This window comes from Streptomyces noursei (assembly GCF_016917755.1).
GTDB classification, from domain to species: Bacteria; Actinomycetota; Actinomycetes; order Streptomycetales; family Streptomycetaceae; genus Streptomyces; species Streptomyces yunnanensis.
Genome location: NZ_CP070326.1, coordinates 9,022,459 through 9,079,772, shown reverse-complemented (window position 1 = coordinate 9,079,772; position 57,314 = coordinate 9,022,459). Strand labels below are relative to the sequence as shown.

Below are 57,314 nucleotides of genomic sequence, written 5' to 3'. Positions count from 1 at the left end.
GGGACTCCTGGTCGTAGAGGAACCACTCGTCCGCGCGGAAGGGACGGTGGAACCACATCGCGTGATCGAGGGAGGCCATGTCGAAGCCACGGGGGCCCCACAGGGGCTCGATCGGGATGCGGACCGCGTCCAGCAGCGTCATATCGCTGGCGTAGGTCAGCGCGCAGGTGTGCACCAGCGGGTCGTCGCCCAGCGGGCCGACGGCACGCATCCAGACGGCGCTGCGCGGTTCCGCGCCCTCGATCTCGTCCGGCGTCCAGCGCAGCCGGTCGACATAGCGGATGTCGAACGGCTGGCGGCGGGCCATCCGCTCCAGCGCCTCGGGCAGACCGCCCAGGTGCGTGCGGACCTCTTCCGCGACGTTCGGCAGTTCTTCCGGGTCGGGTACGGCCCGGCGCATCGGCAGTTGGTGTTCGAAGCCGGGTTCCGGCTTGTGGAAGGAGGCGGTCAGATTGAAGATCGTGCGTCCCTGCTGGACGGCGACGACCCGACGGGTGGTGAAGGACCGCCCGTCACGGACCCGCTCGACCTGGTACACGATCGGCACCCCCGGCCGGCCCGGCCGGAGGAAGTACGCGTGCAGCGAGTGGACCGGGCGGTCCCCTTCCGTGGTCCGCCCGGCGGCCACCAGCGCCTGGCCGGCGACCTGCCCGCCGAAGACCCGCTGGAGGCTCTCCTGCGGGCTGCGGCCACGGAAGATGTTCACCTCGATCTGCTCCAGGTCCAGCAGATCGACCAGCTTCTCGGCCGGATTCGTCATGACCGGTGGCCCTCCGTCATCTCCTTCGGCGGCCTCGGTCGAAGCCGTCGGCTCACAACTGCCCCACGTCAGTGACCCGGACCACCGCGCGTCCCTCCTCGTCGGAGGCGGCCAGGTCCACCTCGGCCGAGACACCCCAGTCGTGATCGCCGTTCGGGTCGGCGAAAGTCTGCCGCACCTTCCACAGCCCGTGCGCGGTGTCCTCGTCGATCCGCAGGAGTTTCGGGCCGCGAGCGTCCGGCCCGGTGCCCAGTTCGTCGTACTCGTCCCAGTAGGCGTCCATCGCCTCGCCCCAGGCGTCGGCGTCCCAGCCGGACTCGGCGTCCATCTCGCCGAGCTCCTCGACCTTGTCCAGCGCCGCCAGCTCCACCCGCCGGAACATCGCGTTGCGGACCAGCACGCGGAACGCCCGCGCGTTGGCGGTGACCGGCCGGACCTGATCCGCCCGCTCGGCCGCCTGCTCCGCCGTCTCCTCCTCCGGGTTGGCCAGCTGCTCCCACTCGTCCAGCAGGCTGGAGTCGACCTGCCGGACCATCTCGCCCAGCCAGGCGACGATGTCCTGGAAGTCCTCCGACTTCAGGTCGTCCGGCACGGTGTGGTCCAGCGCCTTGTACGCGCTGGCCAGGTAGCGCAGCACGATGCCCTCGGTGCGCGCCAGCTCGTAGAAGGAGGTGAACTCCGTGAAGGTCATGGCGCGTTCGTACATGTCGCGGATGACCGACTTCGGCGACAGCGGGTGGTCGCCGACCCAGGGGTGGCTCTTGCGGTAGAGGCCGTAGGCGTGCGACAGCAGCTCGTCCAGCGGCTTGGGGTACTCGACGTCCATGAGGCGCTCCATGCGGTCCTCGTACTCGACGCCGTCGGCCTTCATCTGCGCGACCGCCTCGCCCCGCGCCTTGTTCTGCTGGGCGGCCAGGATCTGCCGGGGGTCGTCCAGCGTCGACTCCACCACCGAGACCATGTCCAGCGCGTACGACGGCGACTCGGGGTCGAGCAGGTCGAAGGCCGCCAGCGCGAACGTCGACAGCGGCTGGTTGAGCGCGAAGTCCTGCTGGAGGTCCACGGTGAGGCGGACGATCCGGCCCTCCGCGTCCGGCTCCGGGAGCCGCTCGACGATCCCGCCGTCCACGAGGGAGCGGTAGATCGCGATCGCACGGCGGATGTGCCGCAGCTGGTTCCGGCGCGGCTCGTGGTTGTCCTCCAGCAGCCGTCGCATCGCCTCGAAGGCGTTGCCCGGCCGGGCGATCACCGACAGCAGCATCGCGTGCGTCACCCGGAAACGCGAGGTCAGCGGCTCGGGGTCGGAGCCGATGAGCTTCTCGAAGGTGTTCTGACCCCAGTTGACGAAGCCCTCCGGCGCCTTCTTGCGGACCACCTTGCGGCGCTTCTTCGGATCGTCGCCCGCCTTCGCCAGCGCCTTCTCGTTCTCCACGACGTGTTCCGGGGCCTGCGCGACCACGAAGCCGGCGGTGTCGAAGCCGGCCCGGCCGGCGCGGCCCGCGATCTGGTGGAACTCCCGCGCCCGCAGCGTCCGCACCCGCGTCCCGTCGTACTTCGTCAGCGCGGTGAACAGCACCGTACGGATGGGGACGTTGACGCCCACGCCGAGCGTGTCGGTGCCGCAGATCACCTTCAGCAGACCCGCCTGCGCCAGCTTCTCCACGAGCCGCCGGTACTTCGGCAGCATGCCCGCGTGGTGCACGCCGATGCCGTGCCGGACGTACCGCGAGAGGTTCCGCCCGAACTTGGTGGTGAAGCGGAAGTTCCCGATCAGCTTGGCGATCTCGTCCTTCTCGGCCCGGGTGCACATGTTGATGCTCATCAGCGCCTGCGCCCGCTCCACGGCGGCGGCCTGCGTGAAGTGCACGATGTAGACGGGCGACTGGCGGGTCTCCAGCAGCTCGGTCAGCGTCTCCGTCAGCGCCGTGCTGCGGTACTCGTACGACAGCGGCACGGGCCGGGTCGCGGAGCGGACCACCGCCGTCGACCGGCCGGTGCGCCGGGTCAGGTCCTCCTCGAAGCGCGACATGTCGCCGAGCGTCGCCGACATCAGGACGAACTGTGCCTGCGGCAGCTCCAGCAGAGGGATCTGCCAGGCCCAGCCCCGGTCCGGCTCGGCGTAGAAGTGGAACTCGTCCATCACGACCTGGCCGATGTCGGCGTACTTGCCGTCACGCAGCGCGATCGAGGCGAGCACCTCGGCGGTGCAGCAGATCACCGGGGCGTCGGAGTTGACCGACGCGTCGCCGGTGAGCATCCCGACGTTCTCGGTGCCGAACAGCTTGCACAGGTCGAAGAACTTCTCCGAGACCAGCGCCTTGATGGGCGCGGTGTAGAAGGTGACCTGGTCGTTGGCGAGCGCGGTGAAGTGCGCGCCGGCCGCCACCAGGCTCTTCCCGGAGCCGGTGGGGGTGGACAGGACGACGTTCGCCCCCGAGACCACTTCGATCAGCGCCTCCTCCTGGGCAGGGTAGAGCGAGATGCCCTGCTGTTCGGCCCAGCCCGAAAAGGCTTCGAAGAGGGCGTCGGGGTCGGCGGTGTTCGGGAGATGATCGATGAGGGTCACGCCCCCCATACTGCCTGCCTTCGGCCCGGATCCGGGAACCGGTGCTCCGGATGGAGATCAACTGGAGGCCGACGGAGGCCGGGGAGGGCGGCTCCGCGCCGCCGTCGGCCGGGGTACGCACACCCCGCGCACGGCCGGGTGCGGATCGTGTTCGCCCCGTCGCCCACCCGTGTTCCGGCCCGCCACCCACTCCCCGACCGGAGATCATCTGACGCTACGCTGTGTCGCCGACCAGGCGTCAGAAGCGCAGAACAAGGGGTGGGGAACGACCATGATGGGACCGGCGCACTCGCTGTCCGGAGCCGCGGCCTGGCTGGGGGTGGGGGCGGCAGCCTACGGCGCGGGATATCCGATGCCCTGGCCGGTGCTGGTCAGCGGCACACTGATCTGCGCCGGGGCGGCACTGGCGCCGGACCTCGACCACAAGGCCGCGACGATCTCGCGCGCCTTCGGGCCGCTGTCGCGCTGGCTGTGCGACGTGGTCGACACCCTCTCGCACGCCGCCTACAAGGCGACCAAGATGCGCGGCGACTCACACCGCTCGGGCGGCCACCGGACGCTGACCCACACCTGGCTGTGGGCGGTGCTGATCGGCGCCGGCATGTCGCTGCTCGCCATGGAGGGCGGGCGCTGGGCGGTGCTCGGCATCCTCTTCGTCCACATGGTGCTGGCCATCGAGGGGCTGCTGTGGCGGGCGGCGCGGGTCTCCAGCGATGTGCTGGTGTGGCTGCTCGGCGCCGCGGCGGCGTGGATCCTGGCCCAGGAGATGGACCTGCCGGGCAACGGCGCGAGTTGGCTGTTCACCGAGCCGGGGCAGGAGTACCTCTGGCTCGGCCTGCCGATCATGCTGGGCGCGCTGGTGCACGACATCGGCGACGCGCTGACCGTCTCGGGCTGCCCGATCCTGTGGCCCATCCCGATAGGCCGCAAGCGCTGGTACCCGCTGGGCACGCCCAAGCCGATGCGCTTCCGGGCCGGCAGCAAGGTGGAGCTGAAGGTGCTGATGCCGGCGTTCATGCTGCTGGGCGGCCTCGGCGCGCTGGGGGCACTGGGCTACATCTGACCCGTGCGACCCGTGCGACCCGTGCGGGCCTGCGGCCTCGCCCGGCTCGTCCGGTCCCGTTCCCCGGTGGCGCCCCACGGATCCGTGGGGCGCCACCGGGCGTCCGCGGCTCAGCCGTGCCAGGACCGCCACAGCGCCGCGTAGGCGCCGTCGGCCGCGACCAGCTCCCGGTGGCTGCCCAGTTCGCTGATCCGGCCGTCCTCGACGACCGCGATGACATCGGCGTCGTGGGCGGTGTGCAGCCGATGGGCGATGGCCACGACCGTGCGCCCGTCCAGGACCTTGCCCAGCGACCGCTCCAGATGACGGGCGGCGCGCGGGTCCAGGAGCGACGTCGCCTCGTCGAGCACCAAGGTGTGCGGGTCGGCCAGCACCAGGCGGGCCAGCGCGACCTGCTGGGCCCGGGCGGGTGTCAGGGCCGTGCCGCCGGAGCCGACCTCGGTGTCCAGACCGCCGGGCAGGGCGCGGGCCCAGGCGTCCGCGTCCACCGCACCCAGGGCCGCCCAGAGTTCGGCGTCGGCCGCGTCCGTGCGGGCCAGCAGCAGGTTGTCGCGCAGCGTTCCGACGAAGACGTGGTGCTCCTGATTGACCAGGGCGACGTGCTCCCGCACGCGTTCGGCGGGCATCGCGGAGAGCTCGGCGCCGCCCAACGACACCGAGCCGGCCCGCGGCCCGTAGATGCCGGCCAGCAGTCGGCCCAGCGTGGACTTCCCGGCGCCGGACGGGCCGACCAGCGCGACCCGGCTGCCCGGGCGCACGCTCAGCGAGACCTGGCGCAGCACGTCGACGCCGGCGCGGTAGCCGAAGCTGACGTCCTCGGCGCGCATCTCCCGGCCGCCGGGGACCACCGAGGCGTCGGCGGCCTCCGGCTCGATCTCGCGGACGCCGACGAGCCGGGCGATCGACACCTGGGCCACCTGGAGCTCGTCGTACCAGCGCAGGATCAGGTTGACCGGTTCGGCGAGCATCTGCGCCAGCAGCGCGCCGGTGGTCAGCTGCCCCGGGGTGAGCCAGCCGTGCAGCACGAACACCCCGCCGAGCACCACGACCGCGCCGAGGATCACCACATGGGTGACGTTGATGACCGGGAAGAGGACCGAGCGGAGGGAGAGGGTGTAGCGCTCCCACTGGGTCCAGGCGCGGATCCGGTGCTCCGACAGCGCGATCCGGCGGGTGTTCAAGCGGTGCGCCTCGATGGTGCGGCCGGCGTCCACGGACTCGGTGAGGACGGCGGAGACCGCGGCGTAGCCGGCGGCCTCGGAGCGGTAGGCGGCGGGCGCGCGCTTGAAGTACCAGCGGCAGCCGACGATCAGCACCGGCAGCGCGATAAGCACGGACAGCGCGAGCGGCGGTGCGGTGACGGTGAGCCCGCCGAGCAGCAGACCGGCCCAGACGACACCGATGGACAGCTGCGGTACGGCCTCCCGCATCGCCTCGGCGAGCCGGTCGATGTCGGTGGTGATCCGGGACAGCAGGTCGCCGGTGCCGGCCCGCTCCAGGACGCCCGGCGGCAGGGCGACCGACCGGACGAGGAAGTCCTCGCGCAGGTCCGCCAGGACCCGTTCGCCGAGCATGGCCCCGCGCAGCCGCACCATGCGGACGAACGCCGTCTGGACGACCAGGGCGAGCGCGAACAGGCCGATGGTGCGGCCGAGTTGGATCTGTCCGCCGCGGCCCGCGGACAGGTCCTCGACCAGGCCGCCGAGGAGATAGGGCCCGGCCATCGAGGCGATGACCGCGACGGCGTTGACGGTGACCAGGACGGTGAAGTCCCGGCGGTGGCGGCGGATCAGCTCGGCCACATAGGCGCGCACCGTCGCCGGCGAGCCGACCGGCAGGGTGTCGACGGTCGTGGGCGTGTTGGGATCGTGCTCCGGCGGGGCCAGGCCGATCATGCGGTCTCCTCGATGACGGTGCGGTCGGTGGTGTGCGGCGTCGCGGGGGCGGGGTCCGGTTCGCGGGTGACGACGGCGCGGTACTCCGCGTGGGTGTGCAGCAGTTCGCGGTGCGGTGCCTCGCCGGCGACCTTGCCCTGCTGGAGGAAGACGACGTGGTCGGCGCGGTCCAGGAGGAGCGGGCTGGAGGTGAGGAGCACGGTCGTGCGGCCCGCCCGGATCTCCCGCAGTCCGTCGGCGACCCGGGCCTCGGTGTGCGCGTCGACGGCGCTGGTCGGTTCGTCCAGCACCAGCACCTCGGGGTCGGCGACCAGCGACCTGGCCAGGGCCAGCCGCTGGCGCTGGCCGCCGGAGAGCGACCTGCCGCGTTCGGTGATGTGGGTGTGCATCGGGTCGCCGGAGTCGTCGGCGGACGCCTGGGCCAACGCGGCCAGCACATCGCCGCATTGGGCCGCGTCGAGCGCCGCCTCGTTGGTGACCCGGCCGGACGCCGGGACGTCGAGGAGCTCCCCGAGCGTCCCGGAGAGCAGTACGGGGTCCTTGTCCTGGACCAGGACGGCGGTCCGGGCGGTGCCGCGGGGGACGTCGTCCAGCGGGGTGCCGCCGAGGACGACGGAGAGCGGACGGGGCGACTCCGCCTCGCCGGCGTCCGGGCCGGTGGCCGCCGGGGCCGGGTCCTGGTGCGGGGGATGGCCGCCGAGGCGTTCGGCGAGCCGGCCCGCGGCGTCCGGGTCGCCGCACACCACGGCGGTCAGCCGGCCGGCCCGCGCGGTCAGCCCGCTGACCGGGTCGTGGAGGTCGCCGGACGGCGGTTCCGGGTCGGTCAACCGCCCGCCCGCCGGCCGGCTCAGTGCCAGGACGCGTGCCGTGCGCTCCGCCGCCGGCCGGGAGAAGGACCAGGACATCGTCATCTCCTCGAAGTGGCGCAGCGGGTAGAGCAGGAAGGAGACCGCGCCGTAGATGGTGACGAGTTCGCCGACCGTGATCCGGCCGTCGAGCGCGAGGCCGACGCCGTGCCAGACGACGGCGATCAGCAGCAGGCCGGGCAGGGCGACCTGCACGGCCGAGATCAGCGACCACATGCGGGCGCTGCGGACGGCGGCCCGACGGACCTCCTGGGAGGCGCTGCGGTAGCGGCCGAGGAAGAGTTCCTCACCGCCGATCCCGCGCAGGACCCGGAGCCCGGCGACGGTGTCGGAGGCGAGTTCGGTGGCCCGCCCGGCCTTCTCGCGCTGGGCGTCGGCCCGGCGGGTGGCCGGCGGCAGCAGCGGCAGGACGGCCAGCGCCAGCAGGGGTGTGCCGAGGGCCACCACGAGGCCGAGCTGCGGCTGGTAGACCACGAGCGCGAGGCAGACGCCGACCGAGGCCACCAGGGCCGCGCCGAAGCGGGACAGCGTCTCGACGAACCATCCGATGTGCTCCAGGTCGCCGGTGCTGACCGCGACGATCTCGCCGGCCGCCACCCGGCGGGTCATCGCCCCGCCGAGTTCGGAGGTCTTGCGGGCGAGCAGCTGCTGCATCCGGGCCACCGTGACGATCCAGTTGGTCACGGCCGCGCGGTGCAGCATGATGTCGCCGACCGCGACCAGCCCGCCGAGCACCGCCAGCAGACCGCCCGCCAGCACCAGCCGGGCGCCGTGGCCGTCCACCGCGGCCTGCACGGCGAGGCCCACCGGCAGCGGGAACGACGCCATCGCGGCCATGTGCACCAGCCCCCAGAAGAGGGCCTTGGTCTGCCCGCCGAGCTGTTTCCGGCACAGCCACACGAGGAATCTGCTGCCCGTACGGACGTCGGGGACGCCGGGGTCGGGGTGGGGAAGATCGCGAATGCGCATGATGTCCAAGGAGTTGTCGCGGCGAGTGGGGGTGGGCCGAGCGCGCCCGGCGGGCCGGCAGCGGCGGTGGTGGTCGTCGGGGGAGTGGTGACACGCGGTCCGGGCAGGCCGGCGCGGCCCTCGCGCCTTGGTGACAGGCCCCGGCGCGAGCGGGGGCACAGGGAAGGTTCGCGTGCCGGGCGGCCCGGTTTCAAACCGTTTTTCCACCGAAAGCCGGTAAAGCCGACGGTTCTTCCGGGCCGTGGACGCCGGCGGACCCGCAGCCGACGGCGGGCTCGCGGACACGGCGGCCGGCGGGCGAAGGATCGTCGGGGTGCGGTGGGAGCATGGGCGTCATGCGGACAGCGGGCGGTGTGGTGCGGATGGCGGCGGTGGCCGCGGCGACGGCGTTCCTCGTGGCGGGCTGCGGAGCCGGTGGCGAGGGCGGCCGGGACGGCAAGGGCGGCAGGGGGGCCGAGGGGGACGGCGTCGGGGCGCGGCCGCATCCCGGAGGGTCGGCCGGCGGCGGGCCGGACCCCGCGCACCCCGCGGGCGTCCCCGGCGTCGGCGCGGCGCTGCGGGCGCGGATCCCGGCCGCCACCCGCCAGGTCGTCGCGGTCTACGGCGCGGGCCCGAACTCCCCTGACGCGACGGTGGTGCTGTACGAGAAGGACGCCAACGAATGGAAGCGCAAGGGGAGTTGGCCGGCGCACAACGGGCGGCGCGGTTGGACGCCGGACCATCACGAGGACGACCAGCGCAGCCCGGTCGGGGTCTTCTCGCTGACCGACGCCGGTGGCGTGCTCCCCGATCCGGGGACCCGGCTGCCCTACACGCACGCGGCGGCATTCACCCCGCCAGCGTACTGGTCGAAGAACACCCGTCACGATTTCGACTACGTGGTGGCGATCAACTACAACCGGGTCGTCGGGGCGTCCCCGCTGGATCCCACGCGCCCCCAGGGGCAGTCCAAGGGCGGCGGGGTCTGGCTCCATCTGGACCACGGGAGCGGGACCTCGGCCTGCGTGAGTGTGGCGAAGTCCGCGATGGCGGCGCTGCTGCGGGCGCTCGATCCGGCGCGGCACCCGGTCGTGGTGATGGGGGACAGGGCCCACCTGTCCGGCTGAGTCCGCCGCTCCCGCCATGGGGGCGGAAGCCCGGACGCGCCGCTCCTTGGATCAAGCTCCAAGATTTCACGGGAAGTTCCCCGCGCTCTTTCGGGAGAAACGACAACCGGCCATAGTGGCGGACCGCGGAAATATGTTTCCGCATTTCAAAATCCGTCCATGGAGGAGTGCCCGTGCCGCACGCCACCGGAAGCATCGCCCGCCGTGCCGGGCGGTTGTTGCGCACCAGCCTGTTCACCCAGGTGCTGCTCGCCCTGCTGCTCGGTGTCCTGGTCGGACGCCTCTGGCCGCAGGCGGGCTCCTCGCTCCAGCCGCTCGGGGACGGCTTCGTCCGCCTCATCAAGGCGGTCATCTCCCCGCTCGTCTTCTGCGTCGTCGTCGCCGGCATCACCAAGGCGGGTGACCTCAAGTCCTTCGGGCGGATCGGGGTCAAGGCCCTGATCTGGTTCGAGGCGGCGACCAGCATCGCCCTGGTCGTGGGCCTGTTGGCGGCCAACGTCTTCAGCCCCGGCGCCGGGATGCACGTCGATCCGGCCTCCCTCGACAAGGGTGCGGTGGACGCCAGGACCGGTGGCGGAAAACTGCCCTCCGCGAGCCAGTTCGTCCTGGAGGCGCTGCCGGACAGCGCGGTCGGTGCGTTCGCCGAGAACTCGCTGCTCCAAGTCCTGGTACTGGCGTGCCTGGTGGGGGCGGCGCTGCTGCACCTCGGGCAGCGGCGCGTGCCCCAGTTGCTGCCGCTCATCGAGCAGACCCAGGACGTGGTCTTCACCATCGTCGGCTACATCATGAGGCTCGCCCCGCTCGCGGTCTTCGGAGCCACCGCCCACCTCGTCGGCCAGTACGGGCTGGGTGCGATGTCGACGTACGGCAAGCTGATCGCGGTCTGCTACGGCGTCGCGCTGGTCTTCCTCGTCCTGCTGGGGCTCGCCCTCAAGGCCGTCACCGGGCTCAGCCTGTGGAAGTTCGTCCGCTACACCCGCGAGGAACTGCTGCTGGCGCTGGGTACCGGCTCCAGCGAGACCGTGATGCCGCGGATGATGCAGAAGCTGCGGGCCGCCGGCTGCCGGGACGACGCGGTCGGCCTGGTGCTGCCCACCGGGTACTCCTTCAACCTCGACGGCGCCTCCATCTACCTCTCCGTCGGAACGCTCTTCATCGCCCAGGCCATCGGCGTCCACCTCTCGCTCGGCCAGCAGATCACCGTCGTCCTGGTGCTGATGCTGACCAGCAAGGGCATGGCGGGTGTGCCCGGTTCGGCGTTCCTGGCGCTGTCCGCGACCGCCACCGCGCTGGGCGTCATCCCGGCCGCCGCGGTCGCCCTGCTGCTCGGCGTCGACCGGATCATGGACTCCATGCGGGTGGCGACCAACCTGCTCGGCAACTGCGTCGCGGTCTTCGCGGTGTCCCGCTGGGAGGGGGCGCTGGACCGGGTGACGGCCAAGCAGGTCCTGGCCGGCGCGGCCCCGGCCGGCAAGGCGCCGCAGCCGGCCCCCGCCCCGGCCGGCCAGGAGGAGCCGGACGACGCCACCGTCGCCCCCGGAGAGAAGTGACGGCCGGAGGGCGGCAGTCGGAGGGCAGTGAGCGCGGCGTGTGGTGACGCCCGGGACCCGGTGGCGGACGGCCTGCCACCGGGCCCCGGACGTCTACCGGAGGTCAGGAGGGGCGCGGGAGCCCCGCGCGCCCGGTCACTCGGCGGGCTTCTGGGAGTCCATCCCCGGCCGCGCCTTCCGCCACAGCCCCCGGGTGAAGTCCGGGATCTCCTGCGGGGCGCCCTGCGCCTTGATCGAGCGGTCGCTCAGCGCCACCGGCGCGGACCAGGTCGCCGCGTCATAGACGTCGAAGTCCGGTACCAGGCCGAGACGCAGGCACTGGGTCAGCCGGAGGACCAGCATGTAGTCCATCCCGCCGTGGCCGCCGGGCGGGTTGGCGTGCTCCTTCCACAGCCAGTGGTCCCACTCCGCGTACCGGCCGAAGTCGCCCCACTCGTCGTTGTTCTGGTCGGGCTCCAGGTAGATCCGCTCGGGGTAGTCCTCGAAGAGGCCCTTCGTGCCGCCGAGGCTGTTGATCCGGCTGTAGGGGTGCGGGGTGGAGACGTCGTGCTCCAGCCGGATCACCCGGCCCTTGGCGGTCTGCACCAGGCTGATCGTCCGGTCGCTCTCGATGTAGGACTCCTTCCAGCTGGGGTCGCCGGGCGGCATGTGCTCCTTGCGATACGCGGCCAGGCCCCGCGCCTGCGAGCCGAAGCTGGCGATCCGCACCGCACGGTCGCCACGGTTGACGTCCATGTAGTTGGCGACCGGCCCGAAGCCGTGGTTGGGGTAGAGGTCGCCGCGCATCCGGGTGTGCCACAGCCGGCGCCAGGGCCCCTCGTAGTACGTCGGATCGAACATCAGACCCCGCAGGTCATGGATGTACGCCCCGGCGCCGTGCAGCAGTTCGCCGAAGAGGCCGGCGTGCGCCATCCGCAGCACCCGCATCTCGTTCCTGCCGTAACAGCAGTTCTCCAGTTGGAGGCAGTGTCTGCGGGTGCGCTCGGAGAGGTCCACCAGTTCCCACAGCTGGTCCAGGCGCAGCGCCAGCGGGCATTCGGTGCCGACGTGCTTGCCGTTGAGCAGGGCGGTCCTCGCCATCTCGAAGTGCAGGTCCCAGGGCGTCGCCGCGTAGACGAAGTCGATGTCGGTGCGCCGGCAGAGGTTTTCGAAGTCGTGCTGGCCGTTGGTGTAGACGGCGGGCGCGGGCTGCCCGGCCTTGGTGACCTTCGCCGCGGCCTTGGCGACCTTGTCCTTCACCGGGTCGCAGAGCGCCACGACCCGGACGTCCGGCATCGCCAGGAACAGGTCGATCATGCTGCCGCCCCGGTTGCCGAGGCCGATGATGCCGATGCGGACCGTGCTGCGCGGTTCGAACGGCACCCCGATCATGGTTCTGCCCTGGGGCCTGGGGGGCGCGGCGGCGGCCTCGGCCGAGCCGGCCGCGCCGGGTGCGGCCGCGGCCGCCGGCCCGCTGCCCAGCCCGGCGAACCCCAGTCCGGCGCCCGCCGCGCCGGCGGTCCACAGGACCGAACGGCGGCTGGGTCCGGCCTCGTTGGGCTCCTGGTTCTGCGGTTGTGCCTCGTGCATCGGTCCTCCAAAGGAGCGGATCGTACGCGGGACAGTCGTGAACCTCGGTGAGGACCCTGTCGGTTGGGTGGCCTGGGGCACAAGAGGGCCCATTGGACTCTTGGTACGCGTACGTGGACTCTTCGTGCCCGTCCGCGGAGGCCGCGCGGCGGTGCCCCGTCCGCTTCCTTCAGTGCCTTTCGCAAGAGCCTGAAAAGCCTTGCCGAATGTCTTGACGTGTCCACGCGCGAAAAGGCAGGCTCCGAAGCGGAATCCCCCCATGGCGGCCTGGCGCGTGGCTGCTCTCGTGGGCGCGGTCCCCGTGCCCCATGACGAAGGAGCCTTCACCATGCAGCGACGCAGGAGGCGCAACCGCGCCGTGCCGAAGGAGCCGCGCGGCGGGCACCGCTCCCGGACGCTGGGCAGAACGTTGACCGGCGCACTGGCCGCGGCGGGCCTGGCCGCCCTCGCCCCCTGGCCCTCGCAGGCCACCCCACCCGGCGACCGGACCGTCACCGCCACCCTCTTCGAGTGGAAGTACGCCGACGTCGCCCGGGCCTGCACCGACCAACTCGGCCCGGCCGGCTACGGCTACGTCGAGGTCTCGCCCGCCTCCGAGCACATCCAGGGCGACCAGTGGTGGACCTCGTACCAGCCGGTCAGCTACAAGATCGCCGGCCGGCTGGGCGACCGCGCCGCGTTCGCCTCGATGGTCGGCACCTGTCACGCCGCCGGCGTCAAGGTCATCGCCGACGCGGTCATCAACCACATGGCGGCCGGATCCGGCACCGGCACCGGCGGAACCCAGTACACCAAGTACAACTACCCCGGCTCCTACCAGGACTGGGACTTCCACGGCTGCCGCCGGAACATCTCCGACTACACCAACCGCGACGACGTCCAGAACTGCGAACTGGTCGGCCTCGCGGACCTCGACACCGGCAGCGACTACGTCCGCACCACCCTCGCCAAGTACCTCGACGACCTGCGGTCACTGGGCGTGGACGGCTTCCGGATCGATGCCGCCAAGCACATCGCCGCCGCCGACCTCGCCGCCATCAAGGGCAAGATGAAGGACCCGGGGTACTGGGTGCAGGAGGTCGTCTACGGCGCCGGCGAGGCCGTCCAGCCCGACGAGTACACCGGCACCGGCGACGTCGACGAGTTCCGCTACGGCACCCACCTCAAGAGCGCCTTCCAGAGCGGCAACCTCGCCCAGCTGAAGTCCGTCGCCGACGGCAAGCTCGGCAGCGACCGGGCCCGTACGTTCGTCGACAACTGGGACACCGAGCGCAACGGTTCGACCCTGACGTACAAGGACGGCGCCGCGTACACCCTCGCCAACGTCTTCATGCTCGCCTCGCCGTACGGCTCGCCGAACGTCTACTCCGGCTACCAGTGGTCCGACAAGGACGCCGGCCCGCCCGCCTCCGGAAGCTCCGGCTGGACCGACGAGCACGCCAAACGGGAGATCACCGGCATGGTGGGCTTCCGCAACGCGGTGGGCTCGGCGGGGCTGACCAACTGGTGGGACAACGGGGGCAACGCGATCGCCTTCGGGCGGGGCTCGGCGGGGTTCGTCGCCCTCAACGCCGGGGACGGGGCGGTGAACCGGACGTTCGCGACGTCGTTGCCGGCCGGGACGTACTGCGATGTGGTCGCGGCGGACCCGTCGGCGTGCGACGGGCACACGGTGACCGTGGGCGGCGACGGGCAGGCGCAGCTCACCGTGCCCGCGCACGGCGCCGTGGCCCTGCGCCTGGCCCGCTGACGCCCGCGCGTCCTCACCCGCCGGCCGGGTCGGAGGTGCCCGGTCGTGTGGCCCACTCCAGGGCGAGGAGGGCCGAGCGGTACCCCCGGCCGTCTGTGGCGTGGTCCATGCCGATCTCGCACATGCGGTTGGCCGAGAGGTGCGCGTCGAAGTGGCGGGCGGTGACCTCGGCCGCCTCCTTCGCCGTGGCGGACTCGGTCAACTCCCGGTGCAGCAGGCCGCGATCGCCGGCGAAGGCGCAGCAGCCCGCGTCGTCGGGGACCACCACCTCGCGGGCGCACGCCTCGGCGACCCGCCGCAACTCCCCCTCGTCGCCCAGGTGCTGCATGGCGCAGGTGGGGTGGAGGACGGCGGAGCCGAGGGTGCGGTGGACCGCCAGGTCGGGGAGGAGGTCCGCGGCCCAGACGACCGAGTCCACGACGGTCAGTTCGGCGTGCAGCGAGCGGTTGAACGGGGTGAGGTGCGGCTCGACCTCGTGGGCCAGGCCCAGGGCGCAGGAGGACGCGTCCACCAGCAGCGGCAGCTGTCCGCCGGCCGTCCAGCCCCAGGCCGCCTCGACGACGCGGTTGGCCATCAGGCGGTTGCCCCGCTCGTAGCCCTTGGAGTGCCAGATGGTGGCGCAGCAGGTGCCGGTGACGTCCGGCGGGATCCACACCGGGCGGCCGGCCCGCCGGGCGAGCGCCACCACCGCCTCGGGGAGGGACGGCCCGCGGTGGTCGGCGGGTCCGCCGAAGATCCGGTTGACGCAGGCCGGGTAGTACACCGCGGTCGCGTCGGTCCGGCGCGTCCGGGGCAGCCGGCGGGCCGCGGCGCCGGGGAGCCGCGGCAGCCACTCCGGCACCAGGTCGGGGCGGACGGCCCTGCGGGCCGCGCCGGTCACCGTCGTCAGCCACCGGTCGTCCAGCCGCCCGGCGGCGGCCACCGCCAGCCGGGCGGCCCGCTCGACCGCCGCGAAGTGCCGGGCGGTCCGCTCGGCGATCCACTCCTCGCGCGGGGAGTGCCGCCGGTGCCGGAAGTCCCTCATCAGCGCGCCGGTGTCGATGCCGACCGGGCAGGCCAGCTTGCAGGTGGAGTCGCCGGCGCAGGTGTCCACCGCGTCGTAGCCGTAGGCGTCCAGCAGTGCGTCGCTGACCGCGGAGCGGGGCGGTTGGCGGTGCATCTCGCGGCGCAGCACGATCCGCTGGCGGGGGGTGGTGGTCAGGTCCTCGCTGGGGCAGGTCGGTTCGCAGAAGCCGCACTCGATGCACGGGTCGGCGACCGCCTCGACCCGGGGGATCGTCTTCAGCCCGCGCAGATGCGCCCGCGGGTCGCGGTCGAGGAGGATCCGCGGGGCGAGGATGCCCCCGGGGTCCACCGTCTCCTTGATCCGCCACATCAACTCCGTGGCCCGCGGCCCCCATTCCAGCTCCAGGAACGGCGCGATGTTCCGGCCGGTGGCGTGCTCGGCCTTGAGCGAGCCGTCGAACCGCGCGACGGTCAGCCGGCAGAAGTCGTCCATGAAGGCGGCGTAGCGGGCCACGTCGTCGGGGTCGGCGGCGTCGAAGGCGAGCAGGAAGTGCAGGTTGCCGTGGGCGGCGTGGCCGGCGACCGCGGCGTCGAAGCCGTGCCGGTCCTGGAGTTCCAGCAGCGCCGTGCAGGCGTCGGCGAGCCGGACCGGCGGGACCGCGAAGTCCTCGGTGATCAGGGTCGTACCGGACGGGCGGGAGCCGCCGACCGCGGTGACGAACGCCTTGCGGGCCTTCCAGTAGCCGCCGATCACGGCCGCGTCCCGGGTGAAGGCGTTGGCGACCGACGGCACCGGGGCGACCAGCTCCAGCCCGTCCAGCGCCCGCGCCGCCGCCTCCTCGTACGCCCGCTGCGCCGCCTCGTCCGGCGCCCGGAACTCCACCAGCAGCGCGGCGGTCTCCTTGGGCAGCTCCGCCCAGTCGGCGGGCACCCCGGACACCCGCACCGACGCGCGCAGGGTGTTGCCGTCCATCAGCTCCACGGCCCGGGCGCCCGCCTCGGTGAAGCGCGGGACGGCGGCGGCCGCGGCGGCGAGGGAGGGGAAGAAGAGCAGCGCGCTGGAGGTGTGCCGGTCCAGCGGCAGGGTCGTGAAGACCGTCTCGGCGATGAAGCCGAGGGTCCCCTCGGAGCCGACCAGCAGCCCGCGCAGGATGTCCACCGGCGTCCGCCCGTCGAGGAAGGCGTCCAGGCGGTAGCCGTTGGTGTTCTTGATCGTGTACTTGGCGCGGATCCGGGCGACCAGCTCCGGGTCCGCCTCGATCTCCGCCTTGAGGGCCAGCAGTTCGGTGCAGAGCACCGGTTCGGCACGCGCCAACCGGGCGTCGGCGTCCGGGCGCGCGGTGTCGACGACGGTGCCGGACGGCAGCACGAAGGTCAGCGAGTCCAGCGTCCGGTAGGAGTTGCGGGTGGTGCCGGCGGTCATCCCGGAGGCGTTGTTGGCGACCACCCCGCCCACGGTGCAGGCGATGGCGCTGGCCGGGTCGGGGCCCAGCAGCCGGCCGTACCGGGCGAGCGTGACGTTGGCCCGCAGGACGGTGGTGCCGGGCCGGATCCGGGCCCGGGCGCCGTCGTCCAGCACCTCGATCCCGGCCCAGTGGCGGCGCACGTCGACGAGGATGTCCTCGCCCTGCGCCTGGCCGTTGAGGGACGTCCCGGCGGCCCGGAAGACCACATGGCGGCCGTGGGCGCGGGCATAGGCGAACACCGCGGCGATGTCCTCGGTGGTCTCGGCGACCACCACGACCTGCGGGAGGAAGCGGTACGGGCTGGCGTCGGAGGCGTAGCGCACCAGGTCGGAGACCGTGTGCCGCACCTTGTCCGGGCCGAGCAGCGCGATCAGGTCGCCGCGCAGCGGCTCGGGGGTGCCGGCCGCCAGCCGCTCGGGCACCCGGTCCGGTGCGGGCCGGGTGGTGCGGGGCCGCAGGGCCTCGGGTGTGGGCTCCAGCAGGGGCACGGTCACCTCCGGTTGACTGCGCGTCAGGTGGCGCGGCAGGCCAGTGCGTCAGGTCAGTGCGGTTCACCCGGTCCGTCGACGAGGGTGGCGAGCAGACCGCCGAGCACCTCGCGCTGTTCGACGGTCAGCGGAGCCAGGATCTCCTCCGCGGCGGCCCGGCGCGCGCCGCGCAACGCCCGGAGCGCGGACCGGCCGGTGTCGGTCAGCTCGATCCGCACCACCCGGCGGTTGGTCGGATCGGGCACCCGGCGCACCGTGCCGTTCGCCTCCAGCGCGTCCACCAGCGTCGTCACCGCCCGGGGGACCACCTCCAGCCGCTCGGCCAGGTCGGCCATCCGGGGCGGGGTGTCGCGGCAGTGGCCGACGATCCGCAGCACGCGGGACTGCGCGGGGGTGAAGGGGACGTCCAGGTGGGCCATGTGTCGCTTCTGGGCGCGCTGCATCCGGCGGGTCAGCCGCACCAGCTGCTCGGCCACGTTGGCCTCGTTGACGCTGATCGACGGCTCGGGGGAGGGCATGGCCCCAGGATACAGGACAAGATTCATTGTGAGTATAGGTAACAATGAGCTAGGCTCGGCAAAGTTTCCTCCTCCCGCCCTCCTGGTTCCCGCCCCCTGCGTTCCCGCCCTCCCGCTCTCGTGAGGAGCCCATGCGTCCCGAAGAGCCGAACTGGACCCCGCCCCCCAAGGACCCGGACGCCCCGGTCCAGCTGCGGCGGATCCTCGCGCTGTTCCGCCCCTACCGCGGCCGGCTGACCCTGGTCGGCCTGCTCGTCGCCGCCTCCTCCCTGGTCTCGGTGGCCTCCCCGTTCCTCCTTCGCGAGATCCTCGACGTCGCCATACCCGGCCGGCGCACCGGCCTGCTGACCCTGCTCGCCCTCGGCATGATCGCCACCGCGGTCACCACCAGCGTCTTCGGCGTCCTGCAGACCCTGATCTCCACCACCGTCGGCCAGCGCGTCATGCACGACCTGCGCACCGCCGTCTACGCCAAGCTCCAGCGGATGCCGCTGGCCTTCTTCACCCGGACCCGCACCGGCGAGGTCCAGTCCCGGATCGCCAACGACATCGGCGGGATGCAGGCCACCGTCACCTCCACCGCGACGTCCCTGGTCTCCAACCTGACCTCGGTCACCGCCACCGTCGTCGCCATGATCGCCCTCGACTGGCGGCTGACCGTCGTCTCGCTGCTGCTGCTCCCGCTCTTCGTCTGGATCAGCCGCCGGGTCGGCAACGAACGCAAGAAGATCACCGCCAAGCGGCAGAAGCAGATGGCGACCATGTCCGCGATGGTCACCGAGTCCCTCTCGGTCAGCGGCGTGCTGCTCGGCCGCACCATGGGCCGCGCCGACTCGCTCACCAAGAGCTTCGCCGGCGAGTCCGAGCGCCTGGTCGATCTGGAGGTGCGCGCCAACATGGCCGGCCGCTGGCGGATGGCCACCATCGGCATCGTCATGGCCGCCATGCCCGCGCTCATCTACTGGGCGGCCGGCCTGGTCCTGCAGCTCGGCGGCCCGGTCTTCTCCCTCGGCACCCTGGTCGCCTTCGTCACCCTCCAGCAGAGCCTGTTGCGCCCCACCGTCTCCCTGCTGGCCACCGGCGTCCAGATGCAGACCTCGCTCGCGCTCTTCCAGCGCATCTTCGAGTACCTCGACCTGCCGGTCGCCATCGCCGAGCCCGCCGAACCCGTGCACCTCCCCGCCCCGCGCGGCGAGATCCGCTTCGCGAACGTCTCCTTCGGCTACGACCCGGACGCCGCCCCCACCCTCGACGGCATCGACCTGACCGTCCCGGCCGGCAGCAGCCTCGCCGTCGTCGGCCCGACCGGCAGCGGCAAGACCACCCTGAGCTACCTCGTCCCGCGCCTGTACGACGTCACCGACGGCCGGGTCACCCTCGACGGCACCGACGTCCGCGACCTCGGCTTCGACACCCTCGCCCGCGCGGTCGGCGTGGTCTCCCAGGAGACCTACCTCTTCCACGCCTCGGTCGCCGAGAACCTCCGCTTCGCCAAGCCCGACGCCACCGACGAGGAGATCGAGCGCGCCGCCCGGACCGCCCAGATCCACGACCACATCGCGGCCCTCCCCGACGGCTACGACACCGTCGTCGGCGAGCGCGGCTACCGCTTCTCCGGCGGCGAGAAGCAGCGCCTGGCCATCGCGCGGACCATCCTGCGCGACCCGCCGGTGCTCGTCCTCGACGAGGCCACCAGCGCCCTGGACACCCGCACCGAACACGCCGTCCAACGGGCCGTCGACGCGCTGTCCGCGGGCCGCACCACCCTCACCATCGCGCACCGCCTCTCCACGGTCCGGGACGCCGACCAGATCGTCGTCCTGGACGGCGGCCGGATCGCCGAACGCGGCACCCACGACGAACTGCTGGCCGCCGACGGCCGCTACGCCGCCCTGGTCCGCCGCGACACCGACCGGGAGACCGCGGACGACGACGCGGCCGACCCCGCGGACGACGGCCGCGCCCCCGGGATCCTGGTGTGACCGCCCCCGGGGCGTCCCGCGGCGCGGCCGGGGCGACCCGGGGGAGCGACGGCGGGGAGCCGGACGGTGGTCAGAGCGCGGCCGGATCGAGCGCCCGCGCCATCACCCGGTACCCCTCGTCGCTCGGGTGCTTGAAGTCCCCGCAGTCGTAGGCGGGCAGCAGCGCGTCCGGGTCGGCCGGATCCGCCATCACCGCCGCGAAGTCGACCACCGCGTCGAACGCGCCGCCCGTCCGGATCCACTCGTTGACCGCCCGACGCTTCGCCTCCGCGGCCGGGGTGTGGTACTCCGACCCCTTGAACGGCAGGATCGTCGCCCCGATGACCCGCACCGCCGCCGCATGCGCCCGCTCGATCAACTCCCGGTAGCCCGCGATGAGTTGCTCCGGAGCGTTGTCCGGGGCGGGCTTGTACGTCGGCAGGTCGACCTCGCTGAACCCGATGTCGTTCAGGCCGACCAGCACGACCACCGAGCGCACGCCCGGCTGCGCCAGCGCATCGCGATCGAACCTTGCCCCGGCCCGCTCGCCGAACCACTCCGAGTCGTTCAGCAGCAGATTGCCGCCGATACCCAGGTTGAGGACCCGCAGCGGACGGCCCTCGGCGGCCAGCCGCTCGGCCAGCGCGTCCGAGTAGCGCCGGTCGGCGTCGACGGTCGACCCGAAGCCGTCGGTGATCGAGTCACCGAACAGCACCACGGTGTCCCGCCGCACCGGACCTCCGTCCGCCAGCTCCACCGCGGCCAGGTAGTACCACGACACCGTGGTCTCCCCGAAGACCGCCGGATCCACCTCGCCCAACTGGGCGCCCGCGGCCCGGTACGCGGTGGCCCACGCCTGTGCGTGGAACGTCGCCGGCCCGCTCGGCCCGGCGAAGTACAGCGACACGGTGAGCGATTCCAGCGCCGCCACGGTCACCTCCGCCGGGTCGCTGTAGACCTCCGTGCCGGCCGGGATCCGCACCGACTCCGACCCGCCGAACGTCAGCCGCCGGACCGAACCGGCCGCCACCGCCGCGCCGTCGCCGGACCGGGCGATGCTCGCGCCGGACACCTCCAGCGGCGCGGTGCCGTACCGGTTGGAGAGCTTGATCCGGGCCCGGGTCCCCGCGCCGGTGACCCGCACGGTCTGCCGCAGGGTCTGGTCCGTGAAGCCCTCCTCGGCCCAGTTCTTGTGGAACCCCACGCTGGGCCGCTGCACCGCGGTGGCCCAACCGGCCTGCCAGATAGGGGAGTTGTCGTTGTTGCTCATGGTTGCCGTCTGCCTCTCGGTCCTCTGCTCGATCGCGACGACCAGGAGTCTTCCGCCCGGCGCGCGGGGCACCCAGACACCTGTCGGTGGTACGCATCGGGTGCGTACCACCGACAGGGTCACCCTCCGCGCGGCCCGGCGGTGCGGCAGCGCCCCGGCGGCCGGCCCCGGCTCACCCCTCGCCGTCCGCCGCCATCAGCACCACCTCCAGCGTCCGCGGGCCGTGCACCCCCTCTACCCGGTCGAGCTCGATGTCGCTGGTGGCCGACGGCCCGGAGATCCACGTCAACGGGCGCTCCGGGGCCAGCCGCGGCAGCGCCTCGGGGACCGACCCGACGACCTGATCCGGGACCCGCACCACACAGATGTGGTGGTCCGGGACGAGGGTGATCCGGCGCCGCCCCTGATCCGGGCCGGCGTCCAGCACCAGCGTGCCGGTCTCCGCGACGGCCAGCGCGCACCCCGTCAGCACGCTGTCCACCGCGGCCAGGTCCCGCGCGGTGTCCGTGGCCCGGTCCGGGCGCGCGGCGACCTCCGCCGCGGACAGCCACCGCGGGTCCAGCCCGGCCGGCACCACCACGGTCCGCGCCCCGCGCGCCGCCAGCAGCCGGGCGATCAGCGCCGGCAGCCCGGCGGGCGCGCAGCGGTGCACCACGGCCCGGTAGTCCGCGAGGTTCTCCGCCAGCAGCTCCACGGTCTCCTCGACCGTCCGGGAGCCGTGCACCCGGCGGTAGTCCCGGGGGACCGGCGGATCGTGCGGCCCCTCGCCGCGCGGCACGTCGGCCAACGCCCGGCGCACCCGCGCCAACACCACGTCCCTGCCGCTCACTTGACGCCTCCCCTCTCGCTGCCCCCGGCATCGCCCCGGGTGCGCCGCCACCAGTCGCGGAACGACTCGGCCGGCACCGTCGGCAGCGCGCGGGTGTCGGACCAGGCGCGGCCCGGACCCGGCAGCCGCCGTGGATGCAGCCGCCGGGTCCGGGCGGCCAGCCGCATCCCGCCGCGCAGCACGCCCGGATGGTCGAACGCCCAGGCCGCGGCGCGCATCGCGGCCCGCTCCGCGGCATGCCCCTTGGCCGGTTTGAGGACGACCCGGGCCCCGCGCCGCGTCACCGGGCCGCCCTCGACCACCCGTTCCCGCAGATGCACCAGCACCTCCGGGATGTCGATCGCCACCGGGCACACCTCGTAGCACGCACCGCACAGCGACGACGCGTACGGCAACGACTCCTCCAACGGGCCGGCCATGCCGCGCAGTTGCGGGGTGAGGATGGCGCCGATGGGGCCGGGGTAGGGCGATCCGTAGGCGTGCCCGCCGGCCCGCTCGTAGACGGGGCAGACGTTCAGACACGCCGAGCAGCGGATGCAGCGCAGCGCCTGCCGGCCCACCGCGTCGGCCAGGGTGTCGGTCCGCCCGTTGTCGAGCAGCACGAGATGGAAGGCACGCGGCCCGTCGCCGTCCGTGGTCCCGGTCCAGGTGGTGGTGTACGGGTTCATCCGCTCGGCGGTGGACGAGCGGGGCAGCAACTGCAGGAAGACCTCCAGGTCCTGCCAGGTCGGCACGGTCTTCTCGATGCCGACGACGGAGATCAGGGTCTCCGGCAGGGTCAGGCACATCCGGCCGTTGCCCTCGGACTCCACGACGACCAGGGTGCCGGTCTCGGCGACCATGAAGTTGGCGCCGGAGATCCCCACCTTGGCGGTGAGGAACTTCTCCCGCAGGTGCAGCCGGGCGGCCTCCGCCAGTTCGGTGGGGGAGTCGGAGAGCCCCTCCGGCGCGGGACGCCCCCACTTGCCCATCTCCCGACGGAAGATGTCGCGGATCTCGCCGCGGTTGCGGTGGATCGCCGGCACCAGGATGTGCGACGGGAGGTCGTCGCCGAGCTGCACGATCAGCTCCGCCAGGTCCGTCTCGTACGCCCGGATGCCCGCCTCGGCCAGCGCCTCGTTGAGGCCGATCTCCTGTGTGGCCATCGACTTGACCTTGACGACCTCGCGTTCGCCGGTCTCCCGGACCAGCCGGGTGACGATCCGGTTGGCCTCGTCGGCGTCCGCCGCCCAGTGCACATGGCCGCCCGCGGCGGCCACCGACTCCTCCAACTGCTCCAGATAGTGGTCGAGATGACGCAGCGTCCGGTCCTTCACCGCGGCGCCGGCGGCCCGCAGCTGCGCCCAGTCGTCCAGCTCGGCCACCGCCCGGGCCCGCTTGTCGCGGATGGTGTGGGTGGCATGGGCGAGGTTGGCCCGCAGCCGGGGGTCGCGGGTGGAGACGGCCGCGGCCCGGGGGAACGCCGGCATCCCGAGGAAGCTGCGGCTCATCGCGCGCCCCCTTCCGCCCCGGCGGCCCGGCCGGCCGCGCCGCCCGCCGCGGTGTCCGCCTCCGTGCTGGCCAGGATCTCCGCGAGGTGCACCGGCCGGACCGGCGACCCCTGCCGGGCGAGCATGCCCCCGATGTGCAGCAGACAGGAGTTGTCCACCGTGCAGACCGCCTCCGCGCCGGTCCCGGTCACCGCCCGGACCTTGTCGGCGCCCATCGCGGTCGACACCGCCGGATTCTTCACCGCGAACGTCCCGCCGAACCCGCAGCACTCCTCGGCGCCCGGCAACTCCTTCAGCGTCAACCCCCGCACCTGCTCCAGCAGTCGCCGCGGCCGGTCCCCGAGCCCCAGCACCCGCAGCCCGTGGCAGGTGGGGTGGTAGGTGATGGTGTGCGGGTAGTACGCGCCGACGTCGGTCACCTTCAACACGTCCACCAGGAACTCCGTCAGCTCGTACGTCTTGGGCACGGCCCGCGCCGCGGCCTCGGTCAGCTCCCGGCCGCGCCCCTCCGCGGCGGCCCTGGCCGCGATCCGCGGGTAGTTGTCCCGCACCATCGCCGCACAGGAGCCGGACGGGGTCACCACGTAGTCGTAGTCCTTGAACGCCCGGTCGAAGCGGCGCACCAGCGGCTCGGTGGCGTGCCGGTAGCCGGTGTTGAACTGCGGTTGGCCGCAGCAGCTCTGCTCGGCCGGGAAGTCGACGTCGACGCCCAGCCGCTCCAACAGGGTCACCACCGCCCGCCCGGTCCGTGGCTGGAGCGTGTCGTTGATGCAGGTGACGAACAGTGCTACCCGCACGGTGCCTCCTCCTCGCGCTCGCCTCCCGGTGGTCCGCCGGCCGGGGCGGCGGACCACCGGACATCGCCCGGACGTTGCCGCAACATTGCCACCGCCTTTCCGCGGTCTTGCGACTGCGGCCCGACCGCCTATTTCCCCTGGCGGCGACCCGCCTCACCGGTACATGATCACCTGTCGGGTCATCCTGCCCCAGCGGCAGGCCGAGGAGAAGGACCGGGAGCGGAGGACCATGTCGAGCGCACAGCCCATAGTCGAGGACCGGGCACCCGGCGGCGACCGTCCGCCGTCGCGGCTGCGGCAACTGGCCGCCGCCTCCATCGGCAACGCCGTCGAGTGGTACGACTGGTACGCCTACTCCTTCCTGGCCGTCTACTTCGCCGACCAGATCTTCCCCAAGGGCGCCGGCAACTCCCTGGTGCCGCTGCTCTCCACCTTCGCGGTGTTCGCGGTCGGCTTCTTCATGCGACCGATCGGCGGGCTGCTGATGGGCGCGGTCGCCGACCGTCGCGGCAGGCGCGCCGCGCTGACCCTGACCATCCTCCTGATGGGCGGCGGCAGCCTGCTGGTCGCGCTCACGCCCACCTACGCGGCCACCGGCGTCCTCGCCCCGATCGTGCTGGTCGTCGCCCGGCTGGTGCAGGGCCTGTCGGTGGGCGGCGAGTTCGCGGCGTCCACCACGTTCCTGGTGGAGTCCGCCGGGCCGGGCCGGCGCGGCCTGTTCGCCAGCTTCCAGTACGTCTCCACCACCGCCGGCCAGTTGCTCGCCGCCGGCACCGGGGCGCTGCTCGCCGGGCTGCTCACCGAGGACCAGATGGGCCGGTGGGGCTGGCGGATCGCGTTCCTCCTCGGCGCCCTGCTGAGTCTGCTCGGGCTGTGGGTCCGGCGCGGCGCCCGGGAGACCCTGACCCAGGACCCCGACGCCGCGGGAGCCGGTACCGCGCAATCGGCCGGCCGTCCCGGCCTCTTCGAGGGCCTGCGCCGCTACCCCCGCCAGTCGCTCCTGATCTGCGGCATCACCGCCGGCGGCACCATCGCGTACTACACCTGGACCACCTACCTCCCCACCTACGCGCAGGTCAACGCCGGCTTCGACAAGGGCGACGCGCTCACCGTCGGCACCCTGTCGCTGGCCTTCTTCGCGTTGCTCCAGCCGCTCGGCGGTCTGCTCTCGGACCGCATCGGCCGCAAGCCGATGCTGCTCGTCTTCGCGCTGGGCTTCGCCGTGTCGGCGGTGCCGCTGCTCCACCTGGTCACCGACGCGTTCGTCTCCCTGCTGCTGGTGCAGTGCGCCGGCATGGTGCTGCTCACCGGCTACACCTCGATCGCCGCCGCGGTGAACGCCGAGCTCTTCCCGGCCCGGGTACGCGCCGCCGGCATCGGCTTCCCGTACTCCTTGACCGTCGCGCTCTTCGGCGGCACCGCCCCGTACGTCGGCACGTGGTTCAAGCAGGCCGGCCACCCGGACCTCTTCCCCTGGTACGTCGCGGTGATCTGCCTGGTGTCCTTCTTCGTCTATCTGGCGCTGCCGGAGACCGCGCACCGACCGCTGGACGAGTAGCCGGCCGCCGGCCAAGGACCCGGCCCACCACGGCAGTTGACCCGCCGGCACACGGAAGGCGCCGCTCCCCTCCCGGGACGAGGGGGAGCGGCGCCTGTCTGTTGGGAAGCGTGTTGTCTGACAAGGGAGCGTGAGGGCGCGGCCTCCATGGCCGCGGCTCTCGGGGTGGCGAGTCAGGGGTGGACGGTCACCGGCGCCTCGGCGGTGGGAAACTGGCCGTGCGCGCCTGCCCGGGGCGCGGCGCGGGCGGTCGGACCACGGACGCGGGGAGGCGCAGATGGTTGGCAGACAACGGGAGCGGGGGAACGGTGCGGGCCGGCCCCAGCGGCGGCCGGTCGTCGCGCTGTACGAGCGGATGGTCGAGGCCATTCGCGCCGGCACCTATCCGCCGGGCGCGACCCTGCCCACCGAGCCCCGGCTCGCCGCCGAACTGGGCGTGAGCCGTCCGGCGCTGCGCGAGGCGCTGATCCTGCTCCAGGAGGACGGTGTGATCACCGTGCGGCGCGGGGTGGGCCGCACGGTCAGCCACCATCTGCCGCCGCGCGGCTTCGAGTTCCTCAAGCCGGTGGAGTCGCTGCTCGGGGCGGGCCGGCAGGTCGTGACCGTGCCGTTGGCCCGCACCCGCGAGGAGCCCACCGACTTCTCCACCCAGCACCTGGTCCTGCCGGCCCACGGCGAGGTGCGCTTCTGGGAGAGCGTGATCGAGGTCGGCGGACTCCCGGCCTGCCTGACCCAGGAGTGGGCCTCGGACGAGACGTTGGCTGAGCTGCTGCCGGACGCCGTCGCGGCGTTCGAGGGGCCCGGCGGCGGGGCGTCGTCGATGCTCGGCCTGCTGCTGGACGCCGGGCGCGGGCTGCCGCTGACCGGCAGCAGCACCATCGTGGCCACCACCCTCGGCCGGCAGCGCGGCGCGCAGCTGGGCCGCCCCGCCGACACCCCCGGTGTGCTGGTCACCCAGGTCGTACGGCTGGAGCGCACGCCGCTGCTGGCGGCCAAGCACATGCTGCCGCCGGGCGCCCCCGCGCTCCCGGTGTGGCAGGCGCGCTGACCGGCCCGGATGCCGCCGGGCCCGACCGCCCGCCGGGACCCGGTCGCCCGGTGGCGGCGGGACGTGTCATACTCCCGCCCCATGACCTTGTCTGACAAGCTTCCGCCGCAGTCCGCCCACGCCCTCGACCGGGAGCGCATCCGCCGCGCCCCCAAGGTGCTCCTCCACGACCACCTCGACGGCGGTCTGCGTCCGGAGACGATCATCGAGCTGGCCGCGGCCATCGGGTACCGGAACCTGCCCACCACTGACCCCGCCGCACTGGCCGTGTGGTTCCGCGACGCCGCAGACTCCGGCTCCCTGGAGCGCTACCTGGAGACCTTCGCGCACACCTGCGCCGTGATGCAGACCCGCGCGGCGCTGTCCCGGATCGCCGCCGAGTGCGCCGAGGACCTGGCCGCCGATGGCGTGGTCTACGCCGAGGTCCGCTACGCCCCCGAGCAGCACCTGGCCGGCGGCCTCACCCTCGACGAGGTCGTCGACGCGGTCAACGAGGGCTTCCGGGACGGCGAGCGCCGCGCCGCCGCGGCCGGTCACCGGATCCGCATCGGCACGCTGCTGTGCGCCATGCGGCACGCCGATCGCTCCCCGGAGATCGCCCGGCTCGCCGTCGCCCACCGCGACCGCGGTGTGGTCGGCTTCGACATCGCCGGCGGCGAGATCGGCAACCCGGCCAGCCGGCACGCCGAAGCCTTCGACTACCTGCGCGCCGAGGGCGCCCGGGTCACCATCCACGCCGGCGAGGCGGTCGGCATGGACTCCATCCACGAGGCGGTGCTGCGCTGCGGCGCCCACCGCATCGGCCACGGCGTCCGCCTCACCGACGACATCACGATCGGCGCGGACGGCCAGGTCACCCTCGGCCGGCTCGCCTCCTACGTCCGCGACATGCGGATCGCCCTGGAGGTCTGCCCGACCTCCAACCTTCAGACCGGCGCCGCCGCCAGCTACCCCGAGCACCCCATCGACCTGCTCCGCCGGCTCGGCTTCCGGGTCTGCCTCAACACCGACAACCGACTGGTCAGCGGCACCACCATGACGCAGGAGTTCCAGCACCTGCGGGACACCTTCGGCTACGGCACCGCCGAACTGGAGGAGTTCACGGTCAACGCCGCCAAGGCCGCCTTCCTGCCCTTCGACGAGCGGACCGCCCTGATCAACGAGGTGATCCGGCCCGGCTACGCCCGGCTGCGGGCCCGGGAACTCAGCCGCGTCCCGGTGGACGGGACGGCCGCCGCCCCGGCCGCGTAACCGGGCGCCCGCCCCACGAGGTCGTCGGCCGGGCGGGGACCGGGTACGGCCGCGCCCCGGATCCCGGCCCCGGGCCGGCGCGGTCCGTCCGGCGCCGGCGGGCCGTCCGCCGTCCCGGCCAGCAGCCGCCGGATCTCGTGGACCGCGGACCGGCCCGCCCGATTGGCGCCGATGGTGCTGGCGGACGGCCCGTAGCCGACGAGGTGCACCCGGGGGTCGCGCACCGCCCGGGTCCCGGCCATCCGGATGCCGCCGCCCGCCTCGCGCAGCCGCAGCGGCGCGAGATGGTCGATGGCGGCCCGGAAGCCGGTCGCGTACAGCAGCACATCGGCCTCGACGGTCCGCCCGTCGTCCCAGGCCACCCCGTTCGGGGTCACCCGGGCGAAGAGCGGAAGCCGGTCCAGGACGCCGCTCTCCCGGGCCCGCCGGACCGCCTCGGTCATCGGCAGCCCGGTCACGCTCACCACGCTGCGCGGCGGCAGCCCCTGCCGGACCCGTTCCGCCACCAGCGCGACCGCGGCCCGCCCCTCGTCCGCGCCGAACGGCCCGGCGCGGAACACCGGCGGCCGGCGGGTCACCCAGGTCGTCGCCGCGGCCACCGGCGCGATCTCGATCAGCTGCTGGACGGCCGAGGTGCCGCCCCCGACGACCACCACCCGGGCGCCGCGGAACTCCTCGGGGCCGCGGTACTGCGCACTGTGCAGCTGCCGCCCGCGGAAGCCCTCCTGGCCCGGGAACCGGGGCCAGAACGGCCGGTCCCACGTCCCGGTCGCGTTGATCACCGCCCGCGCCGCGTACCGCCCCTGCGAGGTCTCCACCAGCAGTCGGCCGTCGTCGGCGTCCCGCACCGCGGTGACGCTCACCGGCCGGTGCACCCGCAGCCCGAACCGCTGCTCGTAGGCCGCGAAGTACCCGCCGATCACCTCGGCCGACGGCCGCGCCGGATCGGCGTCGGTCAGCGCCATGCCGGGCAGTGCGTGCATCCCGTGCACCTTGTCGTAGGTCAGGGTGGGCCAGCGGAACTGCCAGGCGCCGCCGGGGTGCGGGGAGTGGTCGAGGATGACGAAGTCCGCGTCCGGCCGGTAGCCGGTGCGCCCCAGATGGAAGGCGGCGGCCAGGCCCGCCTGCCCGGCACCGATCACCACGACCTCGACCTCACGCACCCCGGTGTAGTTCATGTTTCTACTAACTCGCGGTGGGGCCGGGATCTTCCCGCCCAGCCCCACCGCGCGTGCCGCGTCCGGCTCAGCGCCCGCCGGCCACCAGCAGCGGTGCGCCACCCGGAGCCGAGGCCGGCCGCCCGTTCGCCGCCGGGACGCCGGCCAGCGGCGACGGGCCGGCGGGCAGCAGCCCCCGCGCGGCGAGCTCCGGCCGAACCCCCTCGCCGAACCAGTACGCCTCCTCCAGGTGCGGATACCCCGACAGCACGAAGTGCTCGATGCCCAGCGCGTGGTACTCCTCGATCCGGTCGGCCACCTCGGCATGGCTGCCGACCAGCGCGGTGCCCGCGCCGCCGCGCACCAGACCGACCCCCGCCCACAGGTTGGGCGAGATCTCCAACGCGTCGCGCGAACCGCCGTGCAGCGCCAACATCCGCTGCTGGCCCACCGACTCGCTCCTGCCCAGGGCCTGCTGGGCGGCGGCCACGGTGTCCGGGTCGAGGTCGTCCAGCAGCCGGTTCGCGGTCGCCCACGCCTCCTTCGAGGAGTCCCGCGAGAGGGTGTGCAGCCGGATCCCGAACCGCACCGTCCGCCCCTCCCGCTCCGCCAGCCCCCGGATCCAGTCGATCTTCTGCCGCACCTGCTCCGGCGGCTCGCCCCAGGTCAGATAGACATCGACGTTCCGTGCCGCCACCGGGCCGGCCGCCGCCGAGGACCCACCGAAGAAGATCTCCGGCAGCGGATCCGGCGGAAGCGCGGTCAGTCCGCCCTCGACCTGGTAGTGCTCCCCCTGGAAGTCGAACGGCCGGCCGCCCCACACCCCCCGCACGATCCGCAGGAACTCGTCGGTGCGCGCATACCGCTGATCATGGTCCAGATGGTCGCCGAACCGCTTCTGCTCGGTCGAGTCCCCGCCCGTCACCACGTTCAGCAGCAGCCGCCCCCGCGAGACCCGCTGGAAGGTGGCCGCCATCTGCGCGGCCAGCACCGGCGAGATCACCCCCGGCCGGAACGCCACCAGGAACTTCAGCCGCTCGGTGACCTGCGTCAGCGCCATCGTCGTCAGCCAGGCGTCCTCGCACCACGTACCGGTCGGGGTGAGCACCGCCTCGAACCCCAACTGCTCGGCGGCTCCTGCGATCTGCGTCAGATACCCGACGTCCGGTGCGCGCACCCCGCTCACCGGGGTGATCCGGTCCCGCCGGATGCCCCCGTCGGTGTAGGCGTGCCGGTCCACGAGGGTCCGACCGTCACCGCCGGTCGGCAGGAACCAATGCAGATGTACGGACATGTCACTGGGCCTTTCCGTAGGTACGCGGCGCCGTGCCCGAAGGCGGCAGACCGCCGTTGAAGCGGGGATCGACCAACTCCCCGAAGTCGAAGGACCGCGGGATCAGCTTCAGCGCGGCGAAGGCGTCCACGATGCGCTGCTCGGAGCCGATGGCGGCCCGGTCCACGGCGACCGGCACCGCCGTCCCCCGGGTGCGCCGGACCGCGTCCCGCGCCACCCCCTCCGGCAGCCCGGTCGCCTTCGCCCAGGTCTTCGCCCAGGCCGCCGGATGCCGGAACACCCAGTCCTGGGCCCGCCGCAGCCGCGCCGTGTAGTCCTCCAGCGCCGCCGACTTCGCCCCGTCGTCCAGCGCGGAGGGCGCGGCGACCTGGAAACTCAGCCCGTTCACCAGTCCCTGACCCGTCGTCAGGATCCGGGCGCCGGCCTGGTCGAGCGCCTGCGAGGTGTACGGGTCCCACACCGCCCAGGCATCGACCTTCCCGCGGGTGAACGCGGCCAGTGCGTCCGCCGGCTGGAGGTAGTTGAGCGTGACGTCCTTCGGCGACAGCCCCGCGGCCTGCAAGGACGCGATCAGCTGGTAGTGCGCCGAACTGCCCTGCGCCACCGCGATCGACTTGCCCTTGAGCTCCGCAGGGGACCTGAGCGGCGAGTCCTTCTTCACCAGGATCGCCTCACCGTCCGACCGGCTGTGGGACCCCGCGATTACCTTGATCTTCGAGCGCGCGGCGCCCGCGAACACCGGCGGGGTGTTGCCGACCGCCCCGACGTCCACCGCCCCGGCGTTGACCGCCTCCAGCAGCGGCGGCCCCGAGGTGAACGTCGACCACTTGATCGTGTACGGCAGGTGGTCCAGCTCGCCGGCCGCCCGCAGCATCGCCTCCGAACCCCCTTTCTGGTCCCCGACGTTCAGCGTCGGCGACCCCTTGCCGTCGGTGCGCCCGCCGAGCCCGCCCCCGGTCCCGTCCGCCCGCGAGGCACCGCCGCAGGACGCCAGCACCAGGACGAGGGGCAGCGCGGCCAGGGCGAGGGACGGCCGGCGGCGGCCCGCCGCCCGGCCGGTGATCGATGCACGTCTCATAAGGGGTCCGTCACTTCCGTTCTGCCGTTCCCCACCGGGAGGGGGCGGCACTGGTCGGGATGGTGGCGCCGGTCGGGATGTGGAGCTGGCCGGGACGGCGCCGGGACCGGGTGGCACGTCAGGCGTCAGCTGCCGGCCGCCGGACGTCATCTGTCGGCACCCCGTCCGTCGGGTGTCCGCCGCACGCCCGCGCCGCCGTCCACGTCGCCGTCCACGTGGCTGTCCGCGCCGCCGTCCGCTTCGGCCACGCCCAGGCGGCCGAGCAGTTGGGCCCGCAGCGCCGTCCATCGCGGGTCCCCGACGTCCCGCGGCCGGGGCAGCTCCACCGCCGTCTCGTGCGCGATCCGGCCGTCCGCCATCACCAACACGCGATCGGCCAGCAGCAGCGCCTCCTCGACGTCATGGGTGACCAGCAGCACCGCGCACCCCCGCTCCCGCCACACCTCGGCCACCAGCCGCTGCGCGGTGATCCGGGTCAGCGCGTCCAGCGCGCCGAACGGCTCGTCGAGCAGCAGCAGATCCGGATCGCGCACCAGCGCCCGCGCCAGCGACGCCCGCTGCGCCTCGCCCCCGGAGAGCGTCTTGGGCCAGGCATCCGCCCGGTGATCGAGCCCGACCTCCGTCAACGCCCGCTCCGCCACGACCCGTTCGGGGCGCCCCGGCAGTCCCAACACGACATTCCGCCACACCCGTTTCCACGGCATCAGCCGTGGTGCCTGGAACGCCACCGCCCTGCGCCGCGGCACCAGCACCTCGCCCTCGATCTCCCGATCGAGCCCCGACAGCACCCTCAGCAACGTCGACTTCCCGCACCCGCTGCGCCCGAGCAGCGCCACGAACTCGCCCGCCCGGATGTCGAGTCGGACCCCGTCGAGGACCCGTCGCCGGTCGAATTCCCGCACCAGCCCGTCGACCCGCACCGCGACCCCGCCGCCCTCCTGCGCGTCCGCCGCCCCGGCGGCCGTAGCCGCCGCGACCGGCTCCGACGGCCGAGACGACTCGGGCGGCCGGGTCGAGGTGCCGGGGGTCACTGCCCTGTGAACGTCGGTCGCCACTGCAACAACAGCCTTTCGAGGGTACGGACGAGGAAATCGGCGAGGAGCCCGAGCATCGCGTAGACCACCAGACACACCACGATCACGTCGGTGCGGAAGAACTCCCGGGCCTGGTTCATCAGGAAGCCCAGCCCGTCGTCGGCATTGACCTGCTCCCCGAAGACCAGCGCCAGCCAGGCCGTCGCCAGCGCGTACCGCAGCCCCGTCATGGCGCCGGGCAGCGCCCCGGGCAGCACCACGTGCCGGATCAGCCCCCACCGGCCCAGCCCGAGCGACGTCCCGGCCTCCACCAACTGCGCGTCCACGCCCCGGATCCCGGCGTACACGTTGAGATACAGATGGAACGCCACCCCGACCGCGATCAGCGCGATCTTCGGCGCCTCGCCGATCCCCAACCAGATGATGAAGAGCGGGATGACCCCCACCCAGGGAATCGACCGCAACATCTGCACGGTCGCGTCGACCAGGTCCTCACCCAGCCGCGAGAGCCCCGACACCAGCGCCAGCGCGATCCCGACGGCCGCGCCCGACACCAACCCCACCGCGACCCGCTGCAGCGACACCCCCATCGCGGACGGCAGCGTCCCGTCCGCGACCAGGCCGCCGGCCGTACGGGCGATGTCCACCGGAGACGCCAGCAGGTCCGCCGGCAACACCCCGCCGCCGCTCAACACCTGCCACACCACGACCAGTCCGACCGGCCCCACGGCCCGCCGCACCCACCGCGGCACCGTCCACCGCCGTCCCGACACCGGCACCACCCGGGACAGCGCGACGGCCCCGCCCGGCCCCACCGGCACCCCGGCCGGAACCCGCCCGGCCGCGGCAGCCTGCTCACCGCTCATCAACAACCCCAGACACAGAAGAACCCGAACGCACACACCGCACCAGGTCGCGCCGCGGCACACCACGGTCAGCGCCGCGGCACCGCGCGCCGCACCACGACCGGCACCGAGACGCCCGGCCCACACGGCAGAAAACCCAGCAGATTCAGCGAGCAGATCCGCGGATCACGAACGGAAAGAACGTCAACAACCGCGGCCGCGGCGACAACACGCGGCGGAGGCCACCCGCAGCAGGTCGATGTGACCGCGCGTGGTGAGCAGGGCTGACGTAGACATGCCGACGAACGTAGCGCCGCCCCCAGGACCGGTCAAACCCCCGTCTCGTCCCCCGGACCTTTGTTGCCGCAACATTGACCGACCATTGCGCCCACCCCCTCACCCCCTCCCCACGCGTATCCCGGTCCCCTCCGCCTCCTCCACCTCCTCCTTCACCTCCTTCACCTCCCTCACCTTCTTCGCCTTCTTTGTCTTCTTTGAGAACATCACCGCATGGCTGCAACCTTCACGACACGAGAGATTGACGTACGCACCGGGTCCACGGAGACGGTCCACGACCTGACCCACGAGTGCGTCGACTTCCTACGGGACACGGCACAGGGCCGCGACGGACTGCTGAACGTCTTCACGCCGCACGCCACGACGGGCGTCGCGCTCCTGGAGACCGGCGCCGGCAGCGACGACGATCTGCTCGCCGCCCTCCATGACCTCCTACCCGCCGACGACCGCTGGCGCCACCGCCACGGCACCCCCGGCCACGGCCGCGACCACGTCCTCCCCGCCCTCGTCCCCCCACACGCCACCCTCCCGGTCCTCGCCGGCGAACTCGCCCTCGGCACCTGGCAGTCGGTGTGCCTGGTCGACACCAACATCGACAACCCACACCGCCGGGTGCGGCTGAGCTTCCTCGGCTGAGGGTTGTTCCGTAACCGTTGGTCGTGGGCGAGACGGTCTTGGTTTGTCCGGTGTGGCCGGGCGCAGCCTGTCCCTGGTCTGCTTGTGGTCTGGAGCGGAGCGCTCAAGTAGGGCAGGTGACTGGCGGTTTGGGAATATTGCACATGCGGTGCGCTTCCGGCTGCCGCGTGTGCTGGTCACATTGCTTCCGAGAGACCTACGGCCTGCTGAGTTTCACCGTGTCCCCTGATGCGTCGCCCGCGAGAACGTCGATTCGGACGCCGTTGGCCGGGTCCGTGAAGTGTTGGCCGGGCGTGTACGCGGCCAGGTCGAGGGTGGTGCAGCCGGCTCGCGGCTTCGCGGACGGGTGGCCGTTCATGACCTGGACCGGACCCTCGCCGGTCCGGGTCGCGGAGTCGACCTTGTAGATGAGGACGCCGCGCGAGCACGCGTCCGCGTCGTGGCCCTGGGCCCTGCGGGACTCCGCGACGTACGCCGTCGTCGCACCGGTGCGCAGTACGGCGATCTTGGTGCCGTCGCGTCGTTCCACCGGGGTCAGGCGCACGGTGCGTCGGCCGGGTGCGGCCAGACAGGCAACCTGGGCGTCACGGGTCCAGCCGAGCTTCCAGGAGTGCCAGCCCAGGTACTGCGGTGCGGGCCCGGCGATGTTGCCCATGACGTCCCAGCCGCCGACGTACTGGTGGGTGGTGCCGGTGAAGGAGTACAGGTCGGGCAGGCCGAAGGTGTGGCCGGTCTCGTGGTCGGCGACCTTGGGGCCCCAGTGCCACATGTCCTGGCCGAAGGTCACGGCCCACTTGATGCGGGTGCCGTCGGCGGTCACCCCGGGCGTGGTGGGGTCGTAGAGGTAGGTCGGGGAGAAGGAGATCGCGGAGGCCGCCTTGGTGGGGACGACGTAGACCATGTCGTAGCGGGAGAAGTCCGCGTACGGGTCGGCGGCGGTGATCGCGTCGCGTACGTACTTCTCGTGGGCCTCGAAGGTGAGGCCGCGCCGGAATCCGTACGAGTCCGAAGTCGCCGGCATGCGGACCCAGCGGTGCAGTGCGGTGAGGGCCAGGCGCGTGCGCCCGTAGCTGGCGGTACGCATCCAGCCGGCGGCGGGGGCGAGTTGAGCCGCGTACTGCCGTGTGGAGTCGGTGGCCTTGGCGTCGGGGAAGTCCACGAACAGCGTCAGGACGCGCCTGGTTCCGGTGGCGCGCTGGAACCGGGCGTGGTCCGTGTCGTGACCTTCGTCGGTCCATCCGGTCCTGCCGGGCAGTGCGCAGTCGGTGGCGGGGGACGAAGGACGTCGGGTCGGCGGTGGCGTGGCTCCGTTCGCCGATGTGGGGGTGGCCAGGCAGGACGTGAGGGCGAGAGTCGCGGTGACGGCGCGCAGTCGTGTGGAGAGGAGGGACATGGCACTCCTGTCGTGGGAGGGAGGAGGGAGGGGGGAGTGCGGGACGGGAGGACTACGCGCGTCCGGCGGCCAGGTCCATCAGGCGGGCGAGGACACGGCCGTTGGAGGTGGTGACGCCGTCGTGCTCCCATTCGTTGGTGACCCAGGCGCGGGTGGCGCCGACGTCATGTGCCGTGCGCAGCGAGAGCCCCGCGTCGACGTACATGTCGTCGTGGTAGACGACCGCGGCCAGGGGGACCTGGTTGACGGCGAGGCGTTGGGGGTCGTAGAGCGGGGGCCAGTCGGTGCGCTGCGCGAGGAGCTCCGCGGCGTCCGCGAAGGGGCGCAGGCCCTTGATCTCACGGAACATCCAGGGATAGATCATTTCTCCGGTGAGGAGGAGGGGGTCGGCGTCCTCGGCGAACTCGGGGAAGTCGGTCAGTGACCGGGCGGCGGCCCAGGCGGTCGGGCCGGCTCCCTGCCCGTACAGCGTCTCCTGCATGACGGCATACAGCGGGTTGTCGGTGAAGCCGGTCAGGGACTCGACCTGGTGGAGGAAAGTGTCGGTCAACTCGCCGTCCGGGGCCAGGGATTCGTCGAGCAGCCAGTGGAGGCGTTCGAAGCCGTCGCCCATCCCGAGGACGAGGCCGAGGGTGCGGAGTCGGCGGGTGGTGAGGCGGTCGCCGCCGGGCAGCCGGATGTCCTCGGACGTGAGAAGGTCGGCGATCCTGCGGAGGCCGGCGGCGTCGTCAGGGTAGCGGACGTAGAAGTCCATGACCCGGTCCCGTACGCGGGGGTAGGTGCGGTGGTAGACGTCGTCCGCGGTCGCGGTGAGTCCGGGCAGGCCGCCGGTGACGTAGCAGGACCGCAGGCCGTGGGGGGCCTGGGAGAGGTAGGTGAGGGTGAGGAAGCCGCCGTAGCTCTGGCCGAGCGTCTCCCAGGGCTCGTCGCCGCACAGTTGTCCGCGGATCAGCTCCGCGTCGGCCACGATCGCGTCGGCGCGGAAGTGGGCGAGGTGGGCGGCCAGTTGGGACGGAGAGGCGAACCGGGAGGCCGTTTTGGCCGTGACCGCAGTGGAGCGGCCGGTACCGCGCTGGTCGAGGAGGAGCACCCGGTGGGTCTTGAGCGCCTGGGGCAGCCATCCCGGCGATCCCGCCGAAGGGCGGGGTGCCTTGCCGCCGGGGCCGCCCTGCAAGTAGAGGAGCCAGGGCAGTCGGTCCTTGGCGCGGGCCGGGTCGACGACCTCACGTGCGAACACCTGGAGGGTCGGGCCGTCCGGAAGCGAGTGGTCCAGCGGGACGGTGAAGAGGTGATCGGTGGTGGCGTAAGCGGGGTTCATGGTGCCCTTTCACAGTGCGGCACGACGAGGGAGGGGCCGGGGGACGGAGGCATCGTGAGGTGTGACATTGCATCGTTGGGCACAGGTCAGCATCCCTCAGCCGGCTGCTTCCGGGGAGCCCCTTGTCCGGGCATAGCGCGGCGTTATGGAGGGCCCTTCGCCGCCTCAGTGGCTCATCGCCTCAGGAGGAACGCGTCCCGGAGCGCTGGGTCGCCCCCGGGGTTTCAGCCGGGGAGGAGCTGCCGCCGCCGGCCCACAGGGAGCGGACGTGGCCCAGGTGCCTGGCCATGCACCGCTCGGCCTTCTTCGCGTCGCCCGCGAGCATCAGGTCGAGGAGCTCCAGGTGTTCCTCGGCCGAGGGGATCAGTTCACCGCGCTCGTCGAGGGCGGTGAGGCCGTACAGGCGGGAGCGCTTGCGCAGGTCGCCGACGGTCTCGACGAGACGGTCGTTGCCGGAGAGCGCGAGGAGCGAGAGGTGGAACTGCCGGTCTGCCTCCAGATAGCCGATGAGGTCGTGATCGCGGGCGGCCCGCACGATCTCTTCGGCCACCGGGCGCAGTGCCTCCAGCTCCTCGCGGGCGGCAGTGCGGGCGACCTGGCCGACCGTGGGGATCTCGATGAGCGCGCGGATCTCGGTGTACTGGTCGAGGTCGCGCTCGTTGACCTCGGTGACCCTGAAGCCCCTGTTGCGGACGGGCTCGACCAGGCCCTCGCGGGCCAGGTCGAGCATCGCCTCGCGCACGGGGGTGGCGGAGATCCCGAAGTCCTCGGCGAGCGCCGGCGCCGAGTACACCGCGCCCGGCCGCAGTTCACCGGAGATCAGGGCGGCCCGCAGGGCGTTGCTCACCTGGTCGCGCAGCCGCTCCCGGCCGACGTTGAGGTCGCGGTGCTTCAGGTGCCCCATGGCGCTCGTGGTCCCTTCGGTCTGGTGTGGACCACCGTACAATGTCACGTTGCCTTCGACGGTGACAGGGTGTAGGTCCGGGTGGAGGTGTAGAACTCCAGCGCCGCCCGCCCTTGTTCACGCGGCCCGTGGCTCGATGCCTTGGTGCCGCCGAACGGCAGGTGGAAGTCGACGCCGGTGGACGGTGCGTTGATCCGGATCATTCCGGTGTCGAGCCGGTCGAGGCCGCACAGCGCCGCGTCCAGATCGGCGGTGTGGACCGACGTGACCAGGCCGTACGGCACGGAGTTGGTGAGGTGTACGGCGTGGGCGAGGTCGCCGGCGGGCAGCAGGACGGCGAGCGGACCGAAGATCTCCTCGCGCAGCAGGCGGTGCCCCGGGGGTACCTTTTCCACCAGGGTCGGGGCCGCGTACCAGCCGGACCCGTCGGGCACCGTCCCGCCCACCACCGGGCTCAGGCCACGCCGGGCGTCCCCGACCTGGTCGCGGGCGGCCTCGCTGATGAGCGGCCCGCTCACGGTCGCCGCGTCGGCCGGATCGCCGACGGGCACGGCTCGCAGCGCCGCCGCGAGCGCCTCGCGCAGGGGGGCGAGGGCCGCACCGACCGCGATGACGCGGCTGGTGGCGGTGCACTTCTGGCCCGCGTACCCGGCGATGGCGGCGGCGAGATGGGCCGCGGCCTGTTCGATGTCGGCGTCGGGGAGGACGATCGCCGCGTTGAGGCCGCCCATCTCGGCCTGGACCGGGACACCCCGTTCCGTGGCGGCGCGGGCGACGTCCCGGCCCACGGCGGTCGAGCCGGTGAAGGAGACGGCATCGGCAGTGGAGACGAGCGCCCGGCCTTCGGTGGCTCCGCCGGGCAGGAGGGTGAACACCTCGTCGGGCAGGGCCTGTTGAATGATCTCGGCCAGACGCTGTGCACAGGCGGTGGCCTCGGGCGCGGGCTTGAGGACGACCGCGTTGCCGGCTGCGAGCGCCGGGGCGGCCTTCCAACTGGGAATGGCGAGCGGGAAGTTCCAGGGCGTGATCAGTGCGGCCACGCCGTGCGGGCGGCGGCGGGTGAGAAGCAGGCCGGGGCCCGCTGCGGTCTCGTGGACGGCGCCGACGGGTTCGTACGGGGCCTGCGCGTAGTAGCGCCAGATCGCGGCCGTGCGGGCGACTTCGGCCCGGGCCTCGGCGAGCGGTTTGCCCACCTCGCGGACGGCGAGTGCGGTCAGCTCGGCCGCGGCGGTGTCGATGGCCGCGGCGACCGCGCCGAGCGCGGCCGAGCGGGCGGCCGCCCCGCCGAGCAGCCAGTCGGGCTGGGCCGCACGGGCCCGCCCCACGGCGTCGGCCGCCCCCAAGGCGCCGGGCGCCGGGATCTGGAGCAGGACGTCGGAGGGGTCGGCAGGATTGTGCGAGGTGATGAGGGAGGCGGCGTCGGTCACAGCAGGAAACCTCCGGGGAAGGGGTCGTCCGGGTCGAGGAAGTACTGAGCGGTGCCGGTGATCCAGGCGCGTCCGGTGACGGTCGGTACGACGGCGGGCAGTGCGCCGACCGTGGTTTCCTCGATCAGACGGCCGGTGAAGCGGGTGCCGATGAAGGATTCGTTGACGAAGTCGCGGTCCAGGGGGAGTTGGCCGCGGGCGTGCAGCTGGGCCATCCGGGCCGAGGTGCCCGTTCCGCACGGGGAGCGGTCGAACCAGCCGGGGTGGATGGCCATGGCGTGCCGCGAGTGGTGGGCGTCGGAGCCGGGAGCGGCGAGGTAGACGTGCTTGACTCCGGCGATCTCCGGCCGCTCGGGGTGCACGGGCCGCTCCGGCGAGGCGTTGACGGCGTCCATGAGGGCGAGGCCGGCGGCCAGCAGGTCGTCCTTGCGGGCGCGGTCGAACGGCAGCCCCAGCGCGTCGAGTTCGACGAAGGCGTAGAAGTTCCCGCCGAACGCGAGGTCGTAGGTGACCGTGCCGCGGCCGGGGACCTCGACCGTGCGGTCCAGGGCGACGCAGAAGGCGGGGACGTTGGTGAGCGTGACGGAGGTGGCGGCGCCGTCCGTCACCCGTACGTCGACGCTCACCAGTCCCGCCGGGGTGTCGAGCCGGACGGTGGTGACCGGTTCGGTCACCGGCACCATGCCCGTCTCGACCAGGACGGTGGCGACCCCGATCGTGCCGTGTCCGCACATCGGCAGGAGTCCGGAGACCTCGATGTAGAGGACCCCGTAGTCGGCGTCGGGGCGGGTGGGCGGCTGGAGGATGGCGCCGCTCATGGCGGCGTGACCGCGTGGTTCGTACATCAGGAGCGTCCGGAGGTGGTCCATGTGCTCGATGAAGTACGTCCGCCGCTCGGCCATGGTGGTGCCGGGGATGACACCGACGCCACCGGTGATCACGCGGGTGGGCATGCCCTCGGTGTGGGAATCGACGGCGTGGAAGACATGGCGGGTGCGCACGGGCTTCCTTTCGGTGGGCGGGGTGCTCTGGTCGTCGATGAGTGGGTGACGTGGTCAGCGGTGGCCGTCGGCGACGGCCTTCCGGGTGGCGGCCCGCACCGCCGCCTCGGTCTGCCCGGTGAGCGGCGCACGCGGCGGGCGGGTGGGTCCGCCGCGCCGCCCGACGATGTCCATGGACAGCTTGATGGACTGCACGAACTCGGTCTTGGAGTCCCAGCGCAGCAACGGGTGCAGGGACTTGTAGAGCGGGCGGGCCGTGGCCAGGTCGCCTGCGACGGCGGCGTGGTACAGCGTGGCGCAACTGGCGGGGAAGGCGTTGGGGTATCCGGCGATCCATCCGACGGCGCCGGCGAGGGCGAGTTCGAGCAGTACGTCGTCGGCGCCGATCAGCAGATCGAGCTCCGGGGCGAGTTCGGCGATCTCGTAGGCCCTGCGGACGTCGCCGGTGAACTCCTTCACGGCGATGATGCTGCCGTCCTGGTGCAGGTGGGCCAGTGTGCCGGGGGCGAGGTCGACCTTGGTGTCGATGGGGTTGTTGTAGGCGACGATCGGCACCCCGGCGCGGGCGACCTCGGCGTAGTGGGCGCGCACGCCCGGCTCGCCGGCCCGGTAGGCGTTCGGGGGCAGCAGCAGCACCGAGCCGCAGCCCTCTTCGGCTGCCTGCTCCGCCCAGCGCCGGGCTTCGCCGCTGCCGTAGGCGGAGACGCCGGGCATGACCCTCGCCCCGTCGCCCGCTGCCTCGACGGCGGTACGGACGACGCGGGCTCGTTCCTCGTCGGTGAGGGTCTGGTACTCGCCGAGCGAGCCGTTGGGCACGACTCCGTCGCAGCCGTTGTCGATCAGCCAGCGCACGTGCTCGGCGTAGGCGTCGTGGTCGACGGAGAGGTCGTCCCGCAAGGGAAGGGCGGTGGCGACCATGATTCCGCGCCACGGACGGTCGGTGTTCCAGGTGGTGGAGACGGTCATGGCGACACATCACCTCTCTATGAAATGTGACATTTTACTTGGCTGTGGTGTGTGGGTGCCTCGGGAAAGGCTTGGCCCGGGGTCAGCCGTCGCCGGGGGAGGCGTCGGGCCCCGATGCGGTCGTGGTGCGGCCCCCGGGTTCGTCGGCAGGGCCCCCTGGTTCGGTGGCGAGCGGTGCGGCGGGGCCATCGAGCGCGGCGAGCGCCGAGAGCGGGACGGGAGTGGCGAACGGGCGGCGTTCGGCGGGAGGTTCGGCGGTGTGGCCACGGGTCGCGAGGCAGGCCACCGCCGAACCGCACATCCGGCCCTGGCACCATCCCATACCGGCTCGGGTGAGCAGCTTGACGCTGCGTGCGTCCCGCGCCCCGAGGTCCTCGATCGCCTCCCGGATCCGCCCGGCGGTGACCTCCTCGCAGCGGCACACGTCGGTGTCGTCGGTGAGCCAGCGCGGCCACCCGCGGCCAGGTGCGTGGACGGCGGCCATCGCGTCGGCGAACGCGCGCATCCGGTCCCGGCGGCGCCTGAGCTCCCGGACCCGACCGCCATGGGCGGGACGTCCGAGGACGCGTGCGGCTACCGTCACCGCCGCCAGTTCCCCTTCCAGCCGGGCCAGTTGGGCCCCGCCCACCCCTCCGGTCTCACCCGCCGCCCACAGGCCGCGCACCGAAGTCTCCTGGAGGCCGTCCAGGGCCAGGGCCCGGGTGCCGTCGGACAGCGGGCGGGTGGCGCAGCCGAGCGCCGTGGCCAGCTCGATCTGGGGGACGAGGCCATGTCCGACGGCCAGCGCGTCGCAGGCGATCCGGCGCCCCGTCCCCCGTACGGGGCGCCAGTCGCGATCGAGACGCGTGACGGTGACGGCCTCCACCCGATCCGTGCCGTGCACCTCGGTGACCGCGCTGCGCACCCGCACCCGCACCCGGTGCCGCAGCAGTGCCGCGCCGTGGATCAGCGCCTCGGCGGCCTTGTGCGGGTTGGTGGCCAGCGCCCGGGGATACCGGGCGTAGCGCAGATAGCCGGACGCCTCGACGACGGCCGGCACTCTCGCGCCGGCGGCGGCCAGCGAGGAGGCCACCGCGAGCAGCAGTGGGCCGCTGCCCGCCACGACGACGTGCCGCCCTGGCAGCACCAGGCCCGACTTGAGCATGGCCTGGGCTCCGCCGGCCCCCACGACACCGGGCAACATCCAACCGGGGAAGGGGAGTTGCCGTTCGTAGGCGCCGGTCGCCAGCAGTACCGCACGGGCCCGTACGCGCACGGGGCGCTCACCGCTGCCGTCGGCGCCGGTGACGGCGTGTACCGCCCACAGCCCGTCACCGGCCCCACCACCCACACCCTCCTCGTCGCCTTTCGTCACGCTCCACACGTGATGGCCGGGAAGGTGCCGGACGTCGCTTCGGGCCAGCCGTCGGCGCAGGTCGGTGTAGGCGGACCAGTCGTGGTGCAGGGCCTCGGGCCGGACGGCTCCAAGGGTGGGAGCCGGGGCGCGGTAGAACTGTCCGCCCGTCTGCGCGGAGGTGTCCAACAGGGCTACGGACAGCCCGAGTTCACTGCCTGCGACCGCTCCGGCGAGACCGGCGGAGCCGGCACCGATCACCGCGAGGTCGTACGGTTCAGACGCCGAGAGCGGCACGGCCGTGTCCTTCCTGAGTGGTGATGGCGTCCCCCGGCCGGGCCGGAACCAGGCAGGCCCGCCGGTTGGGCTCTCCGTTGATGGTGGCGAGGCAGTCGTAGCACTGGCCGATGCCGCAGAACGCGCCCCGCGGGCGTCCGCCGACTCGTGTGGTGCGCCAGGCCAGGATCCCGGCTCCCCACAGTGCGGCGGCGACGGACTGGCCGGGCAGGGCGGTGACGGGGCGTCCGTCGAAGGTGATCCGGAAGGGCGGACCGGGCTGAGCGCCGACCAGTTCGGCAGGGGTACGGGCCACGGCTCCTCCTCTCATGACTGTGGGACAGGCGGTCTTCAGGCGGCTGGAGAGAAGCGCTCCGGCCTGAAGGGGGCGATGTCGAGTGGCGGTTCGCCACCGGTCAGCGACCGGGCGATGGCCAGTCCGGTGGCGGGGGCCAGCCCGATCCCCGCGCCCTCGTGGCCGCAGGCGTGCAGCAGGCCGGGGACGCGCGGATCGGGGCCGATGGCGGGCAGGTGGTCCGGCAGGTACGGACGGAAGCCGATGTACGTGCGCATCGCCCGGATCCCGGCCAGGACCGGGAACAGGGCGGTGGCCTGGGCCGCCAGGCGTCGCAGTGCCTCGGGCGAGAGCGTGCGGTCGTAGCCGACCCGTTCCCGGCTGGCGCCGATCAGGACCGGCCCCGCCGGGGTGCCCTCCACCACCGCCGAGGTCTGCAGCGCCGCGGAGCCACTGGCCACGTCGGCGACGTAGTCGGCCGCGTACACCTTGCGGCGCACGACGCGTGGTAGCGGCTCGGTGACCAGGACGAAGCCCCGGCGGGGCCGGACGGGAAGCGCGACGTGCGCCAGGCGGGCGATCTCTCCGCCCCAGGTCCCGGCGGCGTTCACCACGTACGGGGCGTGGAGTTCCCCGACCGCCGTCCGCACTCCCCGGATCTCGCCGCTCGCCCCGGTGAGCAGGCCCGTGACCTCCTCGCCCAGGCGCAGCCGGACCCGGTCGCCACCCGCGCGCAGCAGATGTGCGGCGGCGAGCGCCGGCATGACCTGCGCGTCCTGGGGGTAGTGGAAGCCACCCGCCAGTCCGGCGGCGAGATGGGGTTCCAGCTCTCGCAGGCGGTCGGCCGGGACTTCCTGGGCCGTGACACCCGCCCGGCGCTGCCCGGACGCGAAGTCGCGCAGCGCGGCCATCCCTGCCTCGTCGGAAGCGACGACCAGTCCGCCTTTGGGTTCGTACTCGATGTCCGGCGGGAGTTCTTCGGACAGCTTCCGCCACAGCTCGGCGGATACCTTGGACAGTTCGAGTTCGGGGCCCGGCTCCTTGTCGGACACCAGGAGGTTGCCCTCGCCGGCCCCCGTCGTACCGCCCGCCACGGAGCCACGGTCCAGTACGGCGACGCGGAGGCCGGACCGGGCGGCGTAGTAGGCGCAGGCCGCACCGACCACGCCCGCCCCGACGACGATGACGTCTGCGGAGTTCCTTGTCAGCACGTCAGTAATATTTCACATTGCACTTCCCGGTGCCAAGGGTCCGCGGTCAATTGCCCCCGAACGGCGGCGAGTTCGCGCTCCGTCGGGTTGGCGGGTCGTGGCGCGCCATGCGGATGCCGGACGGCGGGCTGGTCCTGGCGGCTCTGCGGTCGCCCGCGGCGGCAGCCCCTCGGGCATGTCCGGGCCGAAGAAGTCGCCGACACCTTGTCAGTGCAATTTCACATTACTATGTTACCGGTCACACTCCAGCCAGCTCTGGCTGTCCGATCGCTTCCGGAGTGACCACCCATGAACAAGCGCACTTCCACCGCCCTGTCCACCGCACTGACGGCGACCCTCCTCCTCGCCGCGACCGGCTGCTCCGGCGGACGGCAGGCGGCTGACGCCCACGGAAAAGACCTCGCAACGGCCAACAACGGCCGGGTAGTCGGCGGGACACCGCAGAAGGGCGGGACCCTCACCATCCTGTCCGACCAGGACTTCACCCACCTCGACCCGGCCCGCAACTGGGTGGTCAGTGGGATGGATTTCGGGACCAGGCTGCTCTACCGCACCCTGGTGTCGTACCAGGCGGCCCCCGGAGCCGCCGGCGGTGAGCTGGTCCCCGACCTCGCGACCGACCTCGGCACGCCCTCAGAAGGTGCCAGGACGTGGACCTTCCACCTCAAAGCCGGGGTCAGGTACGAGGACGGGACGCCGGTCACCGCCCAGGACATCAAGTACAACGTGGAGCGGTCCTTCTCCCCGGACCTGCCCGGCGGCGCCGACTACGCGGCCCGTTATCTCAAGGACGCCGAGGGGTATCAGGGCCCGGCCGACGGCAAGCACCTGGACTCCATCAGGACGCCGGACGACAGGACCATCGTCTTCGAACTGCGCAGGCCCTTCGCCGAGTTCCCCAACGCGACGGTGATGCCCACTTTCGCCCCGGTGCCGAAGGCAAAGGACACCGGGCCCCAGTACGACAACCGGCCGTTCTCCTCGGGCCCGTACAAGATCGAGACGTACCAGCGCAACAAGAAGCTGGTCCTGGTCCGCAACCCCCACTGGGACCCCAGGACGGACGCGATACGCAAGGCGTACCCGGACAAGCTGGTCATGGTCATGGGGCTCAGAGCCAACCAGATCGACGACCGGATGGTCGCCAGCCAGGGCGCGGACGCCTCCACCGTGCCGTGGTTCGCGCTCCGACCGGAGAGCGCGGGCAAGGTCCTGCCCAGAGCCGATGTGCGCAAGCGGCTGCTGGCCGAGTCGATGAACTGCACCGACATGGTGCAGATGCACACCGGGCGGGCCCCTTTCAACGAGGTGAAGGTCCGTCAGGCCGTGCAGTACGCCCTCGACAAGGAGGCCGTGGTCACCGCCTCCGGCGGTCCCGCATTCAACGACGCGTCCACCGCGTACATGCCCGCCGCGCTCTTCGGCGGCAAACAGCCCGACATCCTGAGGATCCCCACCACCGGGGACGCGGACAAGGCCAGGCAGTTGCTGAAAGAGGCCGGCAAGCCGAACGGTTTCACCACCACGATGACGGTCTCCAACGGTGACAAGGGGCGGGCCGAGGCGATCCAACAGGCGCTCGCCAAGGCCGGCATCAAGGTCACCATAGAGACGGTCGACCCGTCCGCGTTCTACGCCACCATCGGCGACACCACCCACCGCAGCGACATGGTCTACACCGGCTGGTGCCCCGACTACCCGTCCGGCTCCACCTTCCTGCCCTTCGTCTTCGACGGCCGCTACATCAAGGACAAGGGCAACTCGGGCAACCACTCCCTCTTCCGTGACGCTCCGACCATGAGGCGGATGGACGAGATCGCCGCCATGACCGACGCCGGGAAGGCGACCGCGGCCTGGCGGAGGCTGGACGGCGAGATCCTCGCCAAGGCCCCCGCGGTACCCGTCCTGGTACGGCGCTGGCCGCTGGTGGTGGGGACCAACGTCGCGGGCGCATACGGGCAGACCTCCTTCGGGGGCCAGCTCGACTACGCCTCGGTCGGCCTCAAGGACCCCGCCAAGAGCGAAGGCTGAAGGAGACCCCGGCATGGCCCTCACCTCCACCGTCGCCCCGGCGGGCAGCGGCCCCTGGCAGCGCGCCCGGCAGCAGCTGGGCCGACGCGCCTCCGTGAAGATCTCCCTCGTCGTGATCGCACTCTTCGCGATCATGGCGGTGGCCGCCCCGCTGCTGAGCACGCTGGGCGGCTGGTCGCCCGAGGAGTTCGACAAGACCGCGGTCGACCCCTACCTGGGCGGGCAGCCCATCGGCCCGCTCGGCGGAATCTCCGCCGACCACTGGCTCGGGGTCGAACCCGTCACCGGCCGCGACCTGTTCGCCCGGGTCGTGCACGGCGCCCAGGTTTCCCTGCTCATCGCCTTCGCCGCCACCGCGATCGTCGTCGTCGCCGGCACGGCGGCCGGTATCGCGGCCGGCTACTTCGGCGGCCGCACCGACGCGGTGCTCTCCCGGCTGATGGACCTCACCATGTCCTTCCCGTCCCTCATCTTCATGATCGCGATGATGTCGGTGGCCCGGGACGTCAACCGGATCGTGCTGATGACCGCCGTGATCGGGCTCTTCGGCTGGCCCGGCATCGCCCGTGTGGTACGCGGCCAGACGCTCTCGCTCAAGCACCGCGAGTACGTCGACGCCGCCCGCGTCGGCGGCTCCGGCCCCTGGCGGATCCTCACCCGCGATGTCCTCCCGGGCGTCGCCGGACCGGTCATCGCCTACACCACCCTGATCATCCCGGGGATGATCGCCACCGAGGCGGCTCTGAGCTATCTGGGCGTCGGAGTCCGCCCGCCCACTCCCTCCTGGGGCCAGATGATCGCCGAGAGTGTCGCCTTCTACGACACCGATCCCACGTACTTCGTCATCCCCAGCACCTGCCTCTTCCTCACCGTGCTCGCGTTCACGCTGCTCGGCGACGCGCTGCGGGACGTCCTGGACCCGAGGGGAAGCCGCACATGATCTACTACGCCGGGCGCCGGCTGCTCAGTGTGATCGGCGTCCTGATCGCCGTCGCCGCCATCACCTTCGTCATCTTCTACGTCCTGCCGTCCGACCCGGCGGCAGCGGCCTGTGGCAAGTCGTGCAGCACCGAACGACTGGCGGCGATCCGTGCGCACATGGGTCTCGACCAGCCGCTGTGGCGGCAGTTCACCGACTTCGTCACCGGCATCTTCACCGGCCGCACCATGGGCAGCGGCCAGTACACGCTGCACTGCCACGTCCCGTGCCTGGGCTACTCCTACGAGAACAACCAGGACGTCTGGGACCTCATGATGGACCGTCTGCCGGTCTCCGCCTCACTGGCCTTCGGCGCCGCCGTGATCTGGCTCGTCCTCGGGCTGTCCGCGGGGGTCGTCGCGGCCCTGCGCAAGGACACCCTCACCGATCGCGCTCTCATGGTCGGTTCCGTGGCCGCCGCCTCGCTGCCGGTCTACTTCACCTCGATGATGCTGATCTACGGGGTGATCCGGATCGCCGGCCTGCTGCCCTACCCGAGTTATGTGCCCTTCGGCGACGACCCGCTGCACTGGGCGTCGAACCTGCTACTGCCCTGGCTGGCCCTGGCCATCCTGTACGCGGCGATGTACGCGCGGCAGAGCCGCAGTTCGATGATCGAGACGATGGCGGAACCCTACATCCGCACCGCTCGCGCCAAGGGCCTGCCGTACCGGACCGTCGTGGTCAAACACGGCCTACGAGCCGGCATGACCCCCATCCTGACCCTCTTCGGCATGGACCTGGGCGGGCTCCTCGCCGGCGCGGTGATCACCGAGTCCCTCTTCGGGCTCCCCGGTATCGGACGGCTCTTCTACGGTGCGCTCTCCAGCGGCGACCAGCCGGTGATCCTCGGAGTGACGTTGCTGGCGGCCACCTTCATCGTCATCGCCAACCTGGTCGTCGACCTGCTGTATGCCGTCGTGGACCCCCGAGTGAGGTACTGATGAACGCCCCCGACACCCTCCTGCGCGTACAGGACCTGACGGTCACCTTCGCCACCCCGCGCGGTCCGGTACGGGCCGTGGACGGCCTCGGCTTCGCGGTACGGCGGGGAGAGACCCTCGGCATCGTCGGCGAGTCCGGCTCCGGCAAGTCCGTCACCTCCCTGGCCGTGATGGGACTGCACACCGGCGCCTCGGTCAGCGGCTCCGTCATGCTGGACGGCCGGGAACTGACCGGTCTGGCGGAGCGCGAGCTGAACCGGCTGCGCGGCCGGAAGATGGCGATGATCTTCCAGGACCCGCTGTCCAGCCTCCACCCGTACTACACCGTGGGCGAGCAGATAGCCGAGCACCACCGCGTGCACTACGGCAGCGGCCGGCGAGCCGCCCGTGCGCGTGCCGTGGAAGCCCTCGCCGAGGTCGGCATTCCCGAGCCGCGGCGCCGGGCGCGCGACCACCCGCATCAGTTCTCCGGCGGCATGCGCCAGCGCGTGATGATCGCCATGGCGCTGGCCTGCGAACCCGACCTGCTCATCGCGGACGAACCGACCACCGCCCTGGACGTCACCGTCCAGGCACAGATCCTGGAGCTCATCGCCCGGATCCAGGAGGAGCGGCAACTGGCCGTCATCATGATCACGCACGACCTCGGTGTGGTCGCCCGTGTCGCCCACGAGGTCCTGGTGATGTACGGGGGCAGGGCCGTCGAACGGGCCGACGTGGACACCCTCTTCGCCGCACCGGCCCACCCCTACACCCGCGCTCTGCTCGACTCCCTGCCCCGCCTCGACGACGACGGCGACGAACCCCTGCGGGCCATCACCGGCAGCCCGCCCTCCCTGCTCACCCCTGCCCCCGGCTGCGCGTTCGCGCCCCGCTGCTCCCAACTCGCCGGCGCGGCAGCCGAGAAGTGGGCTCGCTGCGAGAGCGAGCGCCCCCTCCTCGACGGCCCGGCCGGACATCCGGCCGCCTGCCACTTCCCCACGTACGAAGGCGTGATCTCATGACGTCCGCTGAACCTCTGCTCTCCGTACGGGACTTGCGCATGACCTTCCCCGGGCGACGGCGGGCCGCCGCCCCGGTCCGGGCCGTCGACGGCGTCACCTTCGATGTGGCCGCGGGCGAGACACTGGGACTGGTCGGAGAATCCGGGTGCGGCAAGTCCACCACCGGCCGCCTGATCGTCCGCCTCCTGGAGCCCACCGCCGGATCGGTCACGTACGACGGCCGGGACATCAGCCACCTGTCACAGCGTGCGCTGAAGCCGCTCCGCAAGGACCTGCAGATGGTCTTCCAGGACCCCCACTCCTCCCTCAACCCGCGCCAGACGGTGGCCCGGATCATCGCCGACCCGCTGCTGGTGCAGGGCACTCCGGCGGCCCAGGCACGTACGCGCGCCGCCGAGCTGATGGAGCTGGTGGGGCTCACCCCCGAACACCTCGACCGCTATCCGCACGAGTTCTCCGGCGGTCAGGCGCAGCGCATCGGCATCGCCCGCGCCCTGGCCACCGGCCCCCGCCTGGTCGTCGCCGACGAACCCGTCTCCGCCCTCGACGTCTCCGTCCAGGCCCAGGTCGTCAACCTGATGGAGCGGTTGCAGCACGAACTCGGCCTGGCCTACCTCTTCATCGCCCACGATCTGTCGGTCGTCAAGCGGGTGTGCGACCGGGTCGCCGTGATGTACCTCGGCCGGATCGTCGAGACCGGTCCGAAGGAGCAGGTGTACGCGGCCCCGGCGCACCCCTACACGCGTGCGCTGCTGTCCGCCGTCCCGGTGCCCGACCCGGCCGTCGAGCGAGCGCGCGAACGGGTCTCCCTGCTCGGGGAGCCCTCCCAGAGCTCTCGGCCTCCCGCGCGCAGGGGAGACCCTGGCAGCCCGGCCGTCCGCCCGCCGGGCTGTGCCCTCCGTCCGCGCTGCCCCAAGGCCCAGGGGATCTGCCGCACGGACACTCCCGTGCTGCGCGCGGTGGAGCCGGGCGCCGCACGGCAGGTGGCATGCCACTTCCCGGAAGCGGCCTGAAGGGCCCGAACGTGGTGGTGCCCGGCTCCACGGACAGTGGAGCCGGGCACCACCACCCTTGTCCCACTACGTCTTCGTGACCCGTACGGTCTCTCCGTCTCTCCGTACCCGTCGGCGCTCAGCACCTCGACGGCAACGCCGGCCGCGGAGTCGGTGAACGTCTCGCCGGCCCGGTACGGGGCGTCGTCCAGCCTGGAGGAGGACTGGGCGGTTCCCTGGCCCGACGGCGACCGGACCCGCGAATACTGGGAATCAGCCTGCTCGCGGAGGGAGCGCGTGCCCTCCGCCCCGTACGAGGCGGAGCCGGGTCACCGACGGCTATCTGTCCACGTGCGCCGAAAGCCCCGTGTACGCGCGCTGGCGGGCACAGAACCCACAGGCCGCCGCACCGGCAGGCCAGTCGCCTTCAGCGCAGTCGTAGGGGGAGCCGCCCGTCCGAGGCATGGTCGCAGAGGCTTGCCGCGGGAGGGGGTGCCGGCACCGGGCGGTCCGGTCAGCTCGCCGGTGACGGGGTGGCGACCGGGCTCTCCGTACCGCTCGCGGTCTTCGTGACCTTCTTGCCGTCCCGCGAGACCGCGAACCACAGACCCATCCTGCCCTGGCCGTTGACGTCGCCGGGCTGTTCGTCCCCGGTGAACCAGTAGACCGGCCAGCAGTCGACGGCCAGCTGGCGGGTGCCATCGGGGCGGGTGACAGTGGAGACGAGCCGTGCGGCGACACCGTTGAGCCGGGCGCGGTCGGCGGGCTCGGCGGGTTTCCAGGTGTCCAGGCAGGGGCCGGTGCAGCCGAACTTCATCGGCCAGGCGCTGTCCTTGTTGAAGCGGTAGAGGGTACGGCCCATGCGGTCGACGAGGATCTTGCCGAGGCGGGGGTGCGCGAAGACTCCCACGTCGCCGGGTTGTCGGGTGCCCGCCTGCGTGGTGTCCGGGGCGCCGTAGCCGCCGCCCTTCGTGCTGCCGTAGCCGGTGCCGTAGTCGGGGGTGCCCTGGCCGGCGGGCTGCACGGGGTCGGTACCGGCGGCGGCGTGCCCGCTGCCGCAGCCGGTGGTGAGGGCGAGCGCGGCCGTGAGGGCGGCGACGGCGAGGACGGCGTGGCGCCGGGTGGAGCGTGCGGCGGACGTCGCTATGGGCACGGGCATGGGGTTCCTCCTTGGGTGGTGGGGGCGGGGCGGTTCGACGGGCCTGCCGAACGCCCGGGTGCTGATCTCAGGGGAGCGTGCGGTCAAGTCCCTTGCGGGGACGGTCGGTCGCTGCGCTGGATTCGTAGCGCCAGGGCCGGGCAGCGGCGTACTGCCAGCTGGGCGCGGCGCCGCATGCGGGCCGGCAGCGGTCGGCCGGCCGTCTCGGGGTAGCCGTCCGGGCCGAGCCGGATCATGGCCGGTACCACCTCGGCGCACAGGCCGTGGCCGCGGCACAGCGTCCAGTCGACCAGCAGCCGTTCGGCCGGTGGTGGCGGTGGTGGCGGTGAAGAGGGCGGCGGTGGGTACCAGGGCGGGGCGGGGAGCGGCGGCCGGTACCCGGTGACCGGGAGTGCACCGGTCACCGGGCGGCCGCACCCGAACCCGTGCGCATGGCGGGCGAACTCCTCGGGGAAGGCGGCGAGGGCCGACGCCACGAAGCGCGCGGTACCGTCCGGGTGGCCGCAGGCGCCGCGGCCGCGCACTGTCCGCAGCCGGGCGTGCACGGCGTCCAGGGCGGTATCGCCGCCGCCCCGTACGGCGCGGTCGAGCTGATCGGCGAGCGCGGGCAGCCCCAGGACGCAGGGCCCGCACTGCCCGGTGGACTCGGCGGCCAGCCAGCGCGCGACCCGGACGATTTCGCCCGCCGGACAGGTGCCGTGCGGCAGTGGCAGCACCGCGCCGGCACCCGGCGTCGCGCCGTGGGCGGCCAGCGCGTCCCTGGAGAGGGTTGCGGACCGCGCGTCGGCGGGGGAGAGCCAGGTTCCGTGGTAGCCGCCGAGGAGGACGCCCTGCCCGGCGTCCGCTCCGCAGTGCGCGAGGAGGTGGGCCAGCGGCGTCCCGTAGGGGGCCTCCACGACCTGGCGGCCGGCGACGGTCAGTAGCAGGGTGCCGGGCTCGCCGGGCAGGCCGGCGGTGCGGTAGCCGAGGGCGCCCAGCCGTGCGGCCAGGGCGAGTTGGGCGTAGGTTTCGGCGTTGGACAAGAGGGTGGGCAGCCCGTTCAGGCCGCGTTCGCTGGAGCGGATCCGGCGGCCGGAGGGAAGTCCGGGGCCGCCGGACAGGCCGCTGGTGAGCGCGGTGCCCTCACCGGTGACGAACCGCTCGGGCAGCCGGATGACCCGTAACGGCGCGCCGGCCGGGCCGCGTTCGGCGATCGCCCGGCGGACCGCGTCCGCCACGTCCGGGCGGGTCACTCCGACCGTGGCCTGCCGGGCGCCGAGCGCGTCGGCGCACAGCTGCGCGCCGTCCAGCACCAGATGCGGTACGTGCAGCAGCAACGCGGTGTCCTTGAGGCAACTGGGCTCGCCCTCGGAGCCGTTGACGACCACCGCCGCCCGGCCGTCGGAGCGGCGGATGCCGTCCAGGACGGCGGTCAGCTTCCGGGCGAACGGGAAGCCGGCGCCGCCCCGGCCGCGCAGCGCGGTGTCCTCGGCCAGCGCCACCAGCTCCTGAGCGGACAGCCGGGGCAGTGTGCCGTGCAGCGTCAGATGCGCGACACGGTCGAGCCGGGGCACTTCGTCGAGTCCGGCGAGGAGCCGCGGGGGCCCGAGGGAGGTCACGGTGGGGACCGGGCCGGGGCCAGGAACCTCGCCGGAGGTCCGGGTGGCGTCCCGGGCGGCCCGCAGGGGGTGGGTGGCGGCCGGGAGCGTCATCGGGGCTCACCGCCCGGGATACGGAGCGGGCCGCGCAGCCGCAGGGCGAGCCGTACGGCCACCCCGGCGAGCGCGATGCCGTATCCCGCCACTGCCCAGCCGGCCGCGGCCCGGCCGGACCTGAGGCCGTGGAGCAGGGCCAGCGCCCAGGCGGCGTAGGCGACCGTGTGCAGTGCCCACCACCATCGCGCGGTGGTACGGCCGGCGAAGGCCCCGCGTACCGCGCCGCTCACGGCGACCGTGAGGAACCCGTACGCGGCGAGCGTGCCGCATCCGATGAGCACGGGCCGTGCACCGTCGGTGAACGGCACCGCGGCGGCCGTCGCCGTGGTGTGCCCTTCGACGGCCTTCACCCAGATGTGCAGGCCGAGGAAGCCCAGGCCCGCGACGCCGGTGGCGCGGTGCACGGCCTGGGCGAGCAGCCGGTGCGAGGTGTGCAGCACCAGCCGGTCGGTGGCGGCCAGCCCCCACAGCACCGTGGCGGAGAGCGCGACCAGCGCCAGCACCCCGGCGTCGTGGTCCAGGAAGCGCACCGTGTCGTCCATCGCGCCGGAGCGCAGGGTGACGGCGAGGAACAGCAGCAGTGCGGCCGGAAGTGCCGGGCGCAGTAAGGCGTTTCGGGTGGCGGGTGGGGGCGGGGCGGGCATCGGACCTCCCGGGGACGGGACACAATCGGTTGGCATACGCAAATTTCCGGTGATGCATCCCGGCGGTGTTGGTCATTCCTGGGGGTCCGGGCCCATTGTCTGGACCGCTATTCGTGTGACCCCCGGTAACACTCAACATTCCGTAACCGGCCGGATACTCGCGGCCGTATTCCGGATGACCAAAAGCATCTCCGAACGCCCGCCGGATTTCCCGATGTTTAGCGCGCTGTGACAAATTCCTGCACCGGCGTCGCGGACCCCGGGGACGGTTCCGGATGATGCCGACCCAGGCGCACGAAGGGGCGTCAAGTCCCCGCCCCAGCCCCATCCCAGCCCCCGTCCCCGCCAGGATCGAGGTAGCGATGTGTGATCTCCTGAATCGCCTCTGGGCGCATCCCCGGGTCGAGTGGAGCCGGGTCGTCAGAAAGGAACTCCCGGACCTTGTGGAGAAGGTGGTCGCGGAGTTGCAGCGCGGATTTCCCGCATTGTCCGCACTGCTCGGTGAGACGCCCGTGGAAGAGGCCCAATGGGCACTGGAACAAGCCCTGCTGACCTGCCTCGGGTACCAGAAATCATCGCAAAGCAAACGCCCGGCAGTACCGTCCGTCGTCACCCCGATGCCGGTCGCCCGGGCCCGCCAGGACCTCTTCGACGCCCTTGCCGGACGGTGCGAGGCGCCGGAGAGCGGCCTCGGTGAACTCGCCCGCGCGGCCGGCTGGCCGGTCCCCGAAGCCCTCCGAGCCGTCGTCCTCGCCACCCCCGCCGAGGCCCCCCAGCTGGCCGCCGCCCTCGGGCACGCCCTCATCGGCGGCATCGACGGCTACACCGCCCTCTATGTACCCGACCCGGCCACCCAGACCAGGCCCCGCCTGGAAGCCGCCCTCAAGGGCCGGATCGCCGCCGTGGGCCACGCCGTTCCCGCCGCTGACGCCGCGTCCTCGCTCCGCTGGGCCCGCTATCTGCTCTCCCTCGACCCCGGCACGGGCGGTCCCGAGGTCCGCCCCGCCTTCGTCGACGACAACCTCTCCGCGCTGCTGCTCCTCCAGGACGAGACGCTGGCCGTCGCCCTGACCGCCCGCCGGCTGAGCCCGCTGGCCGAGCTGACGCCACGTCAGAGCGAACGCCTGGAAGTCACCCTGCTGGCCTGGCTGGAAGGCGGCGGCGCCCCCGAGGCCGCCAGGCTCCTCCACGTCCATCCGCAGACCGTCCGCTACCGGCTGCGCCAGATCGAGAAGCTCTTCGGCCCGGCACTGCGCGACCCCCGTGCCCGCTTCGAACTGGAAATGGCCCTCCGCAGCCGCCGTCTGATGGCCCATGTCCGCAACCGGCGCGCCAGCGCCGGACGCCGGGCCCGCGCCGTGCCCGCCGGCCTCCGACCCCCGGGCACGGCCGGGGAAGCACGGGTCAACGGCCTGTGATCGACGGCCCGGACAGGCGGGTGGCCGCCCCTCCCGTACGGGAGTCCGGGGGCCACCCGCCGCGCGCCGTCAGGAGCAGGCGCGACCGCCGTTGATGCACGCCACCGCCCGGTTCATGAGCCCGTCCGGCATCACATCGATGAAGTCGCCGTGGTCCGTCACCGGTTTACGCAGCTGCTCGGGGAAGCTGTCCACCGCGAAGCTGTCGCCCGGCGGCACGTCGTAGGTCAGCCGCTGGACCAGCTGCGGCACCGCCATGAAGCCCCGGGGGCAGGTGCCGTCCCGGTCGGCGAAGGCCATGTGGTCGCGGTGGTTGGCGCTGTCCGTCCGGCGGCCGTCCCAGCAACCGGGAAAGGCGAGGGTACGGACCACTTGCGAACCCCTCGGGCACAGCGGGTACTTGTCCTTCAGCTGACGGTTCTCGAAACCGGTGCAGCTCCAGGAGGCGGCGGCGTTCTCCGGCCCGTTGGTGAACGCCTTGGCGTCACCGGTGATCACGCGCAGGAAGCGGGGCATCGGCCGCACGGCCCCCGCCCGGCTGCCGCGGAAGGTCAGGGTCACCGAGGCCGGGGTCAGCACCGACCCGTCGTTGCCGCCGTGTCCGGCGCCCGGCCGCGGCATGACGGCGCCGTCCAGCCTGCGGAGCACCGGCCAGTAGTAGGTGGACAGATCACCGTTGGCGCAGGTGGTGTCGGCGGCGGCCAGCGACCGGTCGGTGGAGAAGGCGTCGGTGGTGGTGTTCCCGACGTAGTCGTGGGTGTGATGGGCGCCGTTGGAGACGCCCGGTGTCACGATGACGTTGTCGGAGTTGAAGTGGCCGTCCTCGTTGCGCCCGCACGTGCTGGTGAAGGTGCCGGTGGCGGCGCCCCGGCCGCTGGGCGCGGCGAACGGCGGCGCGGCGGTGTCGGCGCCCGGCCGGACGGTGGTGATGTCGAGGAAGTCGTCGGGGGAAGGCCCGTCGTGCCGGAGGGTGTTACGGCCTTGGCCCGGCCCCCGGTTCCGCCCATGCTCCTGCTCCTGGTCCGGGCTCGGGCCGGCTCCGGTGGGCTTGGTGGTGCAGGTGCTCAATCGCAGCAATTCGTCCGGGCGTTGGGCGCCGCCGCCGGCGATCGCGTCCGCCATCGTGCCGATGGTCTCGCGGCGCTGCCGCGCGAGGGCGCCGAGGAGTTGGCCGCTGTCGCCGCCCGCCGTCATCGCGTGGTATGCGTCCGAGACCTGGCGGTCGAGGGCGGCCAGCCCTCGGGAGACCTGGGGCTGCGCGCTGCGTGGCATCGTTCGCAGCCGCTCGCCGACATCGGGGCAGGAGATGGTGGCGGCGGTCGCGGTGAGGTGCTGAGGGCCCGGTACGGGGGCGGGGTCGGAGTTGTGGGCCAGTGCGGTGCCGGCGATGACCGTCAGCGTGCCGCCGCCCAGGAGGAGGGCAGCCGCGGCGACCGTCATGCGGGTGCTCAACCGCGGGCGTTTGTGGCCCTGTTGGCGTTGCCGGCTGTGAGGGCGTGACGGGTGGTGCGCCCGTCGACTCAAAAGACTCAAGCGGCTCAAACGGCTCAAGGGGGATCACTCCATTTCGTCCGGTGCGCGGAAGGGAGGGGACATGGCGAGCGGGATGGTGAGGGGAATAGGCAATGGAAATGGGAATGGAGGGCGGGCCGGGGTACAGGGACGGAGACCGGGCCGGGGCATCGGAACAGAGACCGGGCCGCAGCCATCAGCCGCTCTGCTGCGTGCCGTGGTCGGCCAGACCGGTCTGCTCCAGGACTGTCATGTGGTCCAGGACGATGGTGTTGGCCCGGTTGGCCAGGGCGCGGACAACGGAGTTACGGGTCTGGTCGCGGACCAGCGCGACCAGGCCGAAGACCTTGCCGTGGGACCGACGCAGCAGCTCCGCGAAGAGCGGGCCGAAGGCGTCGTCCGAGGCGGCGCCGAGCTGGCCGAGCCAGCCCTGCTGCTCCGCGGTGGGCCGGTCGGGCAAGGGGATGCCCAGAGCCCGCCCGGCCTCCACCGAACGGCGGTCCAACTCGGTGTGCCCGGCGACGAGATGATCGCCGGCGGTGCGCACCGCTGGGGTCCTCCCGCGCTCCTGGGCCTGCCGGCCCGCGGGCATCTCCCACAGGCCGGCCAGCCGGACCTTGCGGACGAAGTCCCGGTCCATCGCGGTCAGCGGACCGTAGCGGGTGGCGACGGTGCCCCCGCCGTCGTCGTCGAAGGC

46 protein-coding genes (2 of these 46 only partly in view) are annotated in these 57,314 nt (G+C 72.8%); 15 read left to right on the top strand and 31 right to left on the bottom strand.

The window, feature by feature from the left end:
- Positions 1–760: the 5' portion of an acyl-CoA thioesterase gene (locus tag JNO44_RS39515; protein ID WP_205368796.1), read on the bottom strand. The gene continues 110 nt to the left of window position 1, outside the view; only the first 760 of its 870 coding nucleotides appear in the window; the start codon lies at positions 758–760; the stop codon falls past the left edge of the window.
- Positions 761–812: 52 nt separating this feature from the next.
- Positions 813–3,326: a DEAD/DEAH box helicase gene (locus tag JNO44_RS39510; RefSeq protein WP_205368795.1), complete on the bottom strand. Its 2,514-nt coding sequence runs from the start codon at positions 3,324–3,326 to the stop codon at positions 813–815.
- Positions 3,327–3,597: 271 nt separating this feature from the next.
- On the opposite strand from JNO44_RS39510, the gene JNO44_RS39505 reads away from it, so the two are divergent.
- The gene (locus JNO44_RS39505; protein WP_205368794.1) at positions 3,598–4,389 is read left to right on the top strand and encodes a metal-dependent hydrolase; all 792 of its coding nucleotides are present in this window, start codon (positions 3,598–3,600) and stop codon (positions 4,387–4,389) included.
- A 110-nt stretch (positions 4,390–4,499) separates the two neighbouring features.
- Here JNO44_RS39505 and JNO44_RS39500 read toward each other — a convergent pair whose 3' ends face one another.
- Together JNO44_RS39500 and JNO44_RS39495 are read right to left on the bottom strand one after the other, a co-directional pair.
- Positions 4,500–6,284 carry an ABC transporter ATP-binding protein gene (locus tag JNO44_RS39500; RefSeq protein WP_205368793.1) on the bottom strand — a complete coding sequence of 595 codons (1,785 nt, stop codon included), beginning with the start codon at positions 6,282–6,284 and terminating at the stop codon, positions 4,500–4,502.
- Positions 6,281–8,119 (bottom strand): ABC transporter transmembrane domain-containing protein, encoded by a 1,839-nt coding sequence (locus JNO44_RS39495; RefSeq protein WP_205368792.1) that lies wholly within the window; start codon positions 8,117–8,119, stop codon positions 6,281–6,283. Before JNO44_RS39495 ends, JNO44_RS39500 begins: the two co-directional genes overlap by 4 nt.
- Before the next feature lie 326 nt (positions 8,120–8,445).
- On the opposite strand from JNO44_RS39495, the gene JNO44_RS39490 reads away from it, so the two are divergent.
- Positions 8,446–9,225, top strand: coding sequence for a hypothetical protein (locus JNO44_RS39490; RefSeq protein WP_420882722.1), 780 nt, complete (start codon positions 8,446–8,448; stop codon positions 9,223–9,225).
- Positions 9,226–9,398: 173 nt separating this feature from the next.
- Complete coding sequence (locus tag JNO44_RS39485) at positions 9,399–10,775, top strand: cation:dicarboxylate symporter family transporter (RefSeq protein WP_205368791.1); 1,377 nt, start codon at positions 9,399–9,401, stop codon at positions 10,773–10,775.
- A 135-nt stretch (positions 10,776–10,910) separates the two neighbouring features.
- Here JNO44_RS39485 and JNO44_RS39480 read toward each other — a convergent pair whose 3' ends face one another.
- The gene (locus JNO44_RS39480) at positions 10,911–12,344 is read right to left on the bottom strand and encodes a Gfo/Idh/MocA family protein (protein ID WP_205368790.1); all 1,434 of its coding nucleotides are present in this window, start codon (positions 12,342–12,344) and stop codon (positions 10,911–10,913) included.
- 328 nt (positions 12,345–12,672) lie between these two features.
- Between JNO44_RS39480 and JNO44_RS39475 the strand changes: the two genes are divergently transcribed.
- Positions 12,673–14,094, top strand: coding sequence for an alpha-amylase (locus JNO44_RS39475; RefSeq protein ID WP_205368789.1), 1,422 nt, complete (start codon positions 12,673–12,675; stop codon positions 14,092–14,094).
- A 13-nt stretch (positions 14,095–14,107) separates the two neighbouring features.
- Here JNO44_RS39475 and JNO44_RS39470 read toward each other — a convergent pair whose 3' ends face one another.
- Both JNO44_RS39470 and JNO44_RS39465 read right to left on the bottom strand, forming a co-directional pair.
- Positions 14,108–17,053, bottom strand: a complete 2,946-nt coding sequence (locus tag JNO44_RS39470) for an FAD-binding and (Fe-S)-binding domain-containing protein (protein WP_205371340.1) — start codon at positions 17,051–17,053, stop codon at positions 14,108–14,110.
- Positions 17,054–17,106: 53 nt separating this feature from the next.
- Complete coding sequence (locus tag JNO44_RS39465) at positions 17,107–17,571, bottom strand: MarR family winged helix-turn-helix transcriptional regulator (RefSeq protein WP_067344868.1); 465 nt, start codon at positions 17,569–17,571, stop codon at positions 17,107–17,109.
- A 131-nt stretch (positions 17,572–17,702) separates the two neighbouring features.
- Between JNO44_RS39465 and JNO44_RS39460 the strand changes: the two genes are divergently transcribed.
- Entirely contained in the window at positions 17,703–19,553 is a 1,851-nt protein-coding gene (locus JNO44_RS39460) for an ABC transporter ATP-binding protein (RefSeq protein WP_205368788.1), read from the top strand.
- 70 nt (positions 19,554–19,623) lie between these two features.
- Here JNO44_RS39460 and JNO44_RS39455 read toward each other — a convergent pair whose 3' ends face one another.
- From JNO44_RS39455 to JNO44_RS39440, 4 genes are all read right to left on the bottom strand, one after another.
- Positions 19,624–20,802 (bottom strand): SGNH/GDSL hydrolase family protein, encoded by a 1,179-nt coding sequence (locus JNO44_RS39455; RefSeq protein WP_205368787.1) that lies wholly within the window; start codon positions 20,800–20,802, stop codon positions 19,624–19,626.
- 172 nt (positions 20,803–20,974) lie between these two features.
- A complete protein-coding gene (locus JNO44_RS39450) occupies positions 20,975–21,631 on the bottom strand; it encodes a LutC/YkgG family protein (protein WP_205368786.1) in 657 nt (218 codons plus the stop codon).
- Positions 21,628–23,121, bottom strand: coding sequence for a lactate utilization protein B (locus tag JNO44_RS39445; protein WP_205368785.1), 1,494 nt, complete (start codon positions 23,119–23,121; stop codon positions 21,628–21,630). Before JNO44_RS39445 ends, JNO44_RS39450 begins: the two co-directional genes overlap by 4 nt.
- Positions 23,118–23,918 (bottom strand): (Fe-S)-binding protein, encoded by an 801-nt coding sequence (locus tag JNO44_RS39440; protein ID WP_205368784.1) that lies wholly within the window; start codon positions 23,916–23,918, stop codon positions 23,118–23,120. Before JNO44_RS39440 ends, JNO44_RS39445 begins: the two co-directional genes overlap by 4 nt.
- 229 nt (positions 23,919–24,147) lie before the next feature.
- Here JNO44_RS39440 and JNO44_RS39435 point away from each other — a divergent pair, with 229 nt between their 5' ends.
- From JNO44_RS39435 to JNO44_RS39425, 3 genes are all read left to right on the top strand, one after another.
- Entirely contained in the window at positions 24,148–25,476 is a 1,329-nt protein-coding gene (locus JNO44_RS39435; RefSeq protein ID WP_205371338.1) for an MFS transporter, read from the top strand.
- A 277-nt stretch (positions 25,477–25,753) separates the two neighbouring features.
- Positions 25,754–26,524, top strand: coding sequence for a GntR family transcriptional regulator (locus JNO44_RS39430; RefSeq protein ID WP_240167870.1), 771 nt, complete (start codon positions 25,754–25,756; stop codon positions 26,522–26,524).
- An 81-nt stretch (positions 26,525–26,605) separates the two neighbouring features.
- Positions 26,606–27,775: an adenosine deaminase gene (locus tag JNO44_RS39425; RefSeq protein WP_205368783.1), complete on the top strand. Its 1,170-nt coding sequence runs from the start codon at positions 26,606–26,608 to the stop codon at positions 27,773–27,775.
- Here the strand turns inward: JNO44_RS39425 and JNO44_RS39420 are convergent.
- The 6 genes from JNO44_RS39420 to JNO44_RS45395 all read right to left on the bottom strand — a co-directional run bounded on the left by JNO44_RS39420 (position 27,703) and on the right by JNO44_RS45395 (position 33,480).
- Positions 27,703–28,953 (bottom strand): NAD(P)-binding domain-containing protein, encoded by a 1,251-nt coding sequence (locus JNO44_RS39420; protein WP_205368782.1) that lies wholly within the window; start codon positions 28,951–28,953, stop codon positions 27,703–27,705. The genes JNO44_RS39425 and JNO44_RS39420 overlap by 73 nt on opposite strands.
- A 67-nt stretch (positions 28,954–29,020) precedes the next feature.
- Positions 29,021–30,226 carry an LLM class flavin-dependent oxidoreductase gene (locus JNO44_RS39415; protein WP_205368781.1) on the bottom strand — a complete coding sequence of 402 codons (1,206 nt, stop codon included), beginning with the start codon at positions 30,224–30,226 and terminating at the stop codon, positions 29,021–29,023.
- Position 30,227: 1 nt separating this feature from the next.
- Complete coding sequence (locus JNO44_RS39410) at positions 30,228–31,304, bottom strand: ABC transporter substrate-binding protein (RefSeq protein ID WP_205368780.1); 1,077 nt, start codon at positions 31,302–31,304, stop codon at positions 30,228–30,230.
- A 146-nt stretch (positions 31,305–31,450) separates the two neighbouring features.
- Complete coding sequence (locus tag JNO44_RS39405; protein ID WP_240168037.1) at positions 31,451–32,224, bottom strand: ABC transporter ATP-binding protein; 774 nt, start codon at positions 32,222–32,224, stop codon at positions 31,451–31,453.
- A 107-nt stretch (positions 32,225–32,331) separates the two neighbouring features.
- Positions 32,332–33,204, bottom strand: coding sequence for an ABC transporter permease (locus tag JNO44_RS39400; RefSeq protein ID WP_240167869.1), 873 nt, complete (start codon positions 33,202–33,204; stop codon positions 32,332–32,334).
- 183 nt (positions 33,205–33,387) lie between these two features.
- Complete coding sequence (locus tag JNO44_RS45395; protein ID WP_340629387.1) at positions 33,388–33,480, bottom strand: putative leader peptide; 93 nt, start codon at positions 33,478–33,480, stop codon at positions 33,388–33,390.
- A 213-nt stretch (positions 33,481–33,693) separates the two neighbouring features.
- Between JNO44_RS45395 and JNO44_RS39395 the strand changes: the two genes are divergently transcribed.
- Positions 33,694–34,116, top strand: a complete 423-nt coding sequence (locus tag JNO44_RS39395; protein WP_205368779.1) for a YjbQ family protein — start codon at positions 33,694–33,696, stop codon at positions 34,114–34,116.
- Positions 34,117–34,312: 196 nt separating this feature from the next.
- On the opposite strand, the gene JNO44_RS39390 is transcribed toward JNO44_RS39395, so the two are convergent.
- From JNO44_RS39390 to JNO44_RS39350, 9 genes are all read right to left on the bottom strand, one after another.
- Positions 34,313–35,509 carry a M6 family metalloprotease domain-containing protein gene (locus JNO44_RS39390; protein WP_205368778.1) on the bottom strand — a complete coding sequence of 399 codons (1,197 nt, stop codon included), beginning with the start codon at positions 35,507–35,509 and terminating at the stop codon, positions 34,313–34,315.
- A 52-nt stretch (positions 35,510–35,561) separates the two neighbouring features.
- Positions 35,562–36,827 carry an alpha/beta fold hydrolase gene (locus JNO44_RS39385; RefSeq protein WP_205368777.1) on the bottom strand — a complete coding sequence of 422 codons (1,266 nt, stop codon included), beginning with the start codon at positions 36,825–36,827 and terminating at the stop codon, positions 35,562–35,564.
- 181 nt (positions 36,828–37,008) lie between these two features.
- Entirely contained in the window at positions 37,009–37,731 is a 723-nt protein-coding gene (locus JNO44_RS39380; RefSeq protein ID WP_205368776.1) for a GntR family transcriptional regulator, read from the bottom strand.
- A gap of 44 nt (positions 37,732–37,775) precedes the next feature.
- Positions 37,776–39,158, bottom strand: coding sequence for an aldehyde dehydrogenase family protein (locus JNO44_RS39375; protein WP_205368775.1), 1,383 nt, complete (start codon positions 39,156–39,158; stop codon positions 37,776–37,778).
- Positions 39,155–40,159 (bottom strand): proline racemase family protein, encoded by a 1,005-nt coding sequence (locus JNO44_RS39370; RefSeq protein ID WP_205368774.1) that lies wholly within the window; start codon positions 40,157–40,159, stop codon positions 39,155–39,157. Before JNO44_RS39370 ends, JNO44_RS39375 begins: the two co-directional genes overlap by 4 nt.
- A gap of 54 nt (positions 40,160–40,213) precedes the next feature.
- Entirely contained in the window at positions 40,214–41,125 is a 912-nt protein-coding gene (locus tag JNO44_RS39365; RefSeq protein WP_205368773.1) for a dihydrodipicolinate synthase family protein, read from the bottom strand.
- Positions 41,126–41,207: 82 nt separating this feature from the next.
- Positions 41,208–42,755, bottom strand: coding sequence for an FAD/NAD(P)-dependent oxidoreductase (locus JNO44_RS39360; protein WP_205368772.1), 1,548 nt, complete (start codon positions 42,753–42,755; stop codon positions 41,208–41,210).
- On the bottom strand, positions 42,736–43,050 hold the full coding sequence (locus tag JNO44_RS39355) for a (2Fe-2S)-binding protein (protein WP_039630524.1): 315 nt from the start codon (positions 43,048–43,050) through the stop codon (positions 42,736–42,738). Before JNO44_RS39355 ends, JNO44_RS39360 begins: the two co-directional genes overlap by 20 nt.
- A 35-nt stretch (positions 43,051–43,085) precedes the next feature.
- On the bottom strand, positions 43,086–44,240 hold the full coding sequence (locus JNO44_RS39350; protein ID WP_205368771.1) for an NAD(P)/FAD-dependent oxidoreductase: 1,155 nt from the start codon (positions 44,238–44,240) through the stop codon (positions 43,086–43,088).
- 288 nt (positions 44,241–44,528) lie between these two features.
- Between JNO44_RS39350 and JNO44_RS39345 the strand changes: the two genes are divergently transcribed.
- Genes JNO44_RS39345 through JNO44_RS39325 form a run of 5 tightly spaced genes read left to right on the top strand, consistent with a single transcriptional unit; the run spans position 44,529 to position 50,211 of the window.
- Positions 44,529–46,271 (top strand): ABC transporter substrate-binding protein, encoded by a 1,743-nt coding sequence (locus JNO44_RS39345; RefSeq protein ID WP_205368770.1) that lies wholly within the window; start codon positions 44,529–44,531, stop codon positions 46,269–46,271.
- Positions 46,272–46,284: 13 nt separating this feature from the next.
- A complete protein-coding gene (locus tag JNO44_RS39340; protein WP_205368769.1) occupies positions 46,285–47,211 on the top strand; it encodes an ABC transporter permease in 927 nt (308 codons plus the stop codon).
- Positions 47,208–48,194, top strand: coding sequence for an ABC transporter permease (locus JNO44_RS39335; protein WP_205368768.1), 987 nt, complete (start codon positions 47,208–47,210; stop codon positions 48,192–48,194). Before JNO44_RS39340 ends, JNO44_RS39335 begins: the two co-directional genes overlap by 4 nt.
- Positions 48,194–49,198, top strand: coding sequence for an ABC transporter ATP-binding protein (locus tag JNO44_RS39330; RefSeq protein ID WP_205368767.1), 1,005 nt, complete (start codon positions 48,194–48,196; stop codon positions 49,196–49,198). Before JNO44_RS39335 ends, JNO44_RS39330 begins: the two co-directional genes overlap by 1 nt.
- Positions 49,195–50,211 (top strand): ABC transporter ATP-binding protein, encoded by a 1,017-nt coding sequence (locus tag JNO44_RS39325; RefSeq protein ID WP_205368766.1) that lies wholly within the window; start codon positions 49,195–49,197, stop codon positions 50,209–50,211. Before JNO44_RS39330 ends, JNO44_RS39325 begins: the two co-directional genes overlap by 4 nt.
- Before the next feature lie 493 nt (positions 50,212–50,704).
- Here JNO44_RS39325 and JNO44_RS44175 read toward each other — a convergent pair whose 3' ends face one another.
- From JNO44_RS44175 to JNO44_RS39310, 3 genes are all read right to left on the bottom strand, one after another.
- Positions 50,705–51,349 (bottom strand): hypothetical protein, encoded by a 645-nt coding sequence (locus JNO44_RS44175; RefSeq protein WP_240167868.1) that lies wholly within the window; start codon positions 51,347–51,349, stop codon positions 50,705–50,707.
- A gap of 83 nt (positions 51,350–51,432) precedes the next feature.
- Entirely contained in the window at positions 51,433–53,040 is a 1,608-nt protein-coding gene (locus JNO44_RS39315) for an NADH-quinone oxidoreductase subunit NuoF family protein (protein ID WP_205368765.1), read from the bottom strand.
- The gene (locus tag JNO44_RS39310; protein ID WP_205368764.1) at positions 53,037–53,687 is read right to left on the bottom strand and encodes a hypothetical protein; all 651 of its coding nucleotides are present in this window, start codon (positions 53,685–53,687) and stop codon (positions 53,037–53,039) included. The genes JNO44_RS39315 and JNO44_RS39310 overlap by 4 nt, the downstream gene beginning before the upstream one ends.
- Positions 53,688–54,049: 362 nt before the next feature.
- On the opposite strand from JNO44_RS39310, the gene JNO44_RS39305 reads away from it, so the two are divergent.
- The gene (locus JNO44_RS39305) at positions 54,050–55,105 is read left to right on the top strand and encodes a PucR family transcriptional regulator (protein ID WP_205368763.1); all 1,056 of its coding nucleotides are present in this window, start codon (positions 54,050–54,052) and stop codon (positions 55,103–55,105) included.
- 69 nt (positions 55,106–55,174) lie between these two features.
- Here the strand turns inward: JNO44_RS39305 and JNO44_RS39300 are convergent, their stop codons facing one another.
- Together JNO44_RS39300 and JNO44_RS39295 are read right to left on the bottom strand one after the other, a co-directional pair.
- Complete coding sequence (locus JNO44_RS39300) at positions 55,175–56,545, bottom strand: DUF1996 domain-containing protein (RefSeq protein WP_205371317.1); 1,371 nt, start codon at positions 56,543–56,545, stop codon at positions 55,175–55,177.
- 268 nt (positions 56,546–56,813) lie between these two features.
- Positions 56,814–57,314, bottom strand: partial view of a DUF4142 domain-containing protein gene (locus JNO44_RS39295; protein WP_205368762.1) — the 3' portion only. Its footprint extends 153 nt past the window's final position; the window shows 501 of its 654 coding nt (coding positions 154–654); the start codon falls outside the window, past its right edge; it ends in the stop codon at positions 56,814–56,816.

Excerpts from the sequence above, each read along its gene's own strand:
- JNO44_RS39415 (WP_205368781.1), bottom strand. The coding sequence starts at position 30,226 with ATGTCCGTACATCTGCATTGGTTCCTGCCGACCGGCGGTGACGGTCGG.
- JNO44_RS39400 (WP_240167869.1), bottom strand. The coding sequence starts at position 33,204 with ATGAGCGGTGAGCAGGCTGCCGCGGCCGGGCGGGTTCCGGCCGGGGTG.
- JNO44_RS39305 (WP_205368763.1), top strand. The coding sequence starts at position 54,050 with ATGTGTGATCTCCTGAATCGCCTCTGGGCGCATCCCCGGGTCGAGTGG.
- JNO44_RS39325 (WP_205368766.1), top strand. The coding sequence starts at position 49,195 with ATGACGTCCGCTGAACCTCTGCTCTCCGTACGGGACTTGCGCATGACC.
- JNO44_RS45395 (WP_340629387.1), bottom strand. The coding sequence starts at position 33,480 with ATGTCTACGTCAGCCCTGCTCACCACGCGCGGTCACATCGACCTGCTG.
- JNO44_RS39425 (WP_205368783.1), top strand. The coding sequence starts at position 26,606 with ATGACCTTGTCTGACAAGCTTCCGCCGCAGTCCGCCCACGCCCTCGAC.
- JNO44_RS39495 (WP_205368792.1), bottom strand. The coding sequence starts at position 8,119 with ATGCGCATTCGCGATCTTCCCCACCCCGACCCCGGCGTCCCCGACGTC.
- JNO44_RS39475 (WP_205368789.1), top strand. The coding sequence starts at position 12,673 with ATGCAGCGACGCAGGAGGCGCAACCGCGCCGTGCCGAAGGAGCCGCGC.
- JNO44_RS39390 (WP_205368778.1), bottom strand. The coding sequence starts at position 35,509 with ATGTCCCTCCTCTCCACACGACTGCGCGCCGTCACCGCGACTCTCGCC.
- JNO44_RS39315 (WP_205368765.1), bottom strand. The coding sequence starts at position 53,040 with ATGACGCTCCCGGCCGCCACCCACCCCCTGCGGGCCGCCCGGGACGCC.
- JNO44_RS39395 (WP_205368779.1), top strand. The coding sequence starts at position 33,694 with ATGGCTGCAACCTTCACGACACGAGAGATTGACGTACGCACCGGGTCC.
- JNO44_RS44175 (WP_240167868.1), bottom strand. The coding sequence starts at position 51,349 with ATGCCCGTGCCCATAGCGACGTCCGCCGCACGCTCCACCCGGCGCCAC.
- JNO44_RS39505 (WP_205368794.1), top strand. The coding sequence starts at position 3,598 with ATGATGGGACCGGCGCACTCGCTGTCCGGAGCCGCGGCCTGGCTGGGG.
- JNO44_RS39490 (WP_420882722.1), top strand. The coding sequence starts at position 8,446 with ATGGGCGTCATGCGGACAGCGGGCGGTGTGGTGCGGATGGCGGCGGTG.
- JNO44_RS39345 (WP_205368770.1), top strand. The coding sequence starts at position 44,529 with ATGAACAAGCGCACTTCCACCGCCCTGTCCACCGCACTGACGGCGACC.
- JNO44_RS39460 (WP_205368788.1), top strand. The coding sequence starts at position 17,703 with ATGCGTCCCGAAGAGCCGAACTGGACCCCGCCCCCCAAGGACCCGGAC.
- JNO44_RS39380 (WP_205368776.1), bottom strand. The coding sequence starts at position 37,731 with ATGGGGCACCTGAAGCACCGCGACCTCAACGTCGGCCGGGAGCGGCTG.
- JNO44_RS39340 (WP_205368769.1), top strand. The coding sequence starts at position 46,285 with ATGGCCCTCACCTCCACCGTCGCCCCGGCGGGCAGCGGCCCCTGGCAG.
- JNO44_RS39420 (WP_205368782.1), bottom strand. The coding sequence starts at position 28,953 with ATGAACTACACCGGGGTGCGTGAGGTCGAGGTCGTGGTGATCGGTGCC.
- JNO44_RS39365 (WP_205368773.1), bottom strand. The coding sequence starts at position 41,125 with ATGACCGTCTCCACCACCTGGAACACCGACCGTCCGTGGCGCGGAATC.
- JNO44_RS39410 (WP_205368780.1), bottom strand. The coding sequence starts at position 31,304 with ATGAGACGTGCATCGATCACCGGCCGGGCGGCGGGCCGCCGCCGGCCG.
- JNO44_RS39330 (WP_205368767.1), top strand. The coding sequence starts at position 48,194 with ATGAACGCCCCCGACACCCTCCTGCGCGTACAGGACCTGACGGTCACC.
- JNO44_RS39335 (WP_205368768.1), top strand. The coding sequence starts at position 47,208 with ATGATCTACTACGCCGGGCGCCGGCTGCTCAGTGTGATCGGCGTCCTG.
- JNO44_RS39385 (WP_205368777.1), bottom strand. The coding sequence starts at position 36,827 with ATGAACCCCGCTTACGCCACCACCGATCACCTCTTCACCGTCCCGCTG.
- JNO44_RS39500 (WP_205368793.1), bottom strand. The coding sequence starts at position 6,284 with ATGATCGGCCTGGCCCCGCCGGAGCACGATCCCAACACGCCCACGACC.
- JNO44_RS39455 (WP_205368787.1), bottom strand. The coding sequence starts at position 20,802 with ATGAGCAACAACGACAACTCCCCTATCTGGCAGGCCGGTTGGGCCACC.
- JNO44_RS39430 (WP_240167870.1), top strand. The coding sequence starts at position 25,754 with ATGGTTGGCAGACAACGGGAGCGGGGGAACGGTGCGGGCCGGCCCCAG.
- JNO44_RS39310 (WP_205368764.1), bottom strand. The coding sequence starts at position 53,687 with ATGCCCGCCCCGCCCCCACCCGCCACCCGAAACGCCTTACTGCGCCCG.
- JNO44_RS39480 (WP_205368790.1), bottom strand. The coding sequence starts at position 12,344 with ATGCACGAGGCACAACCGCAGAACCAGGAGCCCAACGAGGCCGGACCC.
- JNO44_RS39435 (WP_205371338.1), top strand. The coding sequence starts at position 24,148 with ATGTCGAGCGCACAGCCCATAGTCGAGGACCGGGCACCCGGCGGCGAC.
- JNO44_RS39300 (WP_205371317.1), bottom strand. The coding sequence starts at position 56,545 with ATGACGGTCGCCGCGGCTGCCCTCCTCCTGGGCGGCGGCACGCTGACG.
- JNO44_RS39445 (WP_205368785.1), bottom strand. The coding sequence starts at position 23,121 with ATGAGCCGCAGCTTCCTCGGGATGCCGGCGTTCCCCCGGGCCGCGGCC.
- JNO44_RS39465 (WP_067344868.1), bottom strand. The coding sequence starts at position 17,571 with ATGCCCTCCCCCGAGCCGTCGATCAGCGTCAACGAGGCCAACGTGGCC.